This is a genomic window from Campylobacter concisus (assembly GCF_002165815.1).
GTDB classification, from domain to species: Bacteria; Campylobacterota; Campylobacteria; order Campylobacterales; family Campylobacteraceae; genus Campylobacter_A; species Campylobacter_A concisus_BH.
The window spans coordinates 1-57671 of sequence record NZ_NDYN01000002.1; the positions used below are offsets into that span (position 1 = coordinate 1).

54 protein-coding genes and 1 pseudogene (1 of these 55 running past the window's edge) are annotated in these 57671 nt (G+C 41.1%); 9 read left to right on the forward strand and 46 right to left on the reverse strand.

All coding sequences use genetic code 11. The features are described from left to right. From B9N65_RS02990 to B9N65_RS03005, 4 genes are all read right to left on the reverse strand, one after another. Positions 1 to 1000: cache domain-containing protein (locus tag B9N65_RS02990; protein ID WP_141083831.1), on the reverse strand; the 1000-nt coding region annotated here is incomplete at its 3' end. Positions 1001 to 1128: 128 nt separating this feature from the next. Beyond that, complete coding sequence (locus B9N65_RS02995; protein WP_087582741.1) at positions 1129 to 1899, reverse strand: basic amino acid ABC transporter substrate-binding protein; 771 nt, start codon at positions 1897 to 1899, stop codon at positions 1129 to 1131. 11 nt (positions 1900 to 1910) lie between these two features. Continuing rightward, positions 1911 to 2639 carry an amino acid ABC transporter ATP-binding protein gene (locus B9N65_RS03000; RefSeq protein ID WP_021088656.1) on the reverse strand — a complete coding sequence of 243 codons (729 nt, stop codon included), beginning with the start codon at positions 2637 to 2639 and terminating at the stop codon, positions 1911 to 1913. Beyond that, positions 2632 to 3342 carry an amino acid ABC transporter permease gene (locus B9N65_RS03005; protein ID WP_012140157.1) on the reverse strand — a complete coding sequence of 237 codons (711 nt, stop codon included), beginning with the start codon at positions 3340 to 3342 and terminating at the stop codon, positions 2632 to 2634. The genes B9N65_RS03000 and B9N65_RS03005 overlap by 8 nt, the downstream gene beginning before the upstream one ends. Before the next feature lie 146 nt (positions 3343 to 3488). On the opposite strand from B9N65_RS03005, the gene putP reads away from it, so the two are divergent. After that, positions 3489 to 4976, forward strand: a complete 1488-nt coding sequence (putP, locus tag B9N65_RS03010; RefSeq protein WP_009294568.1) for a sodium/proline symporter PutP — start codon at positions 3489 to 3491, stop codon at positions 4974 to 4976. Positions 4977 to 5024: 48 nt separating this feature from the next. On the opposite strand, the gene tsaD is transcribed toward putP, so the two are convergent. Genes tsaD through B9N65_RS03035 form a run of 5 tightly spaced genes read right to left on the reverse strand, consistent with a single transcriptional unit; the run spans position 5025 to position 10368 of the window. Then, a complete protein-coding gene (tsaD, locus tag B9N65_RS03015; RefSeq protein WP_087582742.1) occupies positions 5025 to 6029 on the reverse strand; it encodes a tRNA (adenosine(37)-N6)-threonylcarbamoyltransferase complex transferase subunit TsaD in 1005 nt (334 codons plus the stop codon). After that, the gene (locus B9N65_RS03020; RefSeq protein ID WP_087582743.1) at positions 6026 to 7324 is read right to left on the reverse strand and encodes a M99 family carboxypeptidase catalytic domain-containing protein; all 1299 of its coding nucleotides are present in this window, start codon (positions 7322 to 7324) and stop codon (positions 6026 to 6028) included. The genes tsaD and B9N65_RS03020 overlap by 4 nt, the downstream gene beginning before the upstream one ends. Then, entirely contained in the window at positions 7324 to 8559 is a 1236-nt protein-coding gene (locus B9N65_RS03025; protein ID WP_087582744.1) for a uracil-xanthine permease family protein, read from the reverse strand. Before B9N65_RS03025 ends, B9N65_RS03020 begins: the two co-directional genes overlap by 1 nt. Continuing rightward, positions 8546 to 9655 (reverse strand): 1-deoxy-D-xylulose-5-phosphate reductoisomerase, encoded by a 1110-nt coding sequence (gene dxr / locus B9N65_RS03030; RefSeq protein ID WP_087582745.1) that lies wholly within the window; start codon positions 9653 to 9655, stop codon positions 8546 to 8548. The genes B9N65_RS03025 and dxr overlap by 14 nt, the downstream gene beginning before the upstream one ends. Beyond that, entirely contained in the window at positions 9637 to 10368 is a 732-nt protein-coding gene (locus B9N65_RS03035) for a phosphatidate cytidylyltransferase (protein WP_087582746.1), read from the reverse strand. The genes dxr and B9N65_RS03035 overlap by 19 nt, the downstream gene beginning before the upstream one ends. 229 nt (positions 10369 to 10597) lie before the next feature. On the opposite strand from B9N65_RS03035, the gene B9N65_RS11210 reads away from it, so the two are divergent. The 3 genes and pseudogenes from B9N65_RS11210 to B9N65_RS11220 all read left to right on the forward strand — a co-directional run bounded on the left by B9N65_RS11210 (position 10598) and on the right by B9N65_RS11220 (position 11473). Beyond that, on the forward strand, positions 10598 to 10765 hold the full coding sequence (locus tag B9N65_RS11210) for a hypothetical protein (RefSeq protein WP_257640016.1): 168 nt from the start codon (positions 10598 to 10600) through the stop codon (positions 10763 to 10765). 15 nt (positions 10766 to 10780) lie between these two features. Then, a pseudogene (locus tag B9N65_RS11215) lies at positions 10781 to 10972 on the forward strand (pirin family protein); the annotation flags it as partial. After that, positions 10967 to 11473, forward strand: a complete 507-nt coding sequence (locus B9N65_RS11220; RefSeq protein WP_257640018.1) for a pirin family protein — start codon at positions 10967 to 10969, stop codon at positions 11471 to 11473. The pseudogene B9N65_RS11215 and the gene B9N65_RS11220, both read left to right, overlap by 6 nt. A 223-nt stretch (positions 11474 to 11696) precedes the next feature. Here the strand turns inward: B9N65_RS11220 and B9N65_RS03045 are convergent, their stop codons facing one another. The 6 genes from B9N65_RS03045 to B9N65_RS03070 all read right to left on the reverse strand — a co-directional run bounded on the left by B9N65_RS03045 (position 11697) and on the right by B9N65_RS03070 (position 17474). Then, positions 11697 to 12038: a restriction endonuclease gene (locus B9N65_RS03045; RefSeq protein WP_087582747.1), complete on the reverse strand. Its 342-nt coding sequence runs from the start codon at positions 12036 to 12038 to the stop codon at positions 11697 to 11699. 385 nt (positions 12039 to 12423) lie between these two features. Next, positions 12424 to 13143, reverse strand: a complete 720-nt coding sequence (locus B9N65_RS03050; protein WP_004317555.1) for a fumarate reductase iron-sulfur subunit — start codon at positions 13141 to 13143, stop codon at positions 12424 to 12426. Beyond that, positions 13136 to 15154 carry a fumarate reductase flavoprotein subunit gene (locus tag B9N65_RS03055; RefSeq protein WP_087582748.1) on the reverse strand — a complete coding sequence of 673 codons (2019 nt, stop codon included), beginning with the start codon at positions 15152 to 15154 and terminating at the stop codon, positions 13136 to 13138. The genes B9N65_RS03050 and B9N65_RS03055 overlap by 8 nt, the downstream gene beginning before the upstream one ends. A 14-nt stretch (positions 15155 to 15168) precedes the next feature. Next, complete coding sequence (locus B9N65_RS03060) at positions 15169 to 15867, reverse strand: fumarate reductase cytochrome b subunit (RefSeq protein WP_035160410.1); 699 nt, start codon at positions 15865 to 15867, stop codon at positions 15169 to 15171. A gap of 119 nt (positions 15868 to 15986) precedes the next feature. Further along, a complete protein-coding gene (gene lgt, locus B9N65_RS03065) occupies positions 15987 to 16802 on the reverse strand; it encodes a prolipoprotein diacylglyceryl transferase (RefSeq protein ID WP_087582749.1) in 816 nt (271 codons plus the stop codon). Positions 16803 to 16838: 36 nt separating this feature from the next. After that, a complete protein-coding gene (locus tag B9N65_RS03070) occupies positions 16839 to 17474 on the reverse strand; it encodes an IMPACT family protein (protein WP_087582750.1) in 636 nt (211 codons plus the stop codon). Positions 17475 to 17600: 126 nt separating this feature from the next. On the opposite strand from B9N65_RS03070, the gene galU reads away from it, so the two are divergent. From galU to abc-f, 4 genes are all read left to right on the forward strand, one after another. Next, positions 17601 to 18422: a UTP--glucose-1-phosphate uridylyltransferase GalU gene (gene galU / locus B9N65_RS03075; protein WP_009294249.1), complete on the forward strand. Its 822-nt coding sequence runs from the start codon at positions 17601 to 17603 to the stop codon at positions 18420 to 18422. Then, on the forward strand, positions 18419 to 19639 hold the full coding sequence (locus B9N65_RS03080; protein WP_087582751.1) for a glucose-6-phosphate isomerase: 1221 nt from the start codon (positions 18419 to 18421) through the stop codon (positions 19637 to 19639). Before galU ends, B9N65_RS03080 begins: the two co-directional genes overlap by 4 nt. A 2-nt stretch (positions 19640 to 19641) precedes the next feature. Further along, positions 19642 to 20187 (forward strand): DUF1287 domain-containing protein, encoded by a 546-nt coding sequence (locus B9N65_RS03085; protein WP_087582752.1) that lies wholly within the window; start codon positions 19642 to 19644, stop codon positions 20185 to 20187. Between the two features lie 61 nt (positions 20188 to 20248). Continuing rightward, on the forward strand, positions 20249 to 21838 hold the full coding sequence (gene abc-f, locus B9N65_RS03090) for a ribosomal protection-like ABC-F family protein (protein ID WP_087582753.1): 1590 nt from the start codon (positions 20249 to 20251) through the stop codon (positions 21836 to 21838). Positions 21839 to 22042: 204 nt separating this feature from the next. On the opposite strand, the gene B9N65_RS03095 is transcribed toward abc-f, so the two are convergent. From B9N65_RS03095 to galE, 30 genes are all read right to left on the reverse strand, one after another. Next, the gene (locus B9N65_RS03095) at positions 22043 to 22720 is read right to left on the reverse strand and encodes a DUF4272 domain-containing protein (protein ID WP_087582754.1); all 678 of its coding nucleotides are present in this window, start codon (positions 22718 to 22720) and stop codon (positions 22043 to 22045) included. Positions 22721 to 22760: 40 nt separating this feature from the next. After that, positions 22761 to 24107 carry an FAD-dependent oxidoreductase gene (locus tag B9N65_RS03100; protein WP_087582755.1) on the reverse strand — a complete coding sequence of 449 codons (1347 nt, stop codon included), beginning with the start codon at positions 24105 to 24107 and terminating at the stop codon, positions 22761 to 22763. A 128-nt stretch (positions 24108 to 24235) separates the two neighbouring features. After that, positions 24236 to 26239 carry a TonB-dependent receptor domain-containing protein gene (locus B9N65_RS03105; RefSeq protein ID WP_087582756.1) on the reverse strand — a complete coding sequence of 668 codons (2004 nt, stop codon included), beginning with the start codon at positions 26237 to 26239 and terminating at the stop codon, positions 24236 to 24238. A 232-nt stretch (positions 26240 to 26471) separates the two neighbouring features. Continuing rightward, on the reverse strand, positions 26472 to 27494 hold the full coding sequence (locus tag B9N65_RS03110; protein WP_087582757.1) for an NADH:flavin oxidoreductase/NADH oxidase: 1023 nt from the start codon (positions 27492 to 27494) through the stop codon (positions 26472 to 26474). A 281-nt stretch (positions 27495 to 27775) separates the two neighbouring features. Then, the gene (locus B9N65_RS03115; protein ID WP_087582758.1) at positions 27776 to 29290 is read right to left on the reverse strand and encodes a 2-isopropylmalate synthase; all 1515 of its coding nucleotides are present in this window, start codon (positions 29288 to 29290) and stop codon (positions 27776 to 27778) included. A 140-nt stretch (positions 29291 to 29430) separates the two neighbouring features. Then, positions 29431 to 30171, reverse strand: coding sequence for a CDP-diacylglycerol--serine O-phosphatidyltransferase (pssA, locus tag B9N65_RS03120; RefSeq protein WP_087582759.1), 741 nt, complete (start codon positions 30169 to 30171; stop codon positions 29431 to 29433). Between the two features lies 1 nt (position 30172). Further along, positions 30173 to 30790, reverse strand: coding sequence for a phosphatidylserine decarboxylase (locus tag B9N65_RS03125; RefSeq protein ID WP_087582760.1), 618 nt, complete (start codon positions 30788 to 30790; stop codon positions 30173 to 30175). Between the two features lie 2 nt (positions 30791 to 30792). Further along, positions 30793 to 32718 carry an ATP-dependent zinc metalloprotease FtsH gene (gene ftsH / locus B9N65_RS03130; RefSeq protein WP_087582761.1) on the reverse strand — a complete coding sequence of 642 codons (1926 nt, stop codon included), beginning with the start codon at positions 32716 to 32718 and terminating at the stop codon, positions 30793 to 30795. Beyond that, positions 32711 to 33544 (reverse strand): 50S ribosomal protein L11 methyltransferase, encoded by an 834-nt coding sequence (locus B9N65_RS03135; RefSeq protein WP_087582762.1) that lies wholly within the window; start codon positions 33542 to 33544, stop codon positions 32711 to 32713. The genes ftsH and B9N65_RS03135 overlap by 8 nt, the downstream gene beginning before the upstream one ends. Then, positions 33544 to 33909 carry a chemotaxis response regulator CheY gene (locus B9N65_RS03140; RefSeq protein ID WP_002939933.1) on the reverse strand — a complete coding sequence of 122 codons (366 nt, stop codon included), beginning with the start codon at positions 33907 to 33909 and terminating at the stop codon, positions 33544 to 33546. Before B9N65_RS03140 ends, B9N65_RS03135 begins: the two co-directional genes overlap by 1 nt. 63 nt (positions 33910 to 33972) lie before the next feature. Beyond that, on the reverse strand, positions 33973 to 34683 hold the full coding sequence (gene hisA / locus B9N65_RS03145) for a 1-(5-phosphoribosyl)-5-[(5-phosphoribosylamino)methylideneamino]imidazole-4-carboxamide isomerase (RefSeq protein WP_087582763.1): 711 nt from the start codon (positions 34681 to 34683) through the stop codon (positions 33973 to 33975). After that, complete coding sequence (hisH, locus tag B9N65_RS03150) at positions 34683 to 35294, reverse strand: imidazole glycerol phosphate synthase subunit HisH (RefSeq protein WP_087582764.1); 612 nt, start codon at positions 35292 to 35294, stop codon at positions 34683 to 34685. Before hisH ends, hisA begins: the two co-directional genes overlap by 1 nt. Then, the gene (locus B9N65_RS03155; protein WP_009294679.1) at positions 35291 to 36187 is read right to left on the reverse strand and encodes a PDC sensor domain-containing protein; all 897 of its coding nucleotides are present in this window, start codon (positions 36185 to 36187) and stop codon (positions 35291 to 35293) included. Before B9N65_RS03155 ends, hisH begins: the two co-directional genes overlap by 4 nt. A 2-nt stretch (positions 36188 to 36189) precedes the next feature. Next, on the reverse strand, positions 36190 to 37971 hold the full coding sequence (gene pglF / locus B9N65_RS03160; RefSeq protein ID WP_012140180.1) for a UDP-N-acetylglucosamine 4,6-dehydratase (configuration-retaining): 1782 nt from the start codon (positions 37969 to 37971) through the stop codon (positions 36190 to 36192). Further along, a complete protein-coding gene (pglE, locus tag B9N65_RS03165; RefSeq protein ID WP_087582765.1) occupies positions 37972 to 39063 on the reverse strand; it encodes a UDP-N-acetylbacillosamine transaminase in 1092 nt (363 codons plus the stop codon). A gap of 49 nt (positions 39064 to 39112) precedes the next feature. After that, positions 39113 to 39703, reverse strand: a complete 591-nt coding sequence (pglD, locus tag B9N65_RS03170; RefSeq protein ID WP_087582766.1) for a UDP-N-acetylbacillosamine N-acetyltransferase — start codon at positions 39701 to 39703, stop codon at positions 39113 to 39115. Next, on the reverse strand, positions 39690 to 40295 hold the full coding sequence (gene pglC, locus B9N65_RS03175; protein ID WP_087582767.1) for an undecaprenyl phosphate N,N'-diacetylbacillosamine 1-phosphate transferase: 606 nt from the start codon (positions 40293 to 40295) through the stop codon (positions 39690 to 39692). Before pglC ends, pglD begins: the two co-directional genes overlap by 14 nt. Further along, positions 40288 to 41403: a N,N'-diacetylbacillosaminyl-diphospho-undecaprenol alpha-1,3-N-acetylgalactosaminyltransferase gene (pglA, locus tag B9N65_RS03180; RefSeq protein ID WP_087582768.1), complete on the reverse strand. Its 1116-nt coding sequence runs from the start codon at positions 41401 to 41403 to the stop codon at positions 40288 to 40290. The genes pglC and pglA overlap by 8 nt, the downstream gene beginning before the upstream one ends. Before the next feature lie 2 nt (positions 41404 to 41405). Beyond that, positions 41406 to 43505, reverse strand: a complete 2100-nt coding sequence (locus B9N65_RS03185; RefSeq protein WP_087582769.1) for an STT3 domain-containing protein — start codon at positions 43503 to 43505, stop codon at positions 41406 to 41408. Further along, positions 43498 to 44622 carry an N-acetylgalactosamine-N,N'-diacetylbacillosaminyl-diphospho-undecaprenol 4-alpha-N-acetylgalactosaminyltransferase gene (gene pglJ / locus B9N65_RS03190; RefSeq protein ID WP_087582770.1) on the reverse strand — a complete coding sequence of 375 codons (1125 nt, stop codon included), beginning with the start codon at positions 44620 to 44622 and terminating at the stop codon, positions 43498 to 43500. The genes B9N65_RS03185 and pglJ overlap by 8 nt, the downstream gene beginning before the upstream one ends. After that, a complete protein-coding gene (locus B9N65_RS03195) occupies positions 44619 to 45662 on the reverse strand; it encodes a glycosyltransferase (protein WP_087582771.1) in 1044 nt (347 codons plus the stop codon). The genes pglJ and B9N65_RS03195 overlap by 4 nt, the downstream gene beginning before the upstream one ends. Next, positions 45659 to 46717, reverse strand: coding sequence for a glycosyltransferase (locus tag B9N65_RS03200; protein ID WP_087582772.1), 1059 nt, complete (start codon positions 46715 to 46717; stop codon positions 45659 to 45661). Before B9N65_RS03200 ends, B9N65_RS03195 begins: the two co-directional genes overlap by 4 nt. After that, the gene (locus B9N65_RS03205; RefSeq protein ID WP_087582773.1) at positions 46714 to 47646 is read right to left on the reverse strand and encodes a glycosyltransferase family 2 protein; all 933 of its coding nucleotides are present in this window, start codon (positions 47644 to 47646) and stop codon (positions 46714 to 46716) included. The genes B9N65_RS03200 and B9N65_RS03205 overlap by 4 nt, the downstream gene beginning before the upstream one ends. Then, entirely contained in the window at positions 47647 to 48408 is a 762-nt protein-coding gene (locus B9N65_RS03210) for a glycosyltransferase family 25 protein (RefSeq protein ID WP_087582774.1), read from the reverse strand. Continuing rightward, positions 48409 to 49926, reverse strand: coding sequence for an MATE family efflux transporter (locus tag B9N65_RS03215; protein WP_087582775.1), 1518 nt, complete (start codon positions 49924 to 49926; stop codon positions 48409 to 48411). Next, positions 49926 to 52055, reverse strand: a complete 2130-nt coding sequence (locus B9N65_RS03220) for an STT3 domain-containing protein (protein WP_087582776.1) — start codon at positions 52053 to 52055, stop codon at positions 49926 to 49928. Before B9N65_RS03220 ends, B9N65_RS03215 begins: the two co-directional genes overlap by 1 nt. An 8-nt stretch (positions 52056 to 52063) precedes the next feature. Further along, positions 52064 to 53296, reverse strand: a complete 1233-nt coding sequence (locus B9N65_RS03225; RefSeq protein ID WP_002939912.1) for a nucleotide sugar dehydrogenase — start codon at positions 53294 to 53296, stop codon at positions 52064 to 52066. Beyond that, the gene (locus B9N65_RS03230; protein WP_087582777.1) at positions 53293 to 53739 is read right to left on the reverse strand and encodes an ecotin; all 447 of its coding nucleotides are present in this window, start codon (positions 53737 to 53739) and stop codon (positions 53293 to 53295) included. Before B9N65_RS03230 ends, B9N65_RS03225 begins: the two co-directional genes overlap by 4 nt. After that, positions 53736 to 55058 carry a UDP-glucose dehydrogenase family protein gene (locus B9N65_RS03235; protein WP_087582778.1) on the reverse strand — a complete coding sequence of 441 codons (1323 nt, stop codon included), beginning with the start codon at positions 55056 to 55058 and terminating at the stop codon, positions 53736 to 53738. The genes B9N65_RS03230 and B9N65_RS03235 overlap by 4 nt, the downstream gene beginning before the upstream one ends. 8 nt (positions 55059 to 55066) lie before the next feature. Further along, the gene (galE, locus tag B9N65_RS03240) at positions 55067 to 56050 is read right to left on the reverse strand and encodes a UDP-glucose 4-epimerase GalE (RefSeq protein ID WP_087582779.1); all 984 of its coding nucleotides are present in this window, start codon (positions 56048 to 56050) and stop codon (positions 55067 to 55069) included. A gap of 217 nt (positions 56051 to 56267) precedes the next feature. Here galE and B9N65_RS03245 point away from each other — a divergent pair, with 217 nt between their 5' ends. Then, complete coding sequence (locus B9N65_RS03245) at positions 56268 to 57308, forward strand: LLM class flavin-dependent oxidoreductase (protein WP_087582780.1); 1041 nt, start codon at positions 56268 to 56270, stop codon at positions 57306 to 57308. Here the strand turns inward: B9N65_RS03245 and B9N65_RS03250 are convergent. After that, positions 57305 to 57671 carry the 3' end of a DNA ligase gene (locus tag B9N65_RS03250; RefSeq protein WP_087582847.1) on the reverse strand. It continues 482 nt past the right edge of the window, so 367 of the gene's 849 nt are visible here — the last part of the coding sequence; the start codon falls outside the window, past its right edge — the gene reads right to left on this strand; it ends in the stop codon at positions 57305 to 57307. The genes B9N65_RS03245 and B9N65_RS03250 overlap by 4 nt on opposite strands.

The following is a 57671-nucleotide window of genomic DNA, read 5'->3' on the forward strand; positions in this document are numbered from 1 at the left end:
CTATAGGCTGGGCTTTGTTTGTCTTGTGATTTAGTAGATCAAAGAAAGATAGTAGGCCTGTTTTTAGTTTGAGGATGATTTTTAGGAGGTAAGAAGATAGATAAAGCGAGAGCAATAGTCCTAAAATAAGCACCACTACAAGCACTCCAACAGATGCATAAGCAAGTGAGTTTAGATCCTCTAAAAGCTCATCTTTGTCAAGCTCGCCAATAAGATACCAGCCCATACTTTTGATATATTTTGAGCCGATCAATAAATTTCTACCATCTTTATCTAGCGATATGTAGCTGCCATTTTCGTTGATTAGTTTTTTAAGGTTTGCATCGCCAACTAAATCTTTTAGATTGCCGCTTACGTCTTTGCCGATCTTGATGTCGCCTTTTTCATCGACTAGTAGAAATTTACCGCCACGACCTATCTTTTGTGACTGGACAAAATTTACTATCTCGCTTAAATTTACGCCAGTTGCTGCGATACCATAAAATTTATCATCTTTTTGAACTTTGTAGTTTATATACATCATTATCTTGCCGCTGCCGTCTTCAGCCTTGTTGATGTCGATCAGGCTTAGGCTGCTGCCATCTTTTAAGGCGTAGTACCACTTGTCATTTTCTGGGTTAATGACCTTTAAAATTTTATCTTCGACGTAGTAGTTTAGGGTTCTATCTGAGCCAAACATTATCGTATCTAGCTTTAAATTTTTAGCAAGAGTTTGAAAATAGTCAAACAAGACCTTTCTGCCGTGCTCGTCCTCGCCATTTTTAACCCAGTCTATTAAAAAGCTATTTTGAGTTATTTGATAAGAAGCGTCGATTATCTTATCGATGTAAGATTCTATTTTATAACCAACTTCATTGACAGCAAGTGGGAATTCTTTACTTTCGACCCTGTCGGTATATAAATTTTTAGCCATGTTATAGGTCACAAGACCAACTACACTAACACAAATCAAAAGCATGACACTTAGCACAAGTGCCGTTCTCATCCTGAGTGACTTCATTATATTCTCCTTAAATTAAACTAGTAATTGTACTATATTAACTTTATATTTGCTTAAAATTTAAAAATTAGAAATTTGTGAGATTTTTTGCAAGAAGCATCTTGCCTCTTGCAAATTTATATTAGGATTTATTTTTTAAGGTCGTATTTAGCGAGCATTTTGTCAAATTCGCCAGATTTTTGTAGCTCTTCAATCGCAGCATCTATCTTTTTGATAAGATCAGTGTGTTTGCCCTTATCAAATGCCATCGCAAAGCCCTCTGTGCCGTCAGGAAGTCTTAAAAACTCCTCTAAGTCTGGATTTTGTTTCAAAAACTCAACACCTATTGGGCTATCAGTAAGCACAACATCGATTTTGCCGGTATTTAGTGACATTATAGCTGCCGCTACGTTTTCAGCCGGGATCGACTGAGTTGTGATCTTTTTAGCTGCCTCTTCTTGAAGTGTGCCAACTTGAGCTGAAATTTTCTTATCTTTAAGGTTGTCTTTATTTACATCTGAGCCTTTTTTGCGGATAAATAAATTCTCTGAAAAATAATATGGCTTAGTAAAATCAACAGACTTTCTTCTCTCGTCAGTCGCACTCATGCCGCTTATCGCGATATCGATCTTGCCTGTTTTTAAGGCTGGTATTAGCCCATCAAAACTCATATTTGCAACGTCAAATTTGATCCCAGTTTTTTTAGTGATCTCATTTAGAAGATCGATCTCAAAACCAACGATTTGATTTTTATCATCAAGATACTCAAACGGAGGATAATCAGCGCTTGATCCAACTTTATAAACTACCTCTTTGCTAGCTTCTGGCGCATTTGCAGCGGTTTTTTTGCCACTATCATTGCCACAACCTATAAAAAACAGAGCTAAACCTAACGCTAGAACTTTTAATAAATTTTTCATTTTACTCCTTATTAGTGATTTAAAATTTTACCTAAAAACTCTCTCAGACGCTCGTGCTGCGGATTTGTAAAGACATTTTTTGGCGTATCATCAACTGCTATCTTGCCTTTGTCCATAAAGAAAATTCTATTTGCCACGTTTCTTGCAAAGCCCATCTCGTGAGTCACCACAAGCATTGTTATGCCCTTTGCGGCGACATCTTTCATGATATCAAGCACCTCGCCGATCATCTCAGGATCTAGCGCGCTTGTTGGCTCGTCAAATAGTATCACCTCTGGATCCATGGCCAGGCTTCTAGCGATAGCGATACGCTGCTTTTGACCGCCTGAGAGCTTATGCGGGTAGGCAAATTTCTTATCGCTTAGCCCAACGCTCTTTAGCAGCTCATCTGCCCTCCTCTCAGCACTCTCTTTATCTAAGATCCCAGCTTTTATCGGGGCTAGGGTCAAATTTTGCAAGACGTTTTTGTTTGCAAAAAGGTTAAAGTGCTGAAAGACCATGCTCACTTTTTGGCGAATTTTATTTATGTCTGATTTTTTATCCAAGATATCTTCGCCATTTATCTTGATATGCCCGCTATCTGGCTCTTCAAGGCGGTTTATACAACGCAAAAATGTACTTTTTCCGCCGCCACTTGGGCCAATTATCGCTATGACTTCGCCTTTTTTGATATCAACACTAATGTCATTTAAAACTCGCAAATCGCCATAGCTTTTGTTTAAATTTTTAATCTCAATCATGGCGATTTAGTCTCCTCTCAAGTAGTTTCACCAAAAGGGTGAAAAATTTAACGCTCACATAATATACAATGCCCGTAAAAATGACTGGCTCTGGGCTGTAAAAGACCGCTTGAAGGCTCTTGCTTTGCATCGTGATATCAACGACGCTTATGTAGCCAACGACTGAGGTCTCTTTAAAAAGTGAGATAAACTCATTTGCAAGCGCTGGCAAGATATTTTTAGTAGCTTGCGGAAAGACTATCTCACGCATCGAAACGTAGTAGTTTAGCCCCATCGCCCTAGCTGCCTCCATCTGACCTTTATCGACGCTATTTATGCCGCTTCTTACGATCTCAGCGACGTATGCTGAGCTATTTAAGCCAAGTGCGATCACAGCGACGTAGAAGTTATCACTCCAAGTGGCGAAAATCACTACCGAAAATATTAGAAGTTGAAGTATTACAGGCGTTCCACGCAAGATGTCGATATACTCATCTATGACAAAATTTAAAACCTTGATATCTAAAAATTTAATAAAAGCTAAAATAAATCCAAGTGTGATGCCTATAGCGATACCGCCTATCGTAAGACCTAGCGTCACTCCATAACTTTTGATATATGCGATCTCTTGCGCCTCGCTAAGATCTCTTGGATAGAAAAAGTATGTTCCAAGTGAGACAATTATTATAAAAAATAGAAATTTGGCTAAATTTTGAGCGTTCAACTTCGTCCTTTCTTTAAAATGTAGCCTTAAATGATACGAAAAAAAATATATCATTTTGCTTAAATAAATTTAAGGATTGTCTTAGCATTGAAATTTAAATAAATTTGTAATAACATAAGTGTTTTATTTTGCTTGAAAGGAAATTTATGAGCTTTGGGTCTTATTTAGCCATCGCCATCTATTTTGGCTTTTTGCTCTTTATCGGACGATATTTCTACGATAAAAACGCAAGTATGAACGAGTATCTACTGGATAACCGTCAAATGGGTCCAGTCGTCACCGCACTTAGTGCTGGCGCTTCTGATATGAGTGGTTGGATGCTACTTGGCGTGCCCGGGGCCTTATACGCAACTGGCGTTGCAAATGTCTGGATGATAGCTGGTCTTATCGTGGGAGCTTACTGCAACTACTTATTTCTAGCAAAAAGGCTTAGGGTCTATACCGAGGTTGCAAGCGACAGCATCACGATACCTGATTTTTTAGAAAACCGCTTTAAGGATAGGACGAAAATTTTAAGGATCATCTCAGGTCTTATCATATTGATATTTTTCACACTTTACGTAAGTAGTGGCATCATCGCTGGTGGCAAGACATTTGAGAGCTTTTTTGGCTTAAAATTTGCATACGGAGCGGTCTTTACGCTCATAATCGTAGTCTTTTATACATTTTTTGGTGGATTTAAGGCTGTTAGCATAACTGACGCATTTCAGGGTCTTTTGATGTTTTGTGTCCTAGTCTCGATCCCAGTCGTGGCATATCTAAATTTAGACTTGCCAAGCGATACAAATTTGATAAAAGAGATAAGCAGGCTTGATGCAAATCACCTAAACCCATTTAGAGACCAGACTTTCTGGGGCATTTTGGGCCTTCTAGCTTGGGGGTTTGGCTACTTTGGGCAGCCACATATAATCGTTAGATTTATGGCGATACGCGACTCAAAAGAGCTTGCAAAGGCAAGAAGGATCGGCATCGGCTGGATGACGATCGGCCTATTTGGTGCAATTATGAGCGGACTTATTGGCTTTGTCTATTTTAGCCAAAGAGGCGGACTAAGCGATCCTGAGACAGTATTTTTAAAGCTTGGCGAGCTACTTTTTCCGCCATTTTTTATAGGTATCATCATCTCAGCCGTGCTTTCAGCGATCATGAGTACCATCTCAAGCCAGCTCTTAGTCACTTCAAGCTCGGTCACAAAGGACTTCATCTTCGCCTTTTATAAAAAAGAAGTTAGCCAAAGCACGCAAACAGCGATCAGCCGCTATGCGGTCGTGGTCGTAGCGCTAATTGCCACAGTGCTTGCCTTTATCTCTACAGATAACGTTCTAAACGTCGTTGGCAACGCTTGGGCTGGATTTGGCGCGAGCTTTGGTCCGGTACTGCTTTTTAGCCTTTACTGGAAACGTATGAGCGCACTTGGAGCGCTTGCTGGCATGATAGCTGGCGGTGTGACCGTGATATTTTGGATAACATCAGGGCTAAATGCCTATGTTTATGAAATTTTACCAGGCATTTTAACCTCAAGCCTAGCCATCATCATGGTCAGTATCTGGGGCGACGCGATAAATAAAATGACTAGCGAGCCACACGAGCAAGTGATAAAAGATGAATTTGAAAAGATGAAGACAAGGCTTTAAATTTAAGCAAGGTGGCTAGCTTTAGCCACCATCAAATTTACTTTAATTTTAAATTTCAATTTTCTTAAAACTAACCCTTGGATTTATAGTTAGTTTATCATGCGAGATAAACTCTTTTTTTAGGTATTTCTCACGTCCAGCTCTTGCTATCATTAGCGCATTATCAGAGCAAAACTCAAGTGGTGCTAGCAAAAGCTCACATCCATTTTTTTGACAAAGCGTTTCAAGCCTTTTGCGTAAATTTAAATTTGCACTCGCTCCACCAACCACGCCAAAACGCTTGAAATTTCTTAGCTTGAAAACCCTTTCAAGCTTATTTAAGATGTGCTCACAAGCCGTATTTTCAAAGGCGTAGCAAATATCAGCAATATCTTTTTGTGTGATAATTTCAAGCTTTGAAATTTCAACTCTGACTTGGTTTTTAAGCCCTGAAAAGCTGTATTCAAGGCGTTTGTCGTGAAGAAGTGGGACGGTAAATTTAAACCTATCTTTATCCTCGCACAAAAGTGCGTTTTGCTGCACCACAGCGCCTCCTGGATAGCCAAGATCAAGCATCTTTGCCACCTTGTCAAAGCTCTCGCCAAAGCTATCATCGCTAGTGCTTGCAAGCTCTGTAATCTCGCCATTTTTGCTAATCTCAAGAATCATCGTATGTCCGCCACTAACTAGCAAAACTCCAAGCGGAAAGGTGGCTTCGCGGTCTAAAAATAGCGAGTAGATATGACCAACTAGGTGATTTACGGCGATTAGCGGGATATTTAGGGCGATACTTAGCGCTTTTGCCATGCTGACGCCGCCTATCAGGCTCACGCTTAGCCCTGGCTCGTTTGTCACAGCGATCGCGTTTATATCTTTTAAATTTGGCAAGATGTCATTTAAAAGCGCTGGCAGTGCCTTTGTATGAAGCCTCGCTGCTAGCTCTGGGACCACGCCACCAAAGATAGCGTGCTCCTCTTCTTGCGAGATCTTTTTATAATAAATTTGCTCCAGCGTCTCTTCATCTATGAGCGCGACAGAGCTGTCATCGCAGCTACTTTCTATGCCAAGTATCATCTAAACTCCGCTAGTATCATGCCAGCAAATTTCTCTTTGCCATTTTCGCTTTTATAAAACTCAACTCGGTAAATTTTGCCATCTTTATCTATGCTATAGCTTTTGTTTAGGCTGTTTTTATCGATCTCTTGCTCGCTCTCATCAACGCTTTTAGTGCCATATCCTATAACATTTACGCGCACGTTTTTGAGAGCTTTTACTTTAAAGCTCTTTTTAACGCTAAATTTATCGCCACTTTTTAGCTCCTGCTCTTTGCCATCGCTCAAGAGAGAAATTTTATCAAGCGGCTTTGCAAACTCGAAGTATTGCGGTTTTAGCCTTGTGACAGAGCGGTTGCCATACTGCACTTTGTAAGTGTCGTTATCTTTTATGACGGCGATTAGCGGATTTGGCGAGTGGTAGCTTAGCTCGCCCTTTTTAAATGGCACGAAGCTTATCACTGGTTTTAAATTTTTAAGGCTAAGAGCGTAGCTGTCAAATAGCTCAAGCCTAATCTCTTTTTCGATCGCCTTTTTTACGCTTTTGACATCGAGCTCAAATGGCCTAGTAAAGCTAATGCCAGCCTTTTTCATATACTCTTCGATCGCTACTAGGTGATAATATGTCCTTTGCTCAGCGTTTAAATTTTTGCTAGCTTCGTTTGCAAAGGCTGACTTGTTTTGCGTGATCGCGTAGTAGGTGAGGCTTTTTAGCATCTCTTTGTCGCCCATCGCTGTATGCGTATTTTTGACGTGATACTGATGTTTTGGATCTATGAGGTGCTTATTTAGCACGTCTTTTACGCTTGAGGCGATGCTTTCAAGCTCTGGGTACTTTGAGCCTGGCAGTGTGCTTTGGTCTATTATGCAAGTGTTGCCCCATTTGTCTGGATTTTCGTCCTTGCTTATAAATTTATCTCTGTAATATCCGCTGCCATCGTGTAAATTTAAGATGAGAGTGACGTTTTTGTCGGTGATGACGTCTTTTATCTTCATCACTGAGTTGTAGTCTGGATCGTCCTTTTCGACGTGGGCGAATTTTCTATTCATATCGCCCTTTGTGCCGCGACTTCGCTCGATGATACTTGGGAAATTTAAATTTGGCACGACCCAAAGCGAGCCTTTTGTGATGTTATAGTCAGTCGCCACGATAGAGGCCGCCAAAAAACCGCCTGGCTCGTCGCCTTGTATGCCACCGATTAAGAGCATAGTATTGCTACTTGGCTCACCTTTTTTGATAAGTGCATAGTCCAGTGCGCTTGCATTTGCAAGGCTTGCAGCCGCAAGAGCTGCTAAAAAAAGTCTAAATTTACGCATTAATATCCTTCGTAATGCTTTGTTTTTGGCAAAAGCAAATTTAAAACTATACCAGTAACCGCGCCAAGTCCGATACCTGAGAATTTAACCGCTCCAAGGTCAAGCACCATGCCACCGATGGCAAAGATGAAGATGAGGGCTACGATTATCATATTTCTAGGATCGGCAAGATCAACTCTGTTTTTTATAAGCGTCTCCATGCCAACGCTTGCGATGATGCCAAAAAGTAGCAGCATGATACCACCTATGACTGGCGCCGGGATGGTCGAGAGCACCGCGCCAAGCTTGCCAACAAAGGCTAGCACTATAGCAGTGATCGCTGCAAAGGTCATGATCGCTGGATTATACGCTTTTGTAAGGCTAACTGCGCCTGTGACCTCTGAGTAGGTGGTGTTTGGCGGACCACCAAAGGCAGCAGCTAGCGAGGTGGCTAGACCGTCGCCTAAAAGGGTGTTTTTAAGCCCTGGATTTTTTAAAAAATCCTCTTTTGTGACGTTTGATATAGCGAGCATATCGCCGATGTGCTCGATCGCTGGGGCGATGGCGATAGGTATCATGTAGATGATCGCTTCAAGTTCAAATTTTGGTGCGCTAAAGCTTGGCACTCTAAACCAAGGGGCGCTTGCAATGGCACTAAAATCAACCATGCCAAAGCAGTAAGCCACGATGTAGCCAGCGATGATGCCAAGCAGGATCGGTATGAGCCTAAACATCCCCCGTCCTAGCATCATGACAACGATAGTAGCGATAAGCGAGGTGGCTGCAACTATCATCGCTACGTTTTGAGTGTAAGTCTGGGTAGCTGAAGTAGCCATTTTAACGGCATTTGGAGCTAGTATCAGACCTATGGTCATGATGACTGGACCAACGACAACTGGAGGCAAAATTTTATGCAAAATTTTCTCGCCGCCAAAGCGAACGACAAGACTTAGCGCGACGTAGAAAAATCCAGCAAATATAACTCCACCCATAGTCACTGGTATGCCCCATTTTTCGATGCCGTACTGAAGCGGAGCGATAAAGGCAAACGAGCTTGCCAGAAATATAGGCGGGACGTTTTTTCTAGTTATTAGCTGAAAAAGCAGCGTGCCAAGGCCAGCCGTAAAGAGCGCTACGTTTGCATCAAGCCCCGTAAGGATAGGCACGAGCACGAGCGCACCAAAGGCGACAAATAAAAACTGCACACCGATCAAGCTTTGCTTAAGATCAAATTTATACCCCTCATACCTTTGCATTTAGCATCCTTTTTGCGTATTCTCGAACCTCTTTATCAACTTCATAAATTTCATCTACGCTTGAAATTTTAAGACTCTTAAATTTCTTAGCCAAGCTCAAAATGAGCCTTGAGATATCCAAAAATGAGCACTTTTTCTCTAAAAAGCTAAATACTCCAACCTCGTTTGCAGCGTTTATGACGACACCTAGATCAGGACTAGCTAAGACTTCATCTTTTAGCGAAAAGACTGGATATTTTTTAGGGCTTATTTTATGAAATTTGATACTTTTTAAATCAAGTAAATTTGCGTGCGAGACGATATTTTGCTCAACTTTTTCAAAGATAGCATGCGCGATAGCTAGTTTCATATCTGTGCGTGAGAGATGCATCATGCTTGAGCCGTCGATAAACTCGACTACGGCGTGGATGGCTGAGGTTGGCTCTATCACGGCCTCGATATCTTTTATGCCGTAAAGCCAGTAGGCCTCCATCACCTCAAAAAGCTTGTTTGTCATCGTCGCACTGTCAATCGTTATCTTTGCGCCCATATCCCAGTTTGGGTGTTTAAGCGCGTCAGACGGAGTGGCATCTTTTAGAAATTTGATCGGCTTTTTATAAAATGCCCCACCGCTTGCTGTGATGATGAGCTTTTTGGCTGGAGTTTTGTTTTCTAGTAGAAATTTAAGCCCAAAATGCTCACTATCAATGGGCAAAATTTCTCTTGTTTTTAAAAATTTACCGCCAACGACAAGGCTCTCTTTGTTTGCAAGTGCTAGCTTTTTACCAAGTGCTTGTGTCTTTAGGCTAGGAGCAAGTCCAGCAAAGCCAACAAGGGCGTTTATCACCTTTTTTGAGCTTGAAATTTCAAGCATTTCTAACAGTCCAGCCTCACCAAAAAAGATGTTTTTAGCCTCAACGTTTTTTACATTTTTAGCTAGCTTTTCGTCGCCCACACAGACAAATTTTGGCTTAAATTTTAAAATTTGCTCGTTTAGCAAAGCTACGTTTTTAGCGCAGCTTAGTGCCTCAACCTCTACATTAAATTTCTCGCAAAGATTAAGAGTATTTTTGCCGATCGAGCCAGTTGAGCCAAGTATTACCACGATAGCGACCAGAGTAGCGCAACAACGCCAAATAAATAGCCATCTATCCTATCAAGCATGCCGCCGTGACCTGGGAAAAGCGCGCCACTGTCTTTGACACCGCAAAGTCTTTTTAGATAGCTCTCAAAGAGATCTCCCCAGACCGCAAAGACGCAGACTAAAAAGCTTGAAAATAGAATTTGAAAAAATCCATCTGTTACGAAATTTCCAACTACGCAGCCAACTATAGTGCCCACTATCACGCCGCCTGCTGCACCTTCGATGGTCTTGTTTGGTGAGCTTGGGCTAAATGGGTGCTTGCCAAACATCTTGCCAACAAAAAATGCGCCACTATCGCTTGCAATGACACTTAAGATAAGCCACGCAAGATAGCCCATACCATACTCTGAGTAGAGCATCCACATCATAAATATAGGAGTTGTCGGATAGACAAAAGGGGCGACTAGCTTTAAATTTTCGCTTTTTATGTGTGCAAGGATAGATGCTACCAGCATGATCGCAAGGATGGCGATGAAGATCGGATTTGTAAAATATGTAAGCACGTAAAATGCGAGTGCTGCATAAACTAGCTGTTTGTGATCGATGCCATAAAGCTTGAGCGACTCATTAAAGGCAAAGTAAAGCACAGCGCCAAGCAAAATAAAATTTAAAATATAATTATCTATAAAAAAAACTACCAAAATAGCAACAAACATCAAAACGCCAGTGATAATGCGTGAAGACATACACTCTCCTTAAAATCGTTATTTTGCCGTAATTATAACACTATAAATTTAGACGGCGTTTAGGTGATAAAATTTCAATAATTAAATTATGCAGATGGGTAAAATTTACTTTTGGTTTATTTGTATAAGATTTATTTAAGAAACTTAATAAGTATTTACTGAAATTAAATTATATGTTAATGGTGCCTTTTTATACTCTCCGCACGAAAATAAAAAATAAGGAGAAAACATGAGAAATGTTAGCAAAATTTACAGTCCAAAAAGCTCGCACTGGGTGGGTGATGGATTTTTAGTATATCCGCTTTTTACACATATGGATGAAGTTGATAAAGGAACGAATCCTTTTTTGATGCTTGATTATGCAGCACCGCAGTATTTTGAGCCAAACAATGGATAACCTCGTGGCGTTGGCGAGCATCCGCACAAAGGTTTTGAGACGGTAACTATCGCTTATGCTGGTGAGGTTGAGCATAGAGACTCAACAGGTGGTGGTGGCGTCATAAAGCAAGGTGACGTGCAGTGGATGACGGCTGGTGCAGGAGTAACTCATCAAGAATTTCACTCAAAAGAATTTAGTCAAAAAGGTGGGCTTTTTGAGATGGTGCAGCTTTGGGTAAAATTACCAAAAGCACATAAAAATACGCAGCCTAAGTATCAGCACCTACCAAAAGAGCGTATCCCAGTGGTTAATATAGGAGACGGTGAAGCTAGGATAATAGCTGGTGAGTATGAGAACACAAGGGGTGCTGCAAGTACATTTACGCCGCTAAATGTCTGGGATATAAGCATAAAAGAAGATGGTAAGATAACGCTAGACTTACCAGCAAGCCACAATCTAAGCTTGGTCATCTTGCGTGGCAATGTGATAATAAATAACTCACAAAAAGCAAGCGAAACACAACTAGTAAGGTTTGAAAACGCTAGCGGTGCAGTAATCATAAAAGCTATGGGTGGCGAGGCAAAGATATTACTTCTCTCAGGTGAGCCGATAGATGAGCCAGTAGTAGGATATGGACCGTTTGTGATGAATACAAAAGAGGAGATTAATCAAGCAATTGATGATTATCGCAGAGGAGAATTTGGACAGATACCGGTGGAAAACTAAATAAAACGCACGTGGTTAAGGTCGCGTGCGTATTTTAGAAATTTTGTTATTTTTAGTCTTGGTTTATTTGTAAAGCTTTGTAAGATAGAGTCTTGCTAAGCTTTACAAAAGTAAAATCTTAAAAATTAAAGCGTTTTTGTGTAAATTTAATGATGCCACAAAGCTTGCTTTTACTGTTTTGTTTTAAAATTTAAATAGCAAAAGATAATTTCAAATCAACGCCTTAAAAATTATTTTCGTCAAAAAAGTCGGTATCGATCTTGCAAATTTCATAAATTTGGCTTGTTTGAACACCTACTTTATACTTTATCATTAGCTCAGCCAGTCTGTCGCCATCTATCAAGACTACGCTAAAGTTTTGACTATCTTTGGCAAACGTTTGTGCCTCTTTTGTAAATTTTGCCGTTGTAATAAAAACGCCTTTTTTGGTATTTTTATTTGAGATAGCGCCGATGAACTGCTGTATCTCTTGCCTGCCTATGTTGCTACCATCTTTATATCTCTTTGCTTGGATGTAAATTTTAGAAAGTCCTAGCTCATCTTCATCTATTATGCCGTCTATCAAGCCGTCTGAACCTTTGTTCGTAAGACATCAGTTTCATAGTCCATTTTTTATAAAATGCTAGATAAATTTTCAACAATTTTTTAATCTTAAAAGCTATAATCACCGCATGAAATATGTAAGCCTAACAGAGTTTTTCTCTGATAATATCAACTTATTTATAAACATAATCGCTTCGTTGTTTGCGATATTTTTTTTGCATTAGTGCTGGGTTTGGTCTTTTGTTTTTTATTACCTTGCCGCTTGGCTATATAATGGGTATAGTCTTGTCGTTTCCGCTTTTAATATTTATCTTTTTCTTATTCGCAGCGCTAGATATTTGTATCTGTATCTTGGTCTCTGTTTGTAGAGTTTTTAAATAAATTTGGGGCTTTTTACAGCCCCTTTGCTACTTTATAGCAGCCATTTTTCTACGCATATAAGCTATGCGGCTTTGAAGTGGTAAGTGTTTTGGGCAGTTGTCTTCGCAGCCAAGCAAAGTCATACAACCAAATACGCCATCATCATCGCCGATTAGCTCGTAAAAGTCCTCGTCAGTTCTCTTATCAAGTGCGTCTATCTTAAATCTAGCAACCCTATTTAGACCAACAGCACCGATAAAATCAGGTCTCATAATAGCTGTTCCACAAGATGCAACACAAATTCCGCACTCTATACAGCGATCAAGCTCGAAAACTTCTTGAGCGACTTCTGGCTCAACTTTCTCTTCAAGCTTAGAGATATCTGTCTCGTGATCTGTGTGTATCCAGCTCTCGACGCGCTTACTCATAGCGTTCATCCAGTTGCCAGTATCTACGCTTAGATCTTTTAGTAGTTTAAAGACTGGCAAAGGCATAAGCTCTATGACACCGCTTTCAAAGTCTTTTGTTAAGGTTCTGCAAGCTAGGCTTGGCTTGCCATTTACTAGCATGCCACAACTACCGCAAATTCCCGCACGACAAACGAAGTCAAAGCTGAGATCTGGATCAAATTTCTCACGAATTTGATTTAACGCGATAAATAGCGTCATACCATCAGTCTCTTCAAGCTCATAAGTCGCAAAATGAGGCTTTGAAACTTTGCTTAAAGGATTGTATTTAAAAGCTTTTATGGTTATTTTTCTACTCATTTCCTATACCTGCTCTTTCATTTGGTGCTTTATATTTTGGTTGAAGGTCATAGTGCATCAAAGCCTCTTGAATTTCTTGTCTGCTCTTGCCTTCTGCTTGCATTTTTTCGCGAATTTCATCGACCTCTTTTTGGCGGATAGCGCTGTTTGGATGCTCGATGATATTTCCTTTTGCACCATAACCTCTAAATGCTGGCGGCATCTCCATCTTCATGATATCAAGTGGCTCATAAGTGATAGTTGGCATAGTGTCGCCTTCTTTCCAGCTTGTAAGCGTTCTGTTTAGCCAGTTAAGGTCATCTCTCTTTGGATAGTCTTCACGGCAGTGAGCACCACGGCTCTCTGTTCTATCAAGCGCACCTTTTGCGATACAAAGCGCTAGTTTTAGCATCTTTGGCACGCGGTAAGCCTCTTCAAGCTCTGGGTTGCCAAATAGTGCTTTGTTGCTTACTTTTACATCAAGTGACTCTTTATAAAGTGCTTCAAGCTCTTTAACAGCAAGCTCTAGACCTTTGCCTGTTCTAAATATCGCAACGTGCTCCCACATTACCTCTTTCATCTTGTTTTTGATATCAAAGACGTTAAATTTACCCTCTTTATTGACAAGACTTAGTAGATAATCTTCTTGCTTTTTAACAAATTCCTCGATATCAGCTGTGTTTATCTCGATCTCGTGGCTAGCGCAGTAATCTGCAAAATAATCACCAACGATCATACCAGCGACAACTGTCTCAGAAACTGAGTTACCACCAAGGCGGTTAAAGCCGTGCATATCCCAGCAAGCAGCCTCGCCAGCGCTAAATAGACCAGCTAGTGTTGGGCTCTCGCCAGTTGGTTTTGTCTTGATACCGCCCATTGAGTAGTGCTGCATAGGCAGGATCGGTGCCCAGCCTTTGCCACGCTGATGTCCTGTCTCGTCAGTATATACTTCAGTGTCAGCAGGATCGATGCCGTTAAAAATTTCGCAAATTTCTTGAACGTCACGTAAATTTTTCTCAATGTGCTCGCGTCCAAGGATCGAGATATCAAGCCAAACGTGATAGCCATAAGGGCTAGGCACGCCTTTGCCTGCACGGATGTGCTCCATGATACGGCGACTAACGACGTCACGGCTAGCTAGCTCTTTTTTCTCTGGCTCATAATCAGGCATAAAGCGGTATCCATCAACATCACGTAAAATTCCGCCATCACCACGGCAACCTTCTGTTAAAAGAATACCAGATGGGACGATCGGAGTTGGGTGAAACTGAACAGCTTCCATATTGCCAAGCTGAGCTACGCCAGTCTCAAGTGCGATCGCAGCGCCGATACCTTCGCAAACAACAGCGTTTGTAGTGTGTTTATAAACTCTACCATAACCACCAGTTGCTATAAGTGTGCCTTTTGAAACATAAGCTGTGATCTCGCCATTTACTAGGTCACGAACGATCGCGCCGTAACAGCGGTTATTTTGGTGTATCAAAGCGATCGCCTCTTTGCGGTCGTGAATTTCTACATTGTGCTTAAGCGCTTCGTTTGCAACAGCAAAAAGCATGGTGTGACCAGTTGCATCAGCTGTGTAGCAAGTTCTCCACTTTTTTGTACCACCAAAGTCACGTGAGTGGATAAGGCCATGAACCTCTTCTTTTTCAACGATAGTTGTCTTTTGAGCGTTGATAATAGCGCTTCTTTCGCCTTTTGTGATCCTAGTCCAAGGCACACCCCAAGCTGCAAGCTCACGAATCGCTTTTGGAGCAGTTTGACAAAACATACGTGCAACTTGTTGATCGCAACCCCAGTCGCTACCTTTTACTGTGTCAGCAAAGTGTACATCTTCGTTATCACCTTCACTCATTTTAGAGTTACCAAGGCTTGCTTGCATGCCGCCTTGTGCAGCTGCAGAGTGAGAGCGTTTTACAGGGATGAGGCTCAAAACTACAGTGCTTAAACCCTTTTCTCCAGCAGCCACAGCAGCTCTAAGACCAGCTAGACCGCCACCAATTACCAATGCGTCATAATATTTTACATTCATCTTCTAGCTCCTTTTTAATGGCTGATCCACACGAAATCAGCGATCAAAGCGATCACAGCAAGTATGCCATAAATGACAAATACAACTGTCTTTGCCTTATTTCTTTTGGCAAACATTTCGTGTTTATTTACGCCATCAATGCTTACCCATTTGACATATAAGCGGTACATGCCAACGCTAGCGTGAACGACCATGAAAACAAGTAGTGCGAAGTAGAAAATTTCTAGTTTGTGAAAAGCAGCAGCTGATTTGTCAGCAGTGATGTGTCCGCCAAAGATAATATCTATAAGGTGGGCGCTTGCTGCAAAAAATAGAGCAAAGCCTGTTAAAAACTGGAACCACCAAAGCGTGGTATCAAGGTGCTTCATGCGGTCTTTGTGGCCTCTAAACATTAGATATTGTCTGTAGTTTGCAGGAAATTTTCTCATTGCCAAGAAGGCGTGAGTTACAAAAACTACAAAGATAACAGCAGCTATAACATTTGTGATCCACCAAGTAGCCTCGCCAAATAAAAATTTAGCCTCTGCAAATCCTACAACAGCGTTAAATGCGTCTTTGCCAAGTAGTATAGTAGAAGTAAAAACCATATGGCACAATATGAAACAGGCTAGAATAAATCCTGTAATACTTTGCCATCTATCCCAAGCGGCTGGAGTGCGGCTTTTTTTGCCGTCCGACCGTTTCCCCAAAAAACCTTCTATAAGCCCGGTCATGAGCCCTCCTAAGAAATTTGAAATAAGTTATCATTTCTTAATACTAATTTAAACATTAGCATTAATTGATAAAGCTAATGCTATCAGAACTTTACTTTAATAAATTTTAAATATTGACATTAAATTTTCGTAAAACTCTTATAAAGTTTAATATAGACAAAAATTCCCAATCCACACATAATAAGTGATAAAATTTGCCCCATCGATAGACCAAAAATAATAAATCCAAGTCCAGAATCAGGCTCTCTGTAAAATTCGCAAATAAATCTTGCAAATGTGTATAAAATAGCATAAAGTGCTATGAGTTCGCCATTAAATTTCTTATATTTTCTATATAAAAATAAAATGACAAAAATAACTAAACCTTCTAAGAATGCTTCATAAAGCTGGCTTGGATGTCTTGGCTGACCAAAGACATTTATCGCCCAAGGCACGTCTGTAACCCTGCCAAAAAGCTCTTGATTTAAGAAATTTCCTATCCTGCCAAAGGTGTAGCCAAAAGGTATGCAAATGGCGCAAAGATCAAGCAACTGCCAAGCGTTTTGCTTATATCTTTTGCAAAATAAAATTGTCGCTAGCAAAAAGCCAACCACAGCGCCGTGATAGCTCATGCCGCGAATTCCTATAAACTCGCCGTTGTGCATTGGATTAAAAATTTGCCAAGGCTGCGTTAGGTAATATCCTGCTTCGCCAGAATAAACTAAAACCCAGCCAAGTCTAGCGCCCAAAATGACGCCTATTTCTACCCAAAAAAAGTAGTTATCTAAAAGTTGGCTTGAGATAGGGATATCATCTTTTTTAACGAGATACTTTGCCATGGCAAGTGCTAAAACAAGGGCCAAAATATACATAAGCCCATACCAGTGCACGCTAAAACCAAAGATGCTAAAGGCGACTGGGTTAAAGTGGTTATAAATGTCGTTCCAAATTTCCATTTTTTACTTTCTTTTTAAATTTGTGCGATTTTACAATTAATAAATAAACAGCGCTTTGCTGCCAAGTGGCAAGGCTAGAAATTTAAACTCGCTTGCTTCAAATTCTTTGCAAAATTTAAATAGCTCAGCAAACTCGGCTTCGTTTAAATTTACGCTCCAAATCGCTCCAGCATCATTAAATTCTCTTTCAAACTCGCTTAAATTTTTAGTGGAAAAATAGTGCTCAAAGCGGCTCATCAGCGAAAATGGCGTAAAAAATTTAACCTCATCTTTTATCTCAAATTTCATTACGCCACCATCTTTTATGGCTTCATTTATCGCTTCATTCACAGCCCCTGAGTAGGCTCTAACAAGCCCTCCAGTGCCAAGCTTTATCCCGCCAAAGTAGCGAACTATCAAGACCCCAACGTTTATAAGCTGTGCTCCTCTTAGCGCATTTAGGCTTGGCTGGCCGCTAGTGCCCTTTGGCTCGCCGTCATCGCTTTGATTTTCAACGATTTGTCCGTATTTGTTTAGCTCCCTTGTCGCCCAAACTACGTGAACAGCCTTAAAATGCTCCTCTTTTAGGTGTTCGTGCAAGCTTTTAAACAAGCTTATCGGGCACAAAAATGCTAAGAAATTTGACTTTTTTATATCAAGCTGGGCTTTAAAAATCCTATCAATCGTCTGCAAATTTGCTCTTTTTTTAAAATTTCAAAAATCTTATCAATTTGCTAATTAAAGCCTTGTAAATTCAGACAAATTTATATTATTAAGGAAAAGATAGTAGAATTTTGCAATTTTTCATGAAGGACTAAAATGATACAAACTTGCCTATTTCCAGCGGCTGGATATGGAACGAGGTTTTTACCAGCTACAAAATCGCTCCCAAAAGAGATGTTGCCGATCCTTACAAAACCGCTCATTCACTACGGCGTTGATGAGGCGCTTGAGGCTGGCATGGATAATATGGCCTTTGTCACAGGACGCGGAAAAAGGGCGCTTGAGGACTATTTTGACATCAGCTACGAGCTAGAAAAAGAGATCGCAGGCAGCTCAAAAGAGTCACTACTTAGCGAAGTTAGAAATTTAATGAGCTCATGTACATTTTCATTTACTAGGCAAAATGCTATGAAAGGGCTTGGACACGCCATTTATACGGGCAAAACTCTAGTTCGAGATGAGGCATTTGGGGTTATTTTGGCAGATGATCTATGTATAAATGAAAATGGCGAGGGCGTGCTTTCACAAATGGTTAAAATTTATGAAAAGTATCGCTGCAGCGTCGTTGCGGTGATGGAGGTGCCAAAAGAGCAGACCAAGTCTTATGGCGTCGTAAGCGGTAGGTTTATAGAAGATGATCTCATAATGGTTGATGATATGGTTGAAAAGCCTGATCCTGCCGAGGCTCCGACAAATTTAGCGATAATTGGCCGCTACATCCTAACGCCAGATATTTTTAACATCTTAGAGCGAACAAAACCAGGCAAAAACGGCGAAATCCAGATCACAGACGCGCTAAAAACGCAGGCAAAAGATGGCATGGTGCTAGCTTATAAATTTAAGGGCAAGAGATTTGACTGTGGCAGCATAGATGGCTTTGTCGAGGCTACAAATTTCTTTTACGAGCGCAGTAAATGATAGAAACTTCATTTAAATTTAACTTTGCAAGCAGCGAGGTCATCGACTCTTATGCCAAACGCATAAACGACGAATACGAAAGCGGCGAGATAGGCTACTACCACCTGCCAGCTCTTGGCCAAAATTTGCTTGGCGAGATCGAGGAGTACGAAAAAGGGCTAGCTCATATCAAAAATGTAGTACTTGTTGGCATTGGCGGTAGCAGTCTTGGCGTAAAGGCGCTAAAATCAATGCTTGAAGGCACAAAGGGGATAAAAAGAGAGCTTTTATTTTTAGATAACGTCGATCCTTGTAGCTACAAAAGCACGCTTAGTGGGCTAAAATTTGACGAGACACTTTTTATAATAAGCTCAAAATCAGGTAACACGATCGAGACGATAACTATTTTTAAATGCTTGCTTGATGACTTTAAGCCTAAAAATTTAGGTAAAAATTTCCTCATCATAACTGATCCAGGCACAAATTTAGAAAATTTTGCCAAAGAAAATGACATTAAATTTTTTAACATCCCAAAAAATGTTGGCGGAAGATTTAGCGTGCTAAGTGCGATCGGTCTTGTGCCTCTTGGTATCTGCGGCTACGATATAAAGGCACTTTTGGAGGGGGCGCTTGCTTGTAAAAAGCAATACATCGAGCAAAAAGATAGCTCAATAGTCGCTAAAGCCTACCACTACGCCACTAGCAGGAATGCCAGTATAAATGTCATTTTTAGCTACTGCGATAGATTTTTTGAATTTAACGACTGGTACGTACAGCTTTGGGCGGAGAGCCTTGGTAAAAAAAGAGGCTATAAAAGGGTCGGACTTACGCCAGTTGGACTTGTTGGCAGCCGCGATCAGCACAGCTTTTTGCAACTTATCATGGACGGCGTAAAAGATAAGAGCGTGACATTTATAAAGATAAAAGATCACGCGAGCGACAAGACTATCCCAAATTTAAGCCTAAAAGGGCTTGAAGAGTGCGATTTTGTGGCAGGTCTAAGCCTAAATGAGCTTATAAATTTGCAGTGCGACGCGACGGCAATGGCGCTGGTGCAAGAGGGCATAAGTGTCGATACGATCACACTTGAGAGACTTGATGAGTTTCATGCTGGCTGGCTCATTTTTTACTACGAGCTACTAACCTCGGCCACTGGTATCATGCTAGGTATCAACACCTACGATCAGCCAGGCGTTGAGATAGGAAAACGTATCCTAAAAACCATGCTTTTAAAGTAAAAATGAAGAAATTTATACTTTTAGCTCTTTTTGCCTCGCAAATTTTTGCCTTTTCGGCGAGTAAATTTGTAAATGACGCTAGGTTGCAGATCGGCGTGACACTCAGTTACGATCCAAGCTATGAAAGACTTGCCTATCCTATGGGCGACGTGGATATCAAAAAGGGCGTTTGCACTGACGTTGTGGTAAGAGCACTACGTCATCAGGATATGGATCTGCAAAGGCTCATTTTTGAAGATATGAGTAGAAATTTCGCAAGCTATCCTAAAAAATGGGGCCTTAAAAAGGCTGATAAAAACATCGATCACAGGCGTGTTTTAAACATCGCTACCTATCTAAAAAGAAAAGGTTTTGAGGTGAGTGATGATAAATTTCTGCCAGGGGATATCGTCACATGGATGCTACCAAGAAATCTACCTCACATCGGCGTGATCTCAGATAAATTTGAAGGCCAAACACCGCTTGTCATCCACAATATCGGCTCTGGCGTGCAAGAAGAAAACATACTTTATAGCTACAAGATCACGGGGCATTTTAGGCTAAAGTAGCAAAATGGCTTTTTAATCAAATTTTAGGCAAAATCGCAAAAAATAAATTCAAGGAAAAATAATGTTAGAAGTTAGGGGACTTACTCAAAGATTTGCAAGCAGTTTGCTATTTGAGGATGTAAATTTAAAGCTAAATCGCCACAACAGATACGGACTAATCGGCGCAAATGGCGCTGGTAAATCGACATTTTTAAAAATTTTAAGCGGAGCTATCGAGCCAACTAGCGGCGAGATCATCATAGAAAATGGACTAAAGGTTGGCGTGCTTGGGCAAGATCAGTTTGCGTTTGAAAATTTCACGCTAAAAGATGCGGTGCTTTATGGCAACAAGCGCCTATATGACGCTGTCAAAGAGAAAGAGAAGCTCTATATGAGCGAGGATTTTACAGATGAGATAAATGAGCGCTTAAGCGAGCTTGAGATGATAAGTGCCGAGGAGGATCCAAGCTACGAGTACGAGACTAGGATAGAAAAAATCCTAAGCTCGCTAGGGCTAAATGAATTTGATAAGCTGATGAGCGAGGTCGAAAACTCAGATAAAGTTAAAGTTTTGCTAGCTCAAGTGCTATTTCCAAAGCCAGATATATTGTTCTTAGACGAGCCAACAAACAACCTTGACATAGACGCGATCGCATGGCTAGAAAACGAGCTAAACCGCCACGAGGGCACACTTGTGGTTATCAGCCACGACAGACACTTTTTAAATAGAGTTTGCACAAATATTTTGGATGTGGATTTTAAGAAAATTCGCGAGTTTTCAGGCAACTACGATGATTGGTATATGGCTGCAAATTTGATCGCAAAGCAGCATGAGATGGAGCGCGATAAGAAGCTAAAAGAGAAAGAGGAGCTGGAGAAATTTATCGCGAGATTTTCAGCAAATGCGAGCAAGGCAAAGCAAGCGACTTCACGTGCAAAACAGCTTGAAAAATTAGATATCGCCGAGATCGCAGTCTCAAGTAGGCGTGATCCAAGCATTCTGTTTCGTGCAAACCGCGAGATAGGCAATGAGCTAATTGAGCTTAAAAATGTAAGTAAGAAATTTGATGATAAAGTGATATTTGACGGGTTAAATTTCAAGCTAGAAAAAGGCGACAAGCTAGCCATCATCGGCCATAACGGCGTTGGCAAAAGCACACTTTGTAAGATCATAATGGGTGAGATAAAGCCTGATGCGGGCGAGGTGCATATAGGCGCGACCATCGAGCTAGGATATTTTGCACAAGATACGGTAAATAAGATAGATGGCGAGCTAAAGCTTTATGAGTACTTGCAAGATGCCAAAAACAAGGACATCGACGAGATCAGAAAGTGCCTTGGCAGGATGCTTTTTAGCGGTGCCGAGCAAGAAAAAGCAGTTGGCGCGCTAAGCGGTGGTGAAAAACACCGAGTGAGACTAGCTCAACTCATGCTTCACAGGCCAAATTTACTTGTCATGGACGAGCCAAACAACCACCTCGATCTTGAGGCTATCATCGCGCTTGGCGAGGCGTTTTACAACTTTAATGGCTCAGTCATCTGCGTGAGCCACGACAGGGAGCTGATAGATGCCTTTGCAAATAGAATTTTGCACCTAAAAGGCAATGGCGAAGTAGTTGATTTTAAAGGCACATACGAAGAGTATAGAGCAAATTTAGGCCTTGAGAGTTAGTTTTTTACCGTTTAAACCGCGCTAAGCTAGTCAAATTTGCTTAACACTTATTGCGACATATACGAGCATTTTAGCCAATTATTAAAGGCGAGTAAAAAGCAAGCTCTGAGTTTCCAAAGCCAAAAGAAGCTCGTTATCTTCGTTTTCCGATAGCATTTACATTAAGATAAATTTTAAGCTCATTTGAGCTTAAAATTTCTTAGATCAAGTGTTTAGATCAGGATAGTCCCAGCAGTTAAACTCAGTGCTCAAGTCGTCATTTTCTTGCCCTTTGCAGCATAACCACTCAAGCCCTGCGCGCCTCTCCATAACGACCTCTTCGTCAAGTCCAGCCGCCTTTGTGCCATTTACTCTTGCATTTACACACGCCCAGTGGTAGCGATAAACTAGATCGAGCTTACTTAAAATTTCATCCATGCTGCGAAGCTTTGAGCGGCTTTTTAGCCCGCCCTCTCTAAAGACATTCATCACAAACTCGCAGTCGCAAATTTTATCCATCTGGCCGATATCTTCAGCTATGCCAAGCGCCCAAAGAAGCACCCAAAGTGACTCATATTTCCAGCCCATATTCACAGCCGTATCCATATCAGCTCTATCTTCAACGACCTCTTTTTCTTTTACGCTAAGTCCCTCGTAGGCATCACCTAAAAAGCTCTTTGCCCACGCCATATTTTCTTCACCCAAAGAGCCTTCATCACGGATCGTGCAAGCACACATGATCGCTGTAAATGAGCAAACTGCACGCCTTACTATCTCGTCCACGTCTCTTGGCGTAACCTCATTATTTTCGTAGCGAAGCGGCAGACTCTCAAGCACCGCCACGCCCTCTTGTTTTAAAATTTTTATGTTCTCATCTTTTCTTTGTTGCGCTGTTTTTGACATATCTACACCTTTTTTTAAAAATATCAAATACTCTCATTTCCTACCCAAAAAACTCGGCGTTAAATTTCTCTTCGTCGAAATTTTTGCCCAAAAATTTACAAATTTCTTCCATATCAGCCCTAGCCGTTTCAAAACAGCTAGTAGCCCCTGGGCTTGGCGTCATATTAAAGCTTATGCCCTCGCCTGTGCTGATCTTACCCTCGCCAAGCTCGAGCCGTTTTTTATTGCGGTCGATCACCTGCGGTCTTACGCCGCCAAAATTTACAGCATAGTTTAGGTCGTTTTCGCTTAGGCTTGGCACGATCTTCCTGGCGTCTTTGACAAATTCTTTTTTGTTGATAAATGGCACTTCAAACAAGAAATTTCTTAGGATATACGACCTGATGTCATCGTCTTTTAGTAAATTTGTAAAGACGTCAAGGACGTTTTTGTCAAATTTTAAGCACTTTAAGAAGTCAAAAAAGCTAGAACAGCCGTGAAATCTCTCAAGCTTTGGTATGACAAGGGCTGTTGGCCCAAAGCGAGTGTTGCCATTGGCTAGGATGTCTGGGTCGCCGTGGAGTGCGGCAAATGGTAGCTTGTCGTTTTGCACCATATAGACTTTGCCATTTAGCAGGCGCTTGTTAGCAAAATAAAAGCTTCCAGCAACTGGCAGCGTGCTAAGATGAAGCCCATAACCCATCTTGTGAGCTAAAAATAGCGAGTGTGCTCCAGCATCGACTACGACGTAGTTTGCAGTGATCACTTCGCCGTCATTTATCTTGATGTGAAATGTATCGCCCACCTTTTTCATATCAGTCACTTCTGAACTTAAGCTGATCTCATAGCCCTCGCCACCTAAATTTAGCGCATTTTGCACGAGCGAATTTGCCACGCCACCAAAGTCCATCGTCGTAAACTGGCCATTTTGCGCACCTATTGCGATGATGTTTTCTGGGCGCTCATTGCCATTTGCGTCAAAAACGACATTTGGCTCGATCTGCTTTAGCTTCTCTTTGTCATAAATTTCAAGATAAGGAAATAGCTCCTTAAAGCTCTCATATCGCTCCTTGATGCGCTCTACTTCGGCATCTCCGATGGCTAGCGTCATCTTTTGATGAGCGAACATATATTTGCCATCTAAGTTGTATTTTAGAGCGTATTTTACTGGCATATTTGCCACTTGTGAGACCTTTTTTGCCTTTTCTAGCGTGTAGTTTGTCTCGATATCGCCGCAGTGGATGGTCTGCGAGTTGCCCTTGCCGCTTGAATTTAGCGTCGCTACGCCGTCATATTTTTCTAAAAGCGCGACCTTTTTTATATCGCTAAATGCAGCCAACTCGTAAAAGAGTGCCGTCCCGCTAATGCCCGCTCCAACAATTGCCACTTCAAAGTGCTTTTGCCTCATTTTCTCCCCTGAAAGTTTAGTCGCACAAATGATACTATATTAAATTTAAATCAAACAGCAAAAAGTGAGGCGTGAAAAGTAGGCTGTGTAAAAGTGAAATTTGGCAAGGCTTTCACCTTGCCATAAAGCTAAAATTTATAAGAGACATTTACCTTGAAATTTCTACCTGGCTCCCAGTCTACGTAGTTTGGATCGCCTGTATAATCAGCCGTTCGTTGGGACTGCGAAGCGTATGCCTTGTTAAAGAGATTGTAAATTCCAGCATTTATCTCAAGCCCTTTAAATTTACCGCTACTTGGCGCATAGGTAGCGTAGATGTCGCTAACTGCGTAGCTTGGTATCTTGACATTTTCATTATCGCCAGCTGAGATGGTGTTTTTTGATGCAAAGTAGATTAGGTTATAGCCTATTAGCGTATCGATCCTTGAAAATGCGTACTCGGCGTTAAATGTGTATTTATCGCCCTGATCTCGGTAACCGATGATGTTTGAGGTGTAGTAGCTGCCATTTGGTTTAGCGACCCTATCTTTATATTTTACCTTTTGGTGAGTATAGCTAGCAGCTAGACTTAGTGCGTCTAAATTTAGCCTTGCAAGTAGTTCAACACCGCTTATATCAGCCCCACCAGCGTTTATACGTTTAAAAATAGTTGTTGTATTCGGCGGCGTTCCAATTTTATAAGAGCTGTTATCTACGATTAAGTTTTTATATTTTGTCATGAAGTATTTTGCAGATAAGCTATATGCGCTAGCTTCATTTATGTCGCCATGGTATTTAAGACCGGTTTCGTAGCTATTGCCAGTTGTCGCTTTTAGATCTTTATTTGCTTCAAAATTTTTTGCTCTACTTGCATACATCGACTCCATAACGTCAGGCCCTCTAAAGACCCTCGCATAGCTTGCAAACGCGTGTAACCCTTTAAGAATTTCATAATCAAGCGCAAGCGCTGGGGTAAATTCGTTAAATTTATATGTGTAGCTCTTTACATTTCCAGCTCTGCCGTCGTAGCTTTTTAGCTCGTGATGAGTATATCTAATGCCTGGAGTAACAGTTAGCGAACTAAAATTTAGCGCATCTTCTGCGTATATTGAGTAGTTATTTACCTTTTCTGGGTAGTGATTATCTGGTTTGTTGAAATTTTTACTTTGATAAAACTCAGTGCCATATCTAAAAGTCTGCGTCAAAGCGCCGCTCTCTACTACGCTCTTAGCCTTTGCATTTATGCCGTTCGTCTCTACGCCCCATTTTGAGCTATCAACCCTTTGGTGTCTTGTGTTATAAGCTGTCACATCTAAATTTAAAAGATCGCTTGGCTTATACTCATATTTTAGCGTTGTTGTGTCGCGCTCATACTTGCGGTTATCGACACTATTTGAGCCACTATACCAGCTGCCAAATTCTGCTCTTAAAGGATAAAGACCTTTAAATTCATTATGCTCTCTTGAGATAGAAATTCTATGTGCATCAAGGAAGCTATAACCAAGCTTTAAAAGATAGCTAAGATCGTTTCCGTCGCCGCCTATCTTTCTTTTGTTGCCGCTTTTGCCGTAGTCGTAGCCTTTGTGATTAATAGCTGCTATAAAGTCAAGCCCTTCAACTGGGGTGGTAAAAAGCATAAGGCCTTGAGAAAATTCGCTGTTATTTGAGGCGTATCCAGTCTTTATCTTTGCACCGATCTTCTCGCCGCTTTCTAGCAAGTCTTTTGCATCCACCGTTTTAAAGGCGACTGAGCCACCAAGCGCGCCAGAGCCATTTACGACTGACCTTGAGCCAACCTCGACGTCTATGGCTTTTATGAGATCAGGGTCTATCAGCAAGTCGGCGTTATGGTGAAACGTGTTTCCATTTTGTTTTGCGCCATCTATCGTGATATTTAGACCGCGATCACTTACACCTCTCATGTAAATTTTTTGGTTCATGCCGTTTGTGCCGCCCACGTAAACGCCAGGGATATCCCTCATCACGTCTTTTGCCAGACCAGCGTTTCTAGTTGAAATTTTGATATCATCAACGCCGTATCCACCACTGCTACTTGTCACCTCAACACCACTTAGCACGCTCTCGTCTGCTGCGTTTGCACAAACTGCAACACTTGCTGCAAGAGAGAGCTTAAATAAGCCCTTAAATCTCATCTCTCCTCCTAATTTGATTATTAAAATTACTATTTTAGTTTATAATCTAATTTTGAGATTGAATATTATAATTTTAAATATAAATTTCATATAAAAATTTAAACTAAATGCTATTTTATAGCTATAAATATAGAAATTTGTATTTGTTGTGTAGAAAAAATAGCAAGTAAATTTTGGATATTTTGTTTAAGAAAAGTGAAATTTGGCAAGGCTTTTACCTTGCCGTGAAAATTTAGTATGCCCTTTTATAAGCGTTTTCTATCTTTTCGCTTTCGCCAAATTCTTTCATGGCGCCAAAAGCAAAATATGGGTTGCGTAGTAGCTCCCTGCCAAGCGCCACGCCGTCGCAGACATCACCAAGCAGCAACGCCTCGCACTCGCTTGCCTTTGTGATAAGGCCGACTGCAAAGACTGGGATTTTAACTGTGTTTTTCACCGCTTTTGCGTAGCCAGCCTGATAAAGAGGTGTAAATTTTGGCGCGCTATCAACTTTTGCATAGACACCGCCAGCCGAGACGTGGATGAAGTCAGCTCCATTTTTCTCTAGCTCACGCGCGAGCTTCACGCTATCCTCTACGTCCCAGTCGCCCTTAAGCCAGCTACTTGCACTTATCCTAACACCAACAGTGATATTAGCGCCAGCCTTAATCTCTCTTAAAATTTCAAGCAGCAGCCTTATGCGGTTTTCAAAAGTGCCGCCGTATTCGTCACTTCGCTTATTTGTGCCAGCACATAAAAATTGATTTATCAAATATCCATGCGCTGCGTGTATCTCCACAGCCTCGTATCCTGCGCTCTTTGCCCTAATGGCCGCATCCACAAAGCTTTGCTTGACGATTGCGATATCCCCTGCGCTCATCTCTTTTGGCGTGGCGTAGTCATCGCTAAATTTGATCTCACTTGGCGCAATGATGTCTTCACACGTGCCCTTTCTGCCAGCGTGAGCAAGCTGGACGGCCATTTTGGCGCCGTATTTAGCGCAGCCTTTTACTAGCTCTGCGTGAGCCTCGATCTGCTCGTCACTCCAAAGTCCAAGGTCTTTTTTGGTGATCCTGCCGCGCGCCTCCACAGCCGTCGCCTCAACTATGATCATACCAACGCCGCCGATCGCCCTTGTAGCGTAGTGTAGCTTGTGAAAGCACCTTGGACGGCCATCCTCTTTTTTGACCTCATACATGCACATAGGAGCCATGATAATGCGGTTTTTGATCTCGATGTCGCCTATCTTAAACGGTGTAAAAAGCTTATTTTGCATGAAATTTCCTTTAAAAATTTTTGATTATTTTAAGATATTTGTTTAAATTCTTGGATATGTAGGAATTTACTTCTTGCGACTTAGAAAGTTCAAGCAAATTTTAAAATTTCATGAACGAGTAATTTCGGCTCTAAATTTTTAGCTAAGCTATAAGCGAAGCCAAATTTTAGTAGTCAATTCTTGTGAGTGAATGGAATTTTAAAATTTGAAAAACGCAGTAAATTTAAAGAGCAGCTAAATTTAAATTAGCCAGCTGCAAATTTAGCAGCCAGCCAGAAATTTTAGTTTTTATGAATGCGAAGGTAGCTATTTAGTGCGCCAACATAGGCCTTAGCACTTGCCATCATCGTATCGATATCAAGTCCGTGACCCATTACGGCTGTTTTGCCCTCAAACTCGACCTTGACATCAACCTTCGCAAGAGCGTCTTTGCCCTGCGAAACAGCTGTGACCTTGTAGTCTTTTAGCGTGCCATTTATGCCACTAATGCGGTCAATAACCTTAAATATCGCATCCGCAGTGCCATTTCCAAGGGCTGAGTCACTGATAATCTCGTCGTTGTGCTTAATACTCATAGAGGCACTTGCTAAGCTGCCGCCGCTACTTTGAAGAAGCCCTATGATCTCGTAAGCCTGCGGTATTTTCGTGATCTCCTCAGCCACAAGCGCCCTGATATCGTCGTCAAATATCTCTTTTTTCTTATCCGCCAACTCTTTAAATTTCTCAAACGCCTTATTAAGCGCATCACTATCAAGGTCAAATCCAAGGCTAGCAAGCTTATCTTTAAACGCATGGCGACCGCTGTGCTTGCCAAGAACGAGCGAGTTTTTCTCTAAGCCGATACTCTCAGCACTGATGATCTCATAAGTCTCTTTGTGCTTTAGCACGCCATCTTGATGGATGCCACTCTCGTGTGCAAAGGCATTTTTGCCAACGATTGCTTTGTTTGGTTGTGGCTCGATGCCTGTGATGCTAGCGATCAGCCTTGAAGTTGGATAAATTTCTTTTGAGATGATGCCAGTGTAAAGCGGCGCAAAGACGTCTTGGCGCGTTTTAATAGCCATCACAATCTCTTCAAGCGCAGCATTTCCAGCACGCTCGCCGATGCCATTTATCGTGCCCTCAACCTGCCTTGCGCCAGCTTTTATGGCGGCTAGCGAATTTGCCGTAGCCATGCCTAGATCGTTGTGGTTATGCACCGAAACTACCGCTCTATCGCCTATAAATTTTACTATTTCGCTAATGCGAGCTGTGATCTCCTCTGGATACAAGTAGCCAACCGTATCTGGGATGTTTATGGTTTTTGCCCCTGCGTTTATCGCTGCATCGCAAATTTCTTTTAAAAAGCTCATCTCGCTTCTGCATGCATCCTCGCAGCTAAACTCCACGTCATCACAAAATGTTTTTGAGTATTGTACCGCCTCAACCGCACGCCTGATCACCTCGTCTGGGCTCATTTTTAGCTTGTACTGCATGTGGATCGGGCTTGTTGCTATGAAGGTGTGAATTCTTTTGTTTTTTGCTGGAGCTAGTGCCTCGCCAGCTGCCTTGATGTCACGCTCAACCGCACGTGCAAGCGAGCAGACAGTGATGTTTGAAGCTTGCTTTGCGATCTGATTTACCGCGTCAAAATCCCCTGGGCTAGCCGCTGCAAATCCAGCCTCCATCACATCAACACCAAGCCTTTCAAGCTGAAGTGCGATCTGTAGCTTTTCAGCTGTGTTCATAGAAGCTCCTGGGCTTTGTTCGCCATCTCTTAAAGTCGTATCAAAGATTATAATTTTATTTTTATCCATTTTTTGTCCTTTTATTAATTTTTGTATTTAAATTTAATGAGTTAAGTAAAGAAGAATTTGCTACCTAAGTAGCAGCAGTAGAGAGTTTTTGATTTCGATGTTTGGTAAAAATTTACGCGATTTTATTATGCCATTTTCGCTCATTCGCTCTCCTTTTTTTTGTGATTTTTGCTAAACATTATAGCCGCTCTAATAATACCATAAAGCACGTAAACGCTCATCACCAAAGTTGCACTTTCAAATGGATATAGATAAAGCATAGAAAAAACAACCACAAGTGCTACTAAAATTCGTATAACATGAGTTTGTTTTAAATTCATCTTTTTAAAACTTGGGTAGCGGATATTACTAACCATCAAGATAGCTAAAACCGCTTCAAGCAATATAAAGCACCACTCAAAACCCTCTAAAAATGTGTAATAATCTGCATCCACATAAATGCCGATCCAAAGCACACTAACAATCGCTGCTGATGGTATAGGAAGTCCAATGAAGACATTTGGCTCATAGGTGCCTGTGGTGACATTAAAACGAGCCAGTCTAATAGCTCCAAATACTACAAACATAGCTGCTATTAGTGCGCCAAATCTTCCAAATTTTGCACCAACTGTTAGATAAAATAAAATCGCTGGAGCTACGCCAAATGCTACAAGGTCTGCAAGACTATCAAACTCTACTCCAAATTTACTCGTAGTCTTTGTAAGTCTTGCCACGCGTCCATCAAGTCCGTCTAAAATCAGTGAAAGAATGATGTAAATAATGGCCTTAAAATAGTTCCCCTGAATAGATGAAATAATGCTTATAACGCCCAAAAAAGCGCTTGCAGCGGTAAATAAATTTGGCAAGATATACATTAACTGCATTTTTTGTATGCTATTCATTTTATTTTTCCTCTTCAAAGTATCCAAGAAGTGAAGCAGCTTTAACGCTCTCGCCAACGCTTACGCAAATTTTAGTATCTCTTGGCAAGTATAAAATCACTTCGCCGCTTCCTAAAAAGCCAAATTTTCTAGAGGCTTTTAGACTGGTAATGTTATAAATTTCTAAACTTCTACTAAAAACTCCAGCTATGATCTTCATAGCAAATTTAATATTTCCTTTTTCAAAACGAATTATCGCTCTTTCATTTAACATCTCTGAAATTTTCATCGCCTGACACAAAAAGAGCCCATGCCTTCTTTTAACTTCAGTGACGTTAGCATCGCTTATAGCCCTTAGCGTACCTACGCCAAAAAATGGCTTTGAGATAACTATCTTAGCTGCCTCTTTATCATCAAAATTTGAAACGCTGATCTCTTTTATCTTACCATCTATGGGCGAAAGTAAGGCTAGTTTATCATCAGTAAAAGGCTCTCTTTCAGGGTCTCTAAAAAAATAAAGAGTTAAAAGAAGTAGTGCTAGAAAAAATAGTGGCGCAATACCAAACAATGCAGATATAGCAAATAAAATCAAAAAGAATAATATAAATTTATACCCTGCTTTTGCGATGTAGCCACTCATTTTTATTCCTCTTTTTTGCCTTTTTCCTCTTCTTCAAGCTCTACAAGCTTGCTTTCAAGACCATTTTCTTCTTCGTAGTTTTTGATGATCTCTCTAACTCGTTTTCCCTCGATAGTCTCTTCTTCATAAAGTGCTGAAACCATGTTTTCAATGGCGCCTTTATAAATTTCAAGAAGACCAAGCACAGCTGTATACCTCTCATGAAGAAGCGCTTTTACGAACTCATCAACCTTTTCAGCCATCTTATCGCTATAGTCTTTTATGCTTTGTCCGCCATTTAAAAATGTTGCGCGTTGCTTTTCAAGCACCATAAGACCGGCGACATCGCTCATACCATACATGCTAACCATAGCTTTTATGATATCAGTTGCACGCTCTAGATCGTTGCTAGCTCCAGTTGATATCTCTTTTATAAAGACCTCTTCAGCAGCCCTACCAGCCAAAAGCACATCCACTTCTGCAAGTAGTTCATGCTTTTGCATCATAAATTTATTCTCTTCAGGTGTATTTAGCGTATAGCCAAGCGCTGCAAGACCGCGCGGTACGACTGAGACCTTTGTCACTCTTTTTGCACCTTTTGTTAGCTCAGCTATCAAGGCATGACCGCTTTCATGGTAAGTGACTATCTTTTTCTCTTTTGGATTTACGCGGCGTGATTTTTTCTCTAAACCAGCTATAGATCTCTCGACTGCCTCCACCAGATCAGCCTGCTCGACAAAAGTCTTTGACTTGCGTCCTGCAAGAAGTGCCGCCTCATTTATGATATTTTCAAGATCAGCACCAGCTAAACCAGTAGTAAGCCTTGCGATATCCTCGATATTTACATCTTTGCCGATTTTCACATCTTTCATATGGACTTTTAAGATGTCACAACGTCCTTTAAAATCAGGCTTATCAACAAGCACTTGCCTGTCAAATCTACCCGGTCTTAAAAGTGCAGCATCCAAAACTTCAGGTCTATTTGTAGCTGCTATAACGATGACTGGTGACTTGTCCGCATCAAAGCCGTCCATCTCAGAAAGAAGCTGATTTAGCGTCTGCTCTCTCTCATCATTGCCACCCATAGGACCAGAATTTCTGCTCTTACCGATCGCATCGATCTCATCTATAAATACAATCGCTGGGGCCTCTTTTTTTGCATTTTCAAAAAGATCCCTAACCCTACTTGCGCCAACGCCAACAAACATCTCTATAAAGCTTGATGCTGACATAGAAAAAAATGGCACGCTAGCCTCGCCCGCAACTGCTCTTGCAAGAAGCGTTTTACCAGTACCTGGAGGGCCAACTAACAAAATACCTTTTGGAATTTTAGCTCCAAGTCTTAGATATTTATCTGGGCTCTTTAGATAATCAACTATCTCTTGAACCTCTTCTTTTGCCTCTTCAACGCCTGCAACATCGTCAAATTTAACTTTTGGTTTTTCAGAATTTATAAGCTTTTTTGCACTTCCTATACCTAGTATGCCACCGCCGATATTCTTTTGCATGCGACTAGCGATAAACATCCAAATAGCAAAAAATATAAACACCGGTATGATCCATGAAAATATAAGATCTCCAAACCAGTTATTTTCACTATAAACGCTGTAAGTTATGCCGTTTTGCTCAAGTATGCCAATGAGCGTTGGATCATTTATTCGCTTTGCGAGGTAGATGGTTTTATCATTACCAACGCCTTTTATCGTAGTTTCAGATATCGCAACCTCATTTAGCTGCTTATTTTTTAGCATATCCTTAAATTCAGAATAAGCTATCATCTTGCTTTGAGCGTTGCTACCAAGCCCAAAAGTACCGCCTAGTCCGTCGCCACTAAAGCTTCTAAAAGCTAGAACTATAACTATCGCAAAAATAGCAAAGATAAAAATGGGATTTTTGTTAAAAAATCCGTTATTATCGCCATTATTTTGGTTATTATTTTGATTATTCATCCATTTCCTTATAAACAAAGCTAACCCAATCATTAGCCTGTTTTATCTCAACTAGCTCCAAATCCTTAAACGTATCTTTAATCCTATCTTCGTATTTGTTCAAAATTCCAGACAATACTAAATAGCCACCCTTTTTAAGCGATTTTTTCAAGTCATTTGAGAGCATAAAAATGACATCAGCAATGATATTTGCTACGACGATGTCATATTTTTGCTCTAAATTTGCAATAGAACCTGTCCAAATTTTATTAAATTTAACCTCATTTAGCTGGGCGTTACTTAGCGAACTTTGCGTGGCCTGCTCGTCTGTATCGCAGGCATCGACCTTGCAGCCAAGCTTTGCTAATGCAATACTTAATATCCCACTTCCGCATCCCACATCTAAAGCGGTATCGCCACTTTTTGCATATTTTTGTAAAAGTTGCAAGCAAGAATTTGTGCTTTCATGGTGCCCTGAGCCAAAGGCTAGAGCTGGGTCGATTATGATATTTGTTACGCCACTAAGTGGCTCTTCCCAGCTAGGTCTAATATAAATTTTATCAACCAAAATAGGCTTAACTGCCTTTTTATATTCACCTAGCCAGTCTTTATTTTCTTTTAAATTAAGAGAAATTTTTAAATCATTTGAAATTTTACGAACGCTAGAGAGCCCTTTTGCATACTCTTCGACACCCCAAGCTATATCTTTTAGATCATACTCTTCCCTGATGATGATCTCATGATCTAGCTCTTCTACACAGGTGACCCCAAAAGAAAAAACTAACTCTAAAATTTCATCATAAAAATTTGATGTTTTGATGCTTAATTCGTAAAATTTATCTTTCATTAACCAAGAACGTCTTCAAGCTTCTCTTTTAAAACTTGTGGCGTAAAAGGTTTAACGATGTAGTTATTAACACCTGCTTTTAAAGCTGTTATAACCTCGGCTTTTCCGCCCTCTGTTGTTACCATTATGATAGGCATATCAACATATTTTTGCTCAGCCCTTACTTTTTTAACAAGCTCAAGACCGTTCATCTCAGGCATGTTCCAGTCAGTAATAAGAACCTCAATACCCTCGTTTTGTGTCAAGATATTCCAAGCTTCAAGCCCGTGCTCAGCCTCAAGAATTTCTTGATGTCCTAACCTTTGCAAAGTATTTTTTATGATCCTTCTCATTGTTGAGCTGTCATCTACAACCAAAATCTTCACATAATATCCTTTTAGTAAAAATTGCCCTATTCTAGCTAATTAAAATTTATAAAAGCTTTAACGCTAGCCAACTTGTTTGAAAGCATCTTTCAAATCAAGTCGTCCCTCATAGTAAGCTTTACCAACGATCACGCCAGCTATCTCTTTTGTTTCTTTTAGCGCCAAAATGTCGTTTATATCGCTCACACCGCCACTTGCTATGGTCTCAAGCTTGCTGCTTCTAGCTATTTGCAAGCTAAAATCAACATTAACCCCGCCAAGCATTCCATCTTTGTTAATATCGGTGCAAATCACAGCTTCTACACCCACATCTGCAAATTTTTTTGCAAGATCGACTGCTTTTATGCTTGAAACCTCACCCCAGCCTTGCACTGCCACATAGCCATCTTTGGCATCTATGCCAACTACAACCCTGTAAATTTCAGCCATTTTTGCTGTAAATTCTGGATCACGAAGGGCAACCGAGCCAAGGATCACTCTGCTAACTCCAAGGTCCAAATAGCGCTTTATACGCTCTTCATCCCTTATGCCACCGCCCACTTGCACCTTTAAATTTGTAGCTTTTACTATCTTTTCTATCGTGTTAAAATTTATAGCTTCTCCCGCAAATGCTCCGTCAAGATCAACCACATGCAGCCATTTTGCGCCGTAATCTTCAAACCTCTTAGCAAGCTCACTTGGCTCACTGCTATAAATTTTAGCACTTTGCATTAGCCCTTTACTTAGCCTAACTGCTTGCCCCTCTTTTAGATCTATCGCTGGGAAAATTTCCATCACAACCTCGCAAAATTTTCTAAAATTTTAAGCCCAACCTCGTGGCTTTTTTCTGGATGAGGCTGAAAGCCAAAGATATTTTCATGCCAAACCGCACTTGTAAATTCATATCCATAAGTTGTCTTTGCAAGCACAAATTTATCATCGCAAACCACGTGGTAGCTATGCACAAAGTATAAATACTCAAGCTCTTTTAATCCTAATCTTAAAGGGCTGTTTTGTTTAAACTCAAGTGTATTCCAGCCAACGTGTGGGATCTTTAGTGGTTTATCAAATTTAGCTTCATCAAATTTAACAACCTCGCCTGGCAAAAGAGAAAGCCCTTCATGCTCGCCAAATTCAAAGCTTTTTTCAAACAAAAGCTGCATACCAAGGCAAATTCCTATAAAGGCCTTGCCATTTTTTACAGCCTCTTTTATCGCTTCATCCATGCCGTTAAATTTGAGCTTTTTCATCGCCTCGCCAAATGCCCCAACACCTGGTAAAACGATGTGAGAGTGCTCTTTTAAACTCTTGGGCTCACTTAGCAAAACGCACTCATGTCCAAGAAATTTAAAGGCATTTATCACGCTTTTGATGTTGCCCGCGCCGTAGTCAATAATAGCGATCATCTGTTCTCTTGTCTTTTTACGCTAAAGAGATAAAAGCTAAGTGCTGCCATAAGCATCGCCACACCGCCTATTAGATAGATAGCGTTTATGATATTTTCAGGTGCAGTTATGGCAAATTTAAAGACTAGCATGAGCGCTTCGATCGCAAGTGCGATGATGATAGAGCCGATAAATCTAACCATCGTCTTATAAATAACACTATTTTCTTCATGATTTTTGCCTAAAACCTCTTCTTCAAATATCGTCTTTACAAGGTCAAAAATGGCAAGAGCCAGCGTTAAAATGATGGTTGATTCAAAAATTTCTTCGACATTTATATGCTCTATGCTCTTTGAGATAAAGCTCTTTACGCCGTGCCAAAATAAAAATGCACAGATCATAAAAAGCGATGCACAAAAGAGCGCATAGACTGTCTTTAAAAATCTACCAAAATGCTCCTCGACAAAGCCGCTATCGACCATATTTAGGATATTTTCTAGGCTTATATCGATGCAAGCGATAAATTTAAGCTCGTTTTTTTCATTATAGATAGGCACGCTTGCTGTGACGCATAAACCTCCATTTAGACTTGATGGATATGGATCGCTTAAAACGCACCTTTTCTCGCGCACGGCGGTGTAGTAGTAGGCTTTATTTGCGCGATTTTCACCTTTTGGAATTTTATACTTTTCATTTAGACTTATCGAGTCTTCGATCTGTATGCCATTTTCGTCTAAAATGTATAGTGCGTCAAAATTTTCTATCTCGTGGCTGATCTTATCAAAGCCAGCTTTTATGTTTTCTAAGCAGACTCCAGGCAGTCTGTTTGGCAAATTTCTACTAAATAAATAGCAGATATACGCCCTTGCCTTATATCTCGTATCACTAAATCTCTTAATATCTTTTATAACCAAAATTAGCCTTTTAAATTTAATGCATGATTAAACTCTGGTACGATCACCTTAAGAGCAGGTGCTACCTCGTCATCTTCAAGCTGCAAAAGCCCATTTATCTGTGAGTTTAAAAGGGTCAGATCATAAGGCTGTGAGTGTGTCACGAAGATCGACTCATACTTAGTTTGGACGTCATCTTTGTTGATAAGCAGCTCCTCATAAAGCTTCTCGCCAGGTCTAAGCCCTACAAATTCGATGCCTAAATGCTCTTTATTTGAAAGCAGAAGCATCTTTTTAGCAAGATCAACGATCTTAACTGGCTCGCCCATATCAAGCACGAAAAGCTCTCCGCCTTTTGCTATAGAGGCTGCTTGAAGGACTAGCTGGCACGCTTCAGACGTAAGCATAAAGTATCTTGTGATCTCTGGGTGCGTGACGCTTAAAGGCTTGTTTGCAGCGATCTGCGCTTTAAATTTAGGTATGACTGAGCCACTTGAGCCAAGAACGTTACCAAAGCGCACGCAAACTATCTCGCACACACCTGCTTCGTTTGAATTTAGTGCGTAAAGCTCGCAAACACGCTTAGTTGTACCCATTATGTTTGTTGGGCGCACAGCCTTGTCTGATGAGATCATGACAAATTTCTTAGCACCATATTTTTTAGAAAGATCGACTGCATTTTTTGTGCCAAGGATGTTGTTTTCAACTGCTGAGCGAGGATTTAGCTCGCAAAGTGGCACGTGTTTGTAGGCTGCAGCGTGGATGACGATCTCTGGTCTAAATTCTTCAAAAACCTCTTCAAAGTCTTTTAAATTTGTGATATTTACAAGCTTGCTAACAGTTCTTTTATCTCTTGTATCTTCGCCTATTTTATAAAGGTTAAACTCGCTGTGCTCGACCATTATAAGCTCACTGACGCCATATTTCAAGCACTGCTTACAAATTTCGCTTCCTATACTACCGCCAGCTCCAGTGACAAGCACTTTTTTATCTTTTAAGAAATTTGAAATGGCTTCTGGATTAAGGTCTTTTGGCTTTCTAGCGAGCAAATCTTCGATCGAGATATCTTTGATCGGCTCATTTTCGATAAGCGAAAAGAGCTTCATATCTCTTATACCATATCCAGTTAGCTCATCAACTAAAGCTTGAAGCTCGTCTTGATCGAGCGCAAGTGCAATGATAGCAGTCTTTGCGTCGTAGTCTTTTATAAGGCTTGGTATATCTTTTTTATCTTGAACTAAAAATCCATCACAATATGTGCCAACAAGATCGCTTCTACCATCTACCACGCCAACTGCGTAGTAGTCAAGATAGCCCTGCTTTAAGCCGCGCAAGACGTGAAGCGCCTTTGAGGTCGCGCCTATAACTATACAAGGCTCGCCTTTGTGGGGTCTGTTTGAAAAGTCAAGCACCATACGCTTTGAAATTCTCAAAAGCCCGATAAGTAGGCACGAGATGAGAAGATCGATAAATATGACGCTTCTTGGGTAAGGATTTAAAAAATCTTGTATGATGAAAAATACGATCGTAAATAAGATCGCCGCGCAAACGTGAGCTAGGAAAATTTTACGAGCCTCATTTAAGCCAAAAAATCTCCACGGCACCTTGTAAATTTTAAACATCCACATAAAAAAGAGCTTAAATACGATCAAAAATCCAGCCGTTACAAAAAGCCCTTGCACGTAGATATCTGGGATGTCGGCGTTAAATCTCAAAAGATAAGCTGCATATATCGAAAAAACAAATATAAAAACATCGCCAAGAAGGAAAAATACGAGCCTTTTTAACTTCGTTGCATGAAACATTTACGCATTTTCCTTGACTATTTTGATCACTCTTTCTTGTGTCTGCTCGCTCATATCGCTGCCACTTGGCAAGCAAATTCCTCTTGAAAATAGGTCTTCACTATATCCATCAACAAAGCTTAACGCACCTTTAAAAACAGGCTGCAAGTGCATAGGCTTCCAAAGTGGGCGGCTCTCGATATTTGCATCAGCTAGTGCTTTTATAACCTTTAAATGTGCATCTTTTTTAGCAAAAACGCCAGTTGTGAGCCATCTGTTGCCACGAGAATTTGGTAGCTCTGGCATAAATTCTAAAATATCGCCAAGCTCTTTTTCATAGATATCAAAGACCTTTCTCTTTTGCTCGACTCTTTTTTCTAAAACTTCCATCTGAGCCACGCCAATAGCGCCTAGAACGTTGCTTAAGCGGTAGTTGTAGCCATAGTCTTTATGCTCATAGTGAAGCAAAGGCTCTCTTGCTTGCGTGCTGTAAAATCTAGCTTTTTCTACAAATTCGCTATCTCCAACTAGCATGCCGCCACCTGAAGTGGTGATGATCTTGTTGCCATTAAAACTATATCCGCCCATCACGCCAAATGTGCCAAGTGCCTTGCCGCCGTAAAATCCGCCAAGCGCTTCAGCTGCATCTTCAACCAAAGCGATGCCTTCATTTTGGCAAATTTCGCAAATTTCTTTCATCTTTGAAGCTTGTCCGTAAAGATGAGTGACGACCAGCGCTTTTGGCTTTTTAGGTAAATTTGAGATCGCTTTTTTAAGTAGCTCTGGGCTTAAATTCCAGCTCTCGTCGCAGTCGATAAAGACTGGAGTTGCCTTTTCATAAAGTATCGGCGAGACTGAAGCCATAAAAGTAAAGCTAGAAGCTAGCACAAAATCGCCCTCTTTTACGCCAAGGACGCGCAGTGCTAGGTGAAGTGCTGCAGTTCCAGCGCATAGTGCAAGTGCATCTTTGGCGCCAGTGTAAGCCTTTATGCTATCTTCAAATTTATTGACATATTCGCCAAGTGGCGCTATGTAGTTGCTTTCAAAAACTTTTTTTATATATTCTTGCTCTTTTCCACTCATATTTGGTGGAGATAAAAAAACCCTATCCATTTTCATACCTTTCGTGATTTTTTGGCGATTTTAGCACTTATTTTTAAATTTATATCTTAGCGCGCTCGCATGCAGGCACACCATACGCCTTTATGCCGTCCTTTATATCTCTAACGACCACGCTTCCAGCGCCGATGATGCAGTTTTTGCCGATGCTTATGCCTTGAATGACGCTTGAGCCAATGCCAACGTGCGTAAATTCGCCCACGCTCACATTTCCAGCAAGGGCTGCATTTGGGCTGATGTGAGCAAATTTGCCTATCACACACTCATGCTCTATCACCGCACCAGAGTTTATGATAGCGCCCTCTTTTATGCGAGCTTTTGCGTTTATCACGGCATTTGGCATGACAACCACACCTTTTTCTATTACGGCACTTTTGCTCACAACCGCACTTTTATGGATCAAATTTACTATCTCAAAGCCAACATCCTCCACCTTTTGGCTGATCTTTTGCCTAGTTTTATTATCACCTATGGCTATTATGATGTCAGCTTTTTCAAGCTCTGGGCTAAATTTATGCTCACTAGCATCGTCTAAAAAAGCTATCTCATCATAGCCATTATTTCTGGCGATATCAGCGATCACAAGCCCATGCCCACTCGCTCCGTAGATGTAAATTTTCTTAGTTTTTGCCATTAAATTTCTCCGTCGTAGCCTGCCCCTCTTTGCTGACACCACTTCGTTTTAGCACCTTTTCGATGGTCTGCAAAGCGATCTTTACATCAAGCATAAAGCTTAAATTTTTAGCGTAATAGACGTCGTATTCAAATTTTTTCTCCCAGCTTATGGCGTTTCTGCCATTTACCTGCGCTAGACCCGTGATACCTGGGCGCACGTCATGGCGGTGCTTTTGCGTTTCGTTATAGATGGGTAGATATTCGACCAAAAGCGGCCTTGGTCCGATAAAACTCATATCGCCCTTTAGCACGTTAAATAGCTGTGGTAGCTCATCGAGGCTAAGTGAGCGGATAAGTTTGCCAAATTTACCAAGACGCTGATCATCTGGCAAGAGCTCGCCATTTGCGTCGCGCTCATCGCTCATCGTCTTAAATTTATAAATTTTAAAAATTTTCTCATTTAGCCCTGGTCTTGCCTGCGTAAAAATGATGTCACGGCTTACCTTAAAATAGATAAAGATCGCCGTTGCTATGATGATGGGCGATGTTAAAATGAGCAAAAACAAAGCTCCCAAAATATCAATCACCCTCTTTAAAAAATTTCTATACATCTATAAATTTCCTATAAATTTCTATATATCTTTTTGCGATTTGCTTCTCGTCAAACTCACTCACCGCCCAGTCTCTGCCATTTGCTCCAAGCTTAGCACAAAGCGCTTCGTCATCAAGCAAAGTTTTTATCTTACTAGCAAGATCGCTTGCGTCTTTTACCTTGCATAAAAGTCCGTTGTAGCCATCTTTTACAGCCTCATTGCAGCCTGTAACATCGCTTGCAACGACTGCTTTAGCCATGCTCATCGCCTCTAAAACCGTTCTTGGAAAGCCCTCTTTATAACTTGGCAAAGCAAGCAAATAAGAAGCCTTTAAAAGCTGCGGTATGTCGTTTCTAGCGCCAAGATATCGCACTTTGCCACCTTTTAAAAAGCTCTCGTCCGCGGTTGATTTATTACCAGCAAAGCCCTCGCCCACAAAGACAAATTCACAGTTTTTATAGCCATTTAAAATTTCAGCTGCCTCGTAAAATTCACGAACGCCCTTATGCCACATGGCTCTTGCGATCATTAAAATGACCTTTTTTTCACCAATGTCCGCCGCCTGCGTGATGGCTGGGTCAAATTTAGCAGTATCCACGCCGACACTTTTTATGCGGTACACCTTGCTTTTATCTATCAAATTTTTAGAAATCAGATAGTCTGGATCTGCGTCATTTACGAAGATGCAAGCATCAGCCTTTGCAAAAGAGAGCTTATAAAGGCTCTCCATAACAAAACGCACAGCCTTTGTCTTAAGATCATCATCGATATAAAAGCTACCAAGGCCTTCGACCAAATTTATCACGTGTTTTATGCCAGCGTTTTTAGCAGCAAATGTGCCAAAGACATTTGACTTGTGAGCGCCAGTTTGAAGCAGGTCTAAATTTAGCTCGCCTAAAATTTGAGATAGTTTTTTTGAGTTATTTATCACAGTTAGTGGATTTAGGCTCGCCTTATCAAGCTCGTAGGTAACGGCGTGAAAGCTTTTAGCAAGCTCATTAGTGAAATTTCCTTTTGGAGCGATAGCAAAAACTTCATGCCCCATATCTTTTAAAGCCTGCATAATAGGTCGTCTAAAAAAGTGTATGCTCATATCAGCGTGGCTTAAAAATCCTATCCTTGCCATATCTACCTCTTTAGTTTATAAACTTTTGCCGCCCCGTCAAGTATGACTGGCTCAAAGACTTTTGGATCGTATCTTTCAAGCACGAAAAGCTGGATGTAGGAGCTATTTAAAATGCTCTCATCAAGGATGATGAATCTGCCATAATCCCTCATATAAATGACAGAAATATTTGACATTTCGTTATTTTTATACTCTTTTACATTTAGCTTGCCAGCCTCGTTGTAGTCGGTCTCTATGAAAGATCTTAGCGGTAAGACCTTGCCATCATAGATCAAACTTGTGACATCGCTTGTTAGTGTAAATCCACCACTTAGCCTAATGCCCTTTTCACTTTGCGAGATCGCTCTTGTGGTGACAAAAAGTCCGTTGTTTAGGTTTTTACCGCTTTTTAGATCGATCTTGCTAAACTGCAAAATGGTTGGGAAAATACTAAGCATCCTATCTGGCAGGTAATAATATATCTCTCTGCTCTTTGCTGGCAGGCTAAAATTTGCCTCTTTTATCTCGCTAAAAAACTGATCAACGCTTAAATTTCTATCTTTTAAAATTTGAGCCAAGTTGCCATTAAAGCGCTCTTTGAAATTTCGCTCAGTGTATTCTACATCGAGCCTTGCCATATTTGCCGAGCTCATCTCGTCGCTTCCAAGCGCAAAACTCACGGCAAAATTTTCACGTCCAAGGTGCTTTCCGCCGTCAATTAGCGTCTTAACATCGCTGTAATATCTAATCGGATATCCATAGTCCCACCACGCAAGTACGTAGTCCTCGCGCCCTGCGATGCCTTTTAGCTTATTTAAAATTTCAACCTCTTTATGCACAAAAACTGGCTCAGCCTTGTAGCCATAGATGTGAATGAGTGCTGGAGCAAGCACAAGAGCTGCTATGAACGCTCTTATGAGATTTAAAACGGCCTCTTTTAGCTTTAAATTTGCTAGCACAAACTCCACTAAGTAGCCAAAGCCAAGCGCCATGATAGGCACGGCGTAAATGGTAAATCTAAGGCCGCTTTTAAAGGCTAAAAAGCCAAGTGCGAGCATGCCAAGTGATACGGCAAATGAGCGGTGTCTATAACAAAACAGAGCAACACCAGCAAGCGAGATCAAAAATGTGATGACATTTGCGCTGATCCTCTCGCAAAATAGCGTAAAATCAACAACGCTTGACTCTTGGATAGTTTGATTGACATTAAAAAAGTGAAAGCTCATGCCGCCAACTTCAGGTGCATCTCTAAAGACGTAAAATTTAAGCTGAAAGATTATAGGATTTAGTCCGCCACGGACGACAAAAACGACAAAGATAACCGCCAAAATGCCAAGAGCAATTTTTAAATTTATTACCTCTTTTTTAAATAGACAAAGTGCGTAAATAACGATAACAGCGATAAATTTAAGAGTTATATCAAGATTTGAAATAGCAAGTAAAAGCAGAGAAATTTCAAGGTAAAAAAGTGGATTTTTCCTATCAAAAATGAGCGTGTAGAGTAAAAATAGTCCAGTTAAAATGCTAATAAGCGAAAAGGCGCTCATATACCACCACATATAGATAAGCACGCTTAAAGGTGCTATTATCAGGCTCTTTGCGTCCTTTTTCTCAAGCACTCTAACAAGCCCCCAAACGACAAAGACGCTAAGAGTGATGATGAGCATGTCGGTGTCGTAGTAGCCTGCCATCGTGCGGTTGTAGTAGCTATTTGCGATCACTGCAAGAAGTGCAGCGATAAAGCCAGCCATTTTTAGTTTGTATTCATTTGCGATCAAGATAACAGGCACAGCCACAAGCGACGAGAAAAATACACTCATATAAATCATCGCCGTCTCAAGCTTGACACCTAGAAATTTCACGATCCAGTAAGTAAGCGTAGAGAGCGGATAGCCATAGTAGCTAAGGTCGTTTTCTTGGTGAAAGCCAGCTAGCATATCCCTTGCGCCCTCGGCAAATGCGTATCCGTCGTTTGTGCTGATCATCAGTTCGTTGTTCCAGAAAAAGACTGGATACTCACTCGCCCAAAAGACCCAGTAAAGCCTGCAAACCATGCCAAAGATGACCGCGGCAAATATCATAAGGTATAAAGAGTAATTTTTAAAAAACAAATTTCTATTCATTAGGATTTTCCAAAAAATTTATAAGCTCGCTCGCTATGTTTTCACTATCAAAAAATTTAGCCCGATTATACGCAACATTTTCAAAATTTTGCCTTATTTCACGCTCGTTAAGCACCTTTATCATCGCCTCTTTCATCGCATTTTCGTCATCAACAGGCACTAAGATGCCAAACTCACTCTCGCCCAAAAGCTCCTTTGCGCCGCTCTTGTGCTCGGTTGAGATGATAGTTTTTTCGCACGCTAGTGCTTCAAGCAAGACGTTTGAAAAGCCCTCAAAACGCGAGGCACAAAGCAAGCAAGAGGCATTTTTTATATGCCTAAAAGGATTTTTATCAGTGCCAAGAAGCTTTACTCGATCACCCACGCCAAATTTATCTATCAAATTTTGTAGCTCATCCTTTAAAGGCCCTTTGCCAAGGATGCCAAGCGTAGCGCGAGGGTCGCTAATAGAGGCGATTATTTTTATTAACATGGCTTGATTTTTACCGCTATCAAGGCGGCCGATGTTTATGAAAAATGGCTTAAAGCCATCCTCAAGTGGCTCATCTTTTAGCAAATTTATAGTTTTTAGATCAAGGGCGTTATAAAGCACCTTTGTTTTGTCCTCTCTCATGCCAAAATTTCGCACCAGATCCTCTTTGTTGCCAGCTGCATTTGCAAGGATTAGATCAGCCTTTTTATAAAGATGAGTGAGTAAAAATTTATTAACTCGCCCGCTTAGATCGTCTTTATATAGGATCGACGGACAGCTTCGCTCGCTGATAACTAGCCTAGCCTTTAGCCCTAAAATCCTAGCAACCCCAGCGATATAGCAAGGGCGGTTCATCAGCACAAACTGCGTGTCGATGTTTAAGCTTTGACAGAGCTTTTTATACTTAAAGGCAAGTATTGGCATCGCTAAAAAGAGCCTTGCAAGCTTCTTTAGTCCGCTCTCGTAAGGATCGCTATTTTCTATAAAGTGGATCTGCACCTCGTTTGGGATCTCGTAAGCGATGACCTTGCTCATTAAGATGAGATGAACTTCATAATGTTTTACCAAAAATGGCAGTAAATTTGCCACATTTCGCTCAGCCCCACCAGGCCCCATCGAGTATAAAAAAACGGCTAATTTTTTCACTTGCTAACAACCTTTTTTATAAATTCTCGCCACTGTTTGATGATATTTTCTTTGCTAAATAAATTTGCACTTTCGCTGGCGTTTTTTGCTAGTTTTTGCCTTAAAATTTCATCTTTTAAAAGCATCTCAAGCTTATCTTTTAGATCATTTGCATCGCCATTTTTAAAGATAAGCCCATCCACGCCATCACTTATAAGCTCTCTTGCGCCAACGGTGTCGCTACTTAGCCTAGCGCAACCAAAAGCGCCTGATTCTATTAGCACATTTGAAAGCCCCTCGCTTCGTGAGCTAAGAGTGAAAATTTTTGCCTCGCTATAAAGCTTACTAACATCGCTCATGTGACCTAAAAATTTGACATTAAGCCCCAAATTTGACGCCATTTGCTTCAGTTGCGCTTCTTGCCTGCCACTGCCTGCGATCTTTATCTCCCAGCCATCAAGCAAGCTCTTATCCGCCTTGCTAAGCGCCTCAAAATAGATATCATAGCCCTTTACCGCCTCCAGCCTCGCCACGCTCAATATAACGTTTTGCTTCTCGCAAATTTCAGGCACATCGATAAAAAGTGGATTGTGGATGACCTCGCGATTTTTGGCAAATTTATAGTAGTTGAAGTCGCTTTTACTTAGCACGCTTAAGCCATCTACAAAACGGTAGCTAATATCACGCATAGCGCTTGTGATTTTGCTTTTTAAGTAGCTGTGCTCGTGGTGTTCAGTTGCTATTAGTTTGCTCTTTAGCCCAGCATTTGCCAGCACGCAAGCGACGTTTGTCCAGTCGATAAAGCTAATTATCAGATCAGCCCTTTGCTCTTTAAAAAGCGCTCTAAGAGCGAGAATTTTTTTAAATTTTAAAGCAAGCCCTGAGCCAGTGACGCTAAGGTTTATGATCTTTATCTTTTCACTAAATTTATAAAGCCCAAGGTCCTCTTCAAGCAGGGCGATAGTGATCTCATTGTCTTTGCAAAGCTCGTTTGCAAGCACGTTTAGCACGCGCTCGGCTCCGCCATTTCTAAGTGCGGCGATTACAAAAAGAATTTTCACTTCACACCTCCAAGCCTTAAAAGCTCCAGCCATTTTTTATAAATTTGCTCCACACTAAACTCATCAAGTCTAACTCTTGCGTTTTTGACAAATTCGCCCATTTTTGCCTCATCTTGGATCAAATTTGCAAGCTTTTCGCTCATCTGATCAGCGTCATTTATCTCGCAAAGCAAGCCATCAAAACCATCTTTTATAAGCTCTTTTGCCCCGCTAGTTCTTGTCGCAACACGCACGCAGTCATAGTTTATCGCCTCTATCAAGGTGTTTCCAAGACCCTCGAAATTTGAGCAAGAGAGCAGCACCTTTGCCCTTTTATAAAGTGAGGCGATGTCGCTTACATTGCCTAAAAACTCTACATCAGCGCCTAAACTTTTAGCTAAATTTTCTAAATTTGCCCTCTCGCCGCCATCTCCAGCGACGACAAATTTATAGCCGCTTTGCTTTAAATTTGCAGCCACTCTTACAAACATTTCACAGTTTTTTATCTTATTTAGCCTGCCAACAAAGATGACTAAATTTTCTTTAGCAAAGCTCTCACTGCGCACCTCTTCAAAGAGTGGGTTGTAAATTTTCATCACATTTTTGCAAAATTTAGAGTAGTAGCCTAGATCCTCGTCGCTTAAGACGCTAAGTGCGTTTGCAAATGGATAGCTTATGCGTCTTAGCACCTTAAAGATCGTCCTTTTTGGCGCAAGATAGTTTGTGTGCTCGCTTATGATTATAGGCGTTTTTAGCTCAGCTGAGCTAAAGAGAACCAAGGTATTTACGGCGTCTAAAAAGGATATCACAGCGTCAAATTTGCCCTCGCGTATAAGCGCTCTTAAAGCAAGCACCTTTGAAACTCTCTTTTTTAAATTTCCAACAAAGCCAAGCTCATCAGCCCCAACGCCTAAATTTATGAGCTTAACGCCGCTTGCTAGCTCGTAAAATGGCTCATCTTTGTCAAATTTAACAAGACTTACATCGTGATCCACGCTAAATCTTGACGCGATCACCGCGCAAACTCGCTCCGCACCGCCACTTCTAAGCGTTGATGTGACAAATAATATCTTCATACGCCAAACCTTTGTTTTATCTTCACTCTAAGCTTTGAAAGTGCCGGCAAAAGCCCGCTTGGGAGCGGACTAAGCAGTAAAAATATAAGTGCCTCTTTACTAAATTTAATGCTAAGACTTTTAAAGATACACCTTAGCATAAGGCCATATTCGCCCGCTATTTTGGCGTAGTAAGCGGCGTTTTTATACTGCATAGCTAGAAATTTTGGCTCATTTTTGATAGCGATGTCGTAGTGTAAATTTGCTGTTTTGATGTAAGCGTTTGCCACATTTAGCGCGTGTTTGCCGGCATTTAGTGTCGCACTATCGCTTCTTGCGATGCGGTAGATGTAAAGTGGCTTTTTAAGATAAAAGACATTTTTTTCAAAAAAGCGGATATAAAGCTCATTTTCGCCACCAAAACTGCTCTCATCAAACCTAAAACCATCTATAAATTCACGTGAAAAAAGCTTAAAATACTCGCCATTTATCCGCCCGCAGTGATAATCAACCTTACTCATCTCCCCGCTTTGCTTATATGGGCTCCTGCCAGCCATCACCTCAGTCATCACGCCATCTTTTTCGCAGATCGCGTCTGCAAAGACACACGAATACTCGCCACTTTTTAAAATTTCATAGCACAAAGCAATCGCCTCTGGGAAAAGCTCGTCGTCATCATCTAGCAAGCAGACAAACTCGCCTGTTGCGTTGTCAAAGCCGTTATTTTTGTTGCCATTTGGGCTCTTTTTGTGAGCGCTGTTTTTTACAAATTTGATCCTAGCGTCGTTAAAACTCTTGCAAATTTCACTCGCACTCTCGTCATCGCCGTCATCGGTTACAACTATTTCTAAATTTTTATAGCTTTGAGCTAGAGCACTTTTTATGGCCTTTTTTAAAAGCTCTGGACGCTTATAAGTCGCAGTTACGATGCTGATTAATGGCTCGCTCATTTAGCCCCTTTTAAAAATTCTCTCATAGCCTTGAAGCTTTTCAAGTCGTGAGAAAAGTATAAATTTAAATGTTTTTATGTAGGCCTTTAAATTTGCGCTATATCCCCTCTCAAGGCGCTCGCCCTCGATGTTTGAGCCACTAAGATCAGTTGGATGCGAAAAAAGGTCGCAAAAATACATCTGCATATCATTAACGCCTAGCAAATAGTCCCAAACATCGGTCGTACAAAGCGCACGTTTATGAATTTCAAGCAAATTTTTAGCGCTTTTTTTAGTTAGCACATAAGCCCCTGCTCTATAAATGCTTGAAAATGAGTGCTTTGAGACCTGCCAAAGTGGCTTGCTTAGGCTAGTATCCACCTTTTTGCCAAAGGCGCTAAACCTGCCTTCTAGCCCATCTTGCATGCCACATATGAGCACGCTGTTTTCTGGCATCTTGCTAGCTGCCAAAAAGGCCTCTTTTATGGCATTGTCATCTCCTATCACGTCGTCTTCAAAGATGAGGGCAAATTTGGCTTCACTCGCCAAAAACGCCTCGTAAGCTTTTACGTGCGAGAGCGAGCAGCCAACCTCTGCTGGGCTTAAAACCTTGCCGTAAGCTTTAAATGACGGCGAAATGATCTTGTAGTACTCCCTCGCGTTTAGCTCCCTGCCATCAACTGCGTCTATTAGCTTAAAGCTATCATAAGAGCCAAATTTCTGCTGTAAAAGCTCGCGCCTTTTGGTATCTTTAGCCAAAGAGATCAGATAAATTTCATTCATTTAAGACCTTTTAAATTTTTTTAAAATTTTACGCCAGACTATGCCTCGCTCGAAGGCATTAAAAAACAAAAAATATCCCAAAATATAAGCTGCACTGGCGTATATCGCAGCAAAGATAGCAAATTTTAGCCAGTTATCTAAGTTCACAAAGTCCTTGCAGGCAAACATCGCAAGCACGCAAAGCGCAAAAACGGCTAAATTTTTAAAATAAACCCCGTAAAATGTGGTGAGTTTCACCTCTAAATTTAAAGCAGCGTTTATGAGGTCAAAGCCGAGAATCCTTATGCTATAAAAAATGGCTGCGACGATGACGATGCCATAAACGCCGTAGTCACTAAATTTAAGCAGTGCGATCTGCGCTATGATCGTGCTAACGCCAAGGATAGTGTTGGCAATGGCTGGTCGGCGAAGCTTGTTCGTCGCGCTATCAAGGTTAAAAAGCGAAAAAACAAAGCTTATAAATACGATAGGCACAAGCGTGATCATCGAGACGTTGTAGATAAATTTAACCTCATCTGCGCTTTTAAAAGGTAGCCAAAGCGTGTAAAAATCAAGCCCAAAAACGACGAAAAATGCAGCTGGAGCGCTCATCACAAAGGCGATCACTTTCATCGAAAATTTAGCCTCTTTTATAAGGTCCGTGATCAAATTTTTAGAGTAAAGCTCGACAAATTTTGGCGCAAAGATACCGCTAAGCTGCGCTACAAAGCTCTCAAGTATGATAGGGGCGGCCTTGGCGACTGAAAGAAGGCCAGTGGCGTTTGCATTTACGAAAATGTTGCAGATAAATAGGTCCATGCCTGTTAAAAGTATGCGATTTAGCGCATTAAAGCTGTTCCAAATGCCAGAGCTTAGAAGCTCTTTGATCTTAGAAAAGTCAAATTTACTAAGGCTAAATTTTAGCTCTGGCGTGATGCGAGCTGACATAAAAATGGTGCTAAAAAAGACAAAAAGGCTAGCAACTAGCGCTGAGATGGCGATGTATGAAATGAACGGCTTAAAAAAGAAAAAGAGCGCCACGATGAGGGCTGCTAGGATCGCGCTTGAGATGGCGTTTCTGATGGAGAGTAGATAGAGCTTGTTTGTCACAAACGCACAAACCGTCAAAACGCCGTTAAATAGCCCAACGCAGAAATTTATAAAGTAAAAAACAAGGGTCATTCTCACGTCAAAGAGCAAATTTTCAGGGACATTTAAAAAGCTTTGCAAATTTAGTATAAAAACAGAGCTTAGAACCACGACAACGGCGCAAAAGAAGATATTTACAACAAGCACTGATGAGTAGTAGGTGTTTGCAAGGCTTAGATCCTTTTTGTGCCACGCGTGAGCGACAAAGCGCCCACTGACCGAGTTGATCGCCACGCTCACGACCGCTGCGTAGCTAACGATGGCGTTGCTAAGGCCTACAAAGCCAAATGCCTCGTTGCCAAGGCTTTTTAAGATAAATGGCGTAAGAAAGAAATTTATGCCCATTGATACGACAAAAACGACGATTGAGCTTATTAGATTGATTAGCATTAGACTTTTAACCTGTAAATTTTTACGCCACTTGAGATGATAAATGGCTCAAAGTATCGCTCGTCTGCTCGCTCAAATATAAAAAGCTGCACAAGAGCCGAATTTAAAGCATTTTCATCAACTAAAACCACGCGTGCATAGTCCTCTAAAAACAAAACAGAGATTTTCGCTTTGTCGTCGATAGTTTTCTCGTCTATTTGTAGCTCTTTGCCAGAGCCTTTTATCTTATAAAAGGACTTTACGGCTACTTTTTCGCCGTTTTGAGTGATAAATTTTGGCTCTTTTAGCGGCAAGATATAGCCATTTCCAAGATCTATGCCAGCCTCGCTAACGCTATTTATAGGGCTAATGTAGTAAAAAAACTCCTCTTTTGGCCGCTCGCCGCTCATAACATCGATGTAGCTATATCTAAAGATGTTTGGAGCGATATCTATCATGTCTGGCACAAGATAGTAAAAAACCTCTTTTTTTGCCGCTGGCATAGTAAAATTTGCGCTTTCAAGCTGGCCTAAAAAGAGGTTTAGATCGCTTGTATTGTGATCTTTTAAAATTTCTTCTAGCACTCTACTTTTTTTCTCAAACGAGATGTCGCTATACTCGCTCACTACTCTAGCTAGCTTGGCTGAGGTTGCCTCATCTTTTCTTAATGCAAGGCTAACAAAGTAGTTATTCTCGCCACCTTGCCTGCCAGGATCATTTAGTGTCTTAACATCAGCAAAGTATCTTACCGCATATCCATAATCCCACCACGAAAGCACGTAGTCATCGCGCTTAGCAGCTTTTTTTAACTGATCAAGTGCCATTGCCTCATCGTGCGTGATCAAAGTATGCGGTCTATAAGAGTAAGCGATCTCTAAATTTGGAGCAAGCGCAGCAGCCGCAAAGATAAAAAAGGATAAATTTTTAAGAGAATTTCTAAGGTCAAATAAATTTAAAAAAAAGTGTAAGAAATACCCAAAACCAAGTGCTACAAGCGGCGTTATATACATAGCAAATCTAACTCCGCCAAATAGCGATAAAGTGCCAAGTCCAAGCAGTGGCAAGCTAAGTAAAAATGGGCGAAATTTAAAGCAAAGCGCCAAATACCCAACCGCTGCAGCTAGCAAAATAAGGATGTTTCCAGCCATGAAATAGACAAAATATAAAGGGCTAGCGCTTTTTACCTCATCAATTAGCGTGTATTCGCTTATAAAGTGAAATTTACTTGCAACCTCTGAGCTGCTTTTTAAAACGTAACTGCCAATCTTTGAGATGATAAGATCAAAACCACCAAAATAGATAAAAATAGCTAGCATAATAGCTAGAAAAATGCTCAAATTTCTAGGTGAAAGCAGTTTTTTATATTTGCAAAAAATGGCGTAAAATGAAGCAATAACCGCTAAATTTAAAATCAAAATTTTATTTGCGATGAGTGGATCTTTTGAAAAAATATTGAAGCTAACGATGCTTATAAACATAAAAAATATCGCTTGGTAGTTTTCTATCCTGCTTCGCACAAAAGCAAGCGTGTAGATAAAAAAAATAAAAATGATGCTTAAAATAAGGGCATAAGAGCTTTGATACCACCAAAGATAAAGCGATACAAAAAGGCTGGGCAAAACGATAAATTTTTGTTCATTTGCATTTAAAAGTCTGATCAAAAGATAGATGATAAAAAGCGCAAATGTAACATTTAGCATATCGCTATCAAAGTAGCCAAGCGACGTTCTTACAAGATAGCCTGGCAAGATAACGCTCATAAATGCAGCCACAGCTCCAGCTTTTAGGGCCTTAAACTCATTTGATATCAAGATAACTGGTAACGCGATAAGGGGTGCTAAAAGCGCGCTCATATAAAACATCACGCTTTCAATCTTGAAAGGTAAAATTTTGCAAATATAAAAAACTATGGTTGAGATTGGGTGATTAAAGGGGCTAGAGTCATTTTGCTGATGAAAGCCAGCAAGCATATCTCTAGCGCCCTCTGCGTAATAGTATGCGTCATTTGTCGTAAGCATAAATTCGCCATTAAAGTAAAACTCTGGCATATCCTTTGCCCACAATACCCAAAGCATCCTAGCTGCAAATCCAAACAGATAAGCAGCCAGAAAGATAAGTAAAATTTTACAATTTACGCTTACTTTGTGCACTAAATTCCTTACAGCCTAGCGTCAGCCTCTGGGTAGATATTTTTTATATCATAAACCAAGTGGCCTTTTAGGTTGAGCTTTTTAAATTCATTGTGAGCTACGGCGATCACGATGCAGTCGTAGTCGTCTAGGTTATACTCTTTTACTAGATCAAAGCCGTACTCGTGTTTTACCTCAGCGCTATCAGCCCAAGGATCAGTCACATCGACCTTGCAGCCAAAGTCTTTTAGCTCATCAACCACGTCTATAACGCGAGAGTTTCTTATATCTGGGCAGTTTTCTTTAAATGTCATACCAAGAACAAGCACGCGCGCTTTGTTGATAAGCACACCCTTTCTTATCATTAGTTTTATCACTTGATCGGCTGCGTATCTACCCATATCATCGTTGATGCGACGACCTGCTAGGATCATTTCAGGGTTATAGCCTACCTCTTGAGCTTTGTGAGTTAGGTAGTATGGGTCTACGCCGATGCAGTGACCGCCGACTAGGCCTGGGCGGAAATTTAAGAAATTCCACTTCGTACCTGCAGCCTCTAAAACGTCGATAGTGTTTATGTGAAGCTTTTCAAACAGCATCGCAAGCTCGTTTATAAAGGCGATGTTGATGTCGCGCTGAGTGTTTTCGATGACCTTTGCTGCCTCTGCCACTTTGATGCTTGAAGCTTTGTGAGTGCCAGCTGTGATGATAGAGCGGTAAATTTCATCGACCTTGTCTGCGATCTCTGGGGTTGAGCCACTTGTTATCTTTTTGATCTTTGTAACAGTGTGCTCTTTATCGCCTGGGTTTATGCGCTCTGGAGAGTAGCCGCAGAAGAAGTCTTTGTTAAATTTAAGTCCACTCTTTTCAAGAAGTGGCACGCAAATTTCTTCTGTAACGCCTGGATAAACGGTGCTTTCATAGACAACGATATCGCCTTTTTTAAGCACTTTTGCTACACTCTCAGTCGCTTTTACCACTGGGGTTAGATCAGGGCGTTTGTTCTTATCTATCGGAGTTGGGACGGTTACGATGAAGAAGTTGCAACTTCTGATGTCATCTAAATTTAGGCTAAATTTCATGCCATTATCGATCGCTTTTTTCATCTGCTCATTGCTAAGCTCAAGCGTTCTGTCATAGCCACTTTTAAGCTCTTCTATACGTTTTGCATTTACGTCAAAGCCGACTACTTCGTACTTTTCACTAAAAGCTGCTGCTAGTGGAAGTCCCACATATCCAAGTCCTACTACTGCTATTTTCATTTCTCTTTCCTTTTTAAAATTTTTGGTTTTATCGTTTTTATACGTTCATAAATTCTTATCTCTGCGCCCACGCCTTGCGGAGTTACGATCTTAATGGGGCTAATGCCAGGCAAAATTTGAGTAAATTCATAATAAATTTGCCTCTTTTTCTTTTTGCCATTGCAAGGCTTAAGTAGCTCATCATCTGCGCTAAATTCGTAATAAACCCCGCTTTTATCCTCTTTTTTATCTAAATGTCCGCCCTCTAGCATAGCAAATTCACAATCCGTTTGCACCTCTTTAAAAAATGCAACTTCATATTTAAAATAATCATTCGGCATCTTTGAGACGGGCAGCTCAAAAACCTGTTCTTGCGTCTTTGCTTCGCTTTTGCCTGCCGCTTCGCTAGCTAAGAGAGTAAAAGGCAGCAAGCAAGCTGCAAGAAAAGATAGAATTTGCTTCACGCTTTGACGCCTATCTGAAAATACTTAAATCCATGCTCGGCTAAAGCTTTAGCGTTATACTGGTTGCGTCCGTCAAATATGACGGCATTTTTTAGTCTCTCTTTGATCTCCATAAAATCAGGCGATCTAAACTCACTCCATTCTGTCACAAGCACCATAGCATCGGCGTTATCAAGAGCGTCATATTTATTTTTGGCGTATTTCACATCTAAATTTGGCATATATTTTTTAGCTTCTTCGCTCGCTTTTGGATCGTAAGCGACCACTTTTGCGCCAGCTTCATATAAAAGCTTTATCAAAGTTAGCGAGCTAGCCTCTCTCATATCATCGGTATTTGGCTTAAACGCAAGCCCCCAAAGTGCGATCGTCTTGCCCTTTAGATCGCCGCCAAAGAAGTTATAAATTTTATCAAATAGAACTCTTTTTTGAGCCTTATTTCTTGACTCGACCGCGTTTAAAAGCTCTGGCTCAAAGCCATTTTGCCTAGCTGTGTAGATGAGTGCCTCGACGTCTTTTGGAAAGCAGCTACCGCCATATCCGCAGCCTGGGTATATGAAGCTATATCCGATCCTTGAGTCGCTACCGATGCCCTTTCTTACTAAATTTACATCAGCGCCCACACGTTCGCAGATATTTGCTATCTCGTTTATAAAGCTTATCTTGGTTGCTAGCATCGAATTTGCAGCGTATTTTGTCATTTCAGCCGACTTTACATCCATACAAATGAGCCTGTCGTGATTTTTCATAAATGGCTCGTAAAGCTCTCTCATCACGCCAAAGCCCCACTCGCTGCTAGCTCCGATAACTACGCGATCTGGCTTTAAAAAGTCCTCGACCGCAGCGCCCTCTTTTAAAAACTCTGGGTTTGAGACGACTTCAAATTTAACCTCTAAATTTCTCTTTTTAAGCTCAGCCTCGATCACCTCATGCACCTTAGCTCCAGTGCCCACTGGGACGGTTGATTTATCGACAACTATTAGTGGTTTGCTTAAATTTTCTCCGATAGATTTCGCAACTGAGAGGACATATTTTAAATCCGCCTGTCCATCAGCCCCCATAGGCGTGCCAACCGCGATAAATAGCACATCTGCATGCTCTAGCGCCTCGGTTATCTGCGTGCTAAATTTAAGCGAGCCATTTTTGTAGCACTCACTCACGATATCAGCAAGCCCTGGCTCATATATAGGCACGACACCATTTTTTAGCGCCTCGATCTTTTTGCTATCGACATCGACGCAGATCACGCTGTTGCCCATCTTAGCAAAGCATGCACCACTTACTAGCCCAACATATCCGGTTCCAATTACTGCTATTTTCATGCTTATCCTTAAATTCTCTTTTCCCACTCAAGGGCAGTTTTTATGATGAGTGCTAGATCGTCTCTTTTTGGCTTCCAGCTTGTTAGCGAGCGCAGTTTGCTTGCGTTTGAGATAAGGATAGCCGGGTCGCCGTCCCTTCTTGGCGCATTTAGCACTTTAAAATTTACTCCACTTACCTTTTTTGCGGTTTCGATCACCTCTTTTACGCTAAATCCCCTGCCATATCCCACGTTAAAAGTTTCGCTGCCGCTTTGGCTGATGTATTCAAGTGCGCTTATATGGGCATCTGCTAGGTCGCTAACGTGGATGTAGTCTCTAACGCATGTACCATCTTTTGTCGCGTAGTCATCGCCAAAGATACCCATGCTATCGCGCTTGCCAAGGGCAGTTTGCACGGCCACCTTGATAAGGTGCGTGGCGTTTGGATAGTTTTGACCGATAAGCCCCTCTTCGTCCGCGCCTGCGACGTTAAAATAGCGCAAAATCGCAAATTTGAAATTTTCATTTGAAGCGGCGTAGTCTTTGATGATCTGCTCGCTCATTAGCTTGCTTCTGCCGTATGGATTTATCGGGTTTGTAGGCGTTGTTTCGCTTACTTCTGCCACGTCTGGCTCGCCATAAACTGCGGCAGTAGAGCTAAATATAAATTTATTTACATTGTAAGTTTTTGCGTATCTTAGCACCCTTGCGACGTTTGCGGTGTTGTTTAAATAGTATTTTAGCGGCTCGCTCATACTCTCAAAGACCTCTATAAACGCTGCAAAATGGACGATAGCATCAAATTTACCATTTGCAAAAATTTCGCTTAGATCATCCTCTAAATTTGCATTTATAAATTTGAAATTTCCTATCTTTTGGAGTACCTCAAGTGCTTTTTGTGAGCCCTTGCAGAGATTGTCGATGATGGTTATCTCATCTTTGCCTTGCTTTAAAAGTGCTTTTACTACGTGGCTGCCGATGTATCCAGCTCCACCTGTTACTAAAATTTTCAAGTTTAAGCCTTTCATAAAAATGTGGTTAATTTTATCAAAAATATAGTAAAGCAAAAGTAAAACAAGGTTAGTTTTTAAAATTGCTTGATAATTATATAAGTAAATTTTATGAAAATTTTTTGTAAAAATTTACAGCAGGCTTATTTTTTAAATTTAATTTAATTTTTATAATTTTTAATGTATAAGAAACAATACTAAAAATTAAAAAGGAAATAGCATGAACGTCTCGATCTTAAATTTACTGCCTATTAAGCAAGGCAGTGATGCAAAAGCTGCCATAGATGCAGCCGTTAGACTAGCTATTTTTGCCGAGGATATCGGCATGAAGCGCTACTGGGTTGCCGAGCATCACAATATGAGAAACTTAGCAAGCTCGGCCACGCAGCTCATCATCTCGCACATCTTAGAGCACACAAAGAGCCTGCGCGTGGGCTCTGGTGGTGTGATGCTACCAAACCACAGCCCCTACTCTATCGCAGAGCAGTACGCCACCCTTGAGACGATATTTCCTAACCGCGTCGATCTTGGGCTAGGCAGAGCTCCAGGGACTGACCAAGAGACGGCTGCAGTGCTTAGACGAGGAGCTAGAGAGATAGAGTTTGACATGCAGATAAACGAGCTAATGGACTATTTTAACGCTAAAAGAGCCGTAAAAGCCTATCCAAAAGTGGACAAAATTCCGCTCATTTACATACTTGGCTCAAGCATATATAGCGCATACGTGGCCGCTGAGTTTGGTCTGCCTTACGCCTTTGCGTCGCACTTTGCACCACGTGCGCTAGAAAAAGCGGTAGAAATTTATCGTCAAAATTTCAAGCCATCCCAGTTTCTTGCCACCCCTTATGTCATCGCAGGAGCAAATGTGATAATAGCCCAAAGTGGCGAGCTAGCAAAGAGTTTGGCAACCACGCAAACGCAGTTTTTCTTAAACGTAGTAACTGGCGAAAAAGAGTATTTGCAGCCACCAAAAAGGGATAACGACGAGGTCTTTGCCATGGTTGGTAAAACGGACATAGAAGCTCCACATTTTGGGCCGATCGACTTTAGGCAGATAGAGCTAAAAAATAGAGAAAGAATCGTCACAGAAGAGATGATGGCGTGCTCTTTTATAGGCTCAAAGCAAAGCGTTAAAGAGCAAATTTTAGAGTTTCAAAATAGACTTGAAGTCAATGAGATCATGGCTCAAAGCTTCATTTTTGATGAAAGGGCGCAGCTTGACTCTTTTAGGGCGTTAAAAGAGATCGCGGACGAAATTTAATCCTCTCTAACCCTTAAAAATATGGGAAATCTTGGCTTGCCATTAGAGGTTAAATTTTGAAATTTATATGTGATGACAGAGCCTATCTTTGGGGGCTCTTGACGGTTTTTATCGCTTAGCCCTGAGCCTATTTTAAAGATAGTGCCCTCTTTTGGCTCGCCAGCTCTTTCTTTGTCATTTTTGCCGCCAAGCGCCTTGCAGGTAAGCGAGCCAGCAAGATTTGCGTATTTGCCGCTGCCTTTATTTATAGCAATAACCTCACACTCGGCGTCTTTAAATTTCTTAAATTTGAGCGCATTTTTACTTCGTTTTCGCTCGTATGGCGCATTTGGCTCACGCACCACAGCTCCTTCGCTACCCTTT

What these genes read in the sequence shown, in the direction of transcription:
- B9N65_RS02995 (WP_087582741.1), bottom strand. Translation starts at nt 1,899, where the DNA reads ATGAAAAATTTATTAAAAGTTCTAGCGTTAGGTTTAGCTCTGTTTTTT.
- B9N65_RS03000 (WP_021088656.1), bottom strand. Translation starts at nt 2,639, where the DNA reads ATGATTGAGATTAAAAATTTAAACAAAAGCTATGGCGATTTGCGAGTT.
- putP (WP_009294568.1), top strand. Translation starts at nt 3,489, where the DNA reads ATGAGCTTTGGGTCTTATTTAGCCATCGCCATCTATTTTGGCTTTTTG.
- tsaD (WP_087582742.1), bottom strand. Translation starts at nt 6,029, where the DNA reads ATGATACTTGGCATAGAAAGTAGCTGCGATGACAGCTCTGTCGCGCTC.
- B9N65_RS03020 (WP_087582743.1), bottom strand. Translation starts at nt 7,324, where the DNA reads ATGCGTAAATTTAGACTTTTTTTAGCAGCTCTTGCGGCTGCAAGCCTT.
- B9N65_RS03025 (WP_087582744.1), bottom strand. Translation starts at nt 8,559, where the DNA reads ATGCAAAGGTATGAGGGGTATAAATTTGATCTTAAGCAAAGCTTGATC.
- B9N65_RS03035 (WP_087582746.1), bottom strand. Translation starts at nt 10,368, where the DNA reads ATGTCTTCACGCATTATCACTGGCGTTTTGATGTTTGTTGCTATTTTG.
- B9N65_RS11210 (WP_257640016.1), top strand. Translation starts at nt 10,598, where the DNA reads ATGAGAAATGTTAGCAAAATTTACAGTCCAAAAAGCTCGCACTGGGTG.
- B9N65_RS11220 (WP_257640018.1), top strand. Translation starts at nt 10,967, where the DNA reads ATGGTGCAGCTTTGGGTAAAATTACCAAAAGCACATAAAAATACGCAG.
- B9N65_RS03050 (WP_004317555.1), bottom strand. Translation starts at nt 13,143, where the DNA reads ATGAGTAGAAAAATAACCATAAAAGCTTTTAAATACAATCCTTTAAGC.
- B9N65_RS03055 (WP_087582748.1), bottom strand. Translation starts at nt 15,154, where the DNA reads ATGAATGTAAAATATTATGACGCATTGGTAATTGGTGGCGGTCTAGCT.
- B9N65_RS03060 (WP_035160410.1), bottom strand. Translation starts at nt 15,867, where the DNA reads ATGACCGGGCTTATAGAAGGTTTTTTGGGGAAACGGTCGGACGGCAAA.
- lgt (WP_087582749.1), bottom strand. Translation starts at nt 16,802, where the DNA reads ATGGAAATTTGGAACGACATTTATAACCACTTTAACCCAGTCGCCTTT.
- galU (WP_009294249.1), top strand. Translation starts at nt 17,601, where the DNA reads ATGATACAAACTTGCCTATTTCCAGCGGCTGGATATGGAACGAGGTTT.
- B9N65_RS03080 (WP_087582751.1), top strand. Translation starts at nt 18,419, where the DNA reads ATGATAGAAACTTCATTTAAATTTAACTTTGCAAGCAGCGAGGTCATC.
- B9N65_RS03085 (WP_087582752.1), top strand. Translation starts at nt 19,642, where the DNA reads ATGAAGAAATTTATACTTTTAGCTCTTTTTGCCTCGCAAATTTTTGCC.
- abc-f (WP_087582753.1), top strand. Translation starts at nt 20,249, where the DNA reads ATGTTAGAAGTTAGGGGACTTACTCAAAGATTTGCAAGCAGTTTGCTA.
- B9N65_RS03095 (WP_087582754.1), bottom strand. Translation starts at nt 22,720, where the DNA reads ATGTCAAAAACAGCGCAACAAAGAAAAGATGAGAACATAAAAATTTTA.
- B9N65_RS03100 (WP_087582755.1), bottom strand. Translation starts at nt 24,107, where the DNA reads ATGAGGCAAAAGCACTTTGAAGTGGCAATTGTTGGAGCGGGCATTAGC.
- B9N65_RS03105 (WP_087582756.1), bottom strand. Translation starts at nt 26,239, where the DNA reads ATGAGATTTAAGGGCTTATTTAAGCTCTCTCTTGCAGCAAGTGTTGCA.
- B9N65_RS03110 (WP_087582757.1), bottom strand. Translation starts at nt 27,494, where the DNA reads ATGCAAAATAAGCTTTTTACACCGTTTAAGATAGGCGACATCGAGATC.
- B9N65_RS03115 (WP_087582758.1), bottom strand. Translation starts at nt 29,290, where the DNA reads ATGGATAAAAATAAAATTATAATCTTTGATACGACTTTAAGAGATGGC.
- pssA (WP_087582759.1), bottom strand. Translation starts at nt 30,171, where the DNA reads ATGAATAGCATACAAAAAATGCAGTTAATGTATATCTTGCCAAATTTA.
- B9N65_RS03125 (WP_087582760.1), bottom strand. Translation starts at nt 30,790, where the DNA reads ATGAGTGGCTACATCGCAAAAGCAGGGTATAAATTTATATTATTCTTT.
- ftsH (WP_087582761.1), bottom strand. Translation starts at nt 32,718, where the DNA reads ATGAATAATCAAAATAATAACCAAAATAATGGCGATAATAACGGATTT.
- B9N65_RS03135 (WP_087582762.1), bottom strand. Translation starts at nt 33,544, where the DNA reads ATGAAAGATAAATTTTACGAATTAAGCATCAAAACATCAAATTTTTAT.
- hisA (WP_087582763.1), bottom strand. Translation starts at nt 34,683, where the DNA reads ATGGAAATTTTCCCAGCGATAGATCTAAAAGAGGGGCAAGCAGTTAGG.
- hisH (WP_087582764.1), bottom strand. Translation starts at nt 35,294, where the DNA reads ATGATCGCTATTATTGACTACGGCGCGGGCAACATCAAAAGCGTGATA.
- pglF (WP_012140180.1), bottom strand. Translation starts at nt 37,971, where the DNA reads ATGTTTCATGCAACGAAGTTAAAAAGGCTCGTATTTTTCCTTCTTGGC.
- pglE (WP_087582765.1), bottom strand. Translation starts at nt 39,063, where the DNA reads ATGGATAGGGTTTTTTTATCTCCACCAAATATGAGTGGAAAAGAGCAA.
- pglD (WP_087582766.1), bottom strand. Translation starts at nt 39,703, where the DNA reads ATGGCAAAAACTAAGAAAATTTACATCTACGGAGCGAGTGGGCATGGG.
- pglC (WP_087582767.1), bottom strand. Translation starts at nt 40,295, where the DNA reads ATGTATAGAAATTTTTTAAAGAGGGTGATTGATATTTTGGGAGCTTTG.
- pglA (WP_087582768.1), bottom strand. Translation starts at nt 41,403, where the DNA reads ATGGCAAGGATAGGATTTTTAAGCCACGCTGATATGAGCATACACTTT.
- B9N65_RS03185 (WP_087582769.1), bottom strand. Translation starts at nt 43,505, where the DNA reads ATGAATAGAAATTTGTTTTTTAAAAATTACTCTTTATACCTTATGATA.
- B9N65_RS03200 (WP_087582772.1), bottom strand. Translation starts at nt 46,717, where the DNA reads ATGAAGATATTATTTGTCACATCAACGCTTAGAAGTGGCGGTGCGGAG.
- B9N65_RS03205 (WP_087582773.1), bottom strand. Translation starts at nt 47,646, where the DNA reads ATGAGCGAGCCATTAATCAGCATCGTAACTGCGACTTATAAGCGTCCA.
- B9N65_RS03210 (WP_087582774.1), bottom strand. Translation starts at nt 48,408, where the DNA reads ATGAATGAAATTTATCTGATCTCTTTGGCTAAAGATACCAAAAGGCGC.
- B9N65_RS03215 (WP_087582775.1), bottom strand. Translation starts at nt 49,926, where the DNA reads ATGCTAATCAATCTAATAAGCTCAATCGTCGTTTTTGTCGTATCAATG.
- B9N65_RS03225 (WP_002939912.1), bottom strand. Translation starts at nt 53,296, where the DNA reads ATGAAAATAGCAGTAGTAGGACTTGGATATGTGGGACTTCCACTAGCA.
- B9N65_RS03235 (WP_087582778.1), bottom strand. Translation starts at nt 55,058, where the DNA reads ATGAAAATAGCAGTAATTGGAACCGGATATGTTGGGCTAGTAAGTGGT.
- B9N65_RS03245 (WP_087582780.1), top strand. Translation starts at nt 56,268, where the DNA reads ATGAACGTCTCGATCTTAAATTTACTGCCTATTAAGCAAGGCAGTGAT.